Origin of the sequence: Arthrobacter sp. PAMC25284 (assembly GCF_019443425.1) — a bacterium.
GTDB classification, from domain to species: Bacteria; Actinomycetota; Actinomycetes; order Actinomycetales; family Micrococcaceae; genus Arthrobacter; species Arthrobacter oryzae_A.
Map to the genome: position 1 here is coordinate 3,675,242 of NZ_CP080382.1, position 55,089 is coordinate 3,730,330.

64 protein-coding genes, 1 other RNA gene, 4 pseudogenes and 1 riboswitch (2 of these 70 only partly in view) are annotated in these 55,089 nt (G+C 65.4%); of the genes and pseudogenes, 35 read left to right on the forward strand and 34 right to left on the reverse strand.

Annotation, left to right across the window (positions count from 1 at the left end; translation table 11 throughout):
• The 9 genes from KY499_RS16935 to KY499_RS16975 all read right to left on the reverse strand — a co-directional run.
• On the reverse strand, positions 1-1,215 hold the 5' portion of the coding sequence (locus tag KY499_RS16935) for a DUF6541 family protein (protein WP_219885892.1). 882 nt of this gene lie to the left of the window's left edge; 1,215 of the gene's 2,097 nt are visible here — the first part of the coding sequence; its start codon is at positions 1,213-1,215; the stop codon falls past the left edge of the window.
• Between the two features lie 7 nt (positions 1,216-1,222).
• Positions 1,223-2,086: a glucose-1-phosphate thymidylyltransferase RfbA gene (gene rfbA, locus KY499_RS16940; protein WP_219885893.1), complete on the reverse strand. Its 864-nt coding sequence runs from the start codon at positions 2,084-2,086 to the stop codon at positions 1,223-1,225.
• A gap of 88 nt (positions 2,087-2,174) precedes the next feature.
• Positions 2,175-2,783 carry a hypothetical protein gene (locus KY499_RS16945; protein WP_219885894.1) on the reverse strand — a complete coding sequence of 203 codons (609 nt, stop codon included), beginning with the start codon at positions 2,781-2,783 and terminating at the stop codon, positions 2,175-2,177.
• A gap of 14 nt (positions 2,784-2,797) precedes the next feature.
• Entirely contained in the window at positions 2,798-3,103 is a 306-nt protein-coding gene (locus KY499_RS16950; RefSeq protein WP_219885895.1) for a glycosyltransferase, read from the reverse strand.
• Complete coding sequence (locus tag KY499_RS16955; protein WP_219885896.1) at positions 3,100-3,987, reverse strand: glycosyltransferase family 2 protein; 888 nt, start codon at positions 3,985-3,987, stop codon at positions 3,100-3,102. The genes KY499_RS16950 and KY499_RS16955 overlap by 4 nt, the downstream gene beginning before the upstream one ends.
• Before the next feature lie 17 nt (positions 3,988-4,004).
• A complete protein-coding gene (locus KY499_RS16960) occupies positions 4,005-4,385 on the reverse strand; it encodes a DUF2304 domain-containing protein (RefSeq protein WP_123254924.1) in 381 nt (126 codons plus the stop codon).
• Positions 4,382-5,137: a glycosyltransferase family 2 protein gene (locus KY499_RS16965; protein ID WP_123254925.1), complete on the reverse strand. Its 756-nt coding sequence runs from the start codon at positions 5,135-5,137 to the stop codon at positions 4,382-4,384. Before KY499_RS16965 ends, KY499_RS16960 begins: the two co-directional genes overlap by 4 nt.
• 14 nt (positions 5,138-5,151) lie before the next feature.
• Positions 5,152-6,090, reverse strand: a complete 939-nt coding sequence (locus KY499_RS16970; protein WP_219885897.1) for a glycosyltransferase — start codon at positions 6,088-6,090, stop codon at positions 5,152-5,154.
• 10 nt (positions 6,091-6,100) lie between these two features.
• Positions 6,101-7,342 (reverse strand): polysaccharide biosynthesis protein, encoded by a 1,242-nt coding sequence (locus KY499_RS16975; RefSeq protein ID WP_123254927.1) that lies wholly within the window; start codon positions 7,340-7,342, stop codon positions 6,101-6,103.
• A gap of 98 nt (positions 7,343-7,440) precedes the next feature.
• Here KY499_RS16975 and KY499_RS16980 point away from each other — a divergent pair, with 98 nt between their 5' ends.
• From KY499_RS16980 to KY499_RS16990, 4 genes are all read left to right on the forward strand, one after another.
• Positions 7,441-8,058, forward strand: a complete 618-nt coding sequence (locus KY499_RS16980) for a glycosyltransferase (protein ID WP_258190848.1) — start codon at positions 7,441-7,443, stop codon at positions 8,056-8,058.
• Positions 8,030-8,197: a hypothetical protein gene (locus KY499_RS18415; RefSeq protein WP_258190849.1), complete on the forward strand. Its 168-nt coding sequence runs from the start codon at positions 8,030-8,032 to the stop codon at positions 8,195-8,197. The genes KY499_RS16980 and KY499_RS18415 overlap by 29 nt, the downstream gene beginning before the upstream one ends.
• A 62-nt stretch (positions 8,198-8,259) precedes the next feature.
• Entirely contained in the window at positions 8,260-9,258 is a 999-nt protein-coding gene (rfbB, locus tag KY499_RS16985) for a dTDP-glucose 4,6-dehydratase (protein WP_219885898.1), read from the forward strand.
• 1 nt (position 9,259) lies between these two features.
• A complete protein-coding gene (locus KY499_RS16990) occupies positions 9,260-10,684 on the forward strand; it encodes a bifunctional dTDP-4-dehydrorhamnose 3,5-epimerase family protein/NAD(P)-dependent oxidoreductase (protein ID WP_219885899.1) in 1,425 nt (474 codons plus the stop codon).
• A 107-nt stretch (positions 10,685-10,791) separates the two neighbouring features.
• On the opposite strand, the gene KY499_RS16995 is transcribed toward KY499_RS16990, so the two are convergent.
• Positions 10,792-12,462, reverse strand: coding sequence for a DUF2142 domain-containing protein (locus KY499_RS16995; RefSeq protein ID WP_123254930.1), 1,671 nt, complete (start codon positions 12,460-12,462; stop codon positions 10,792-10,794).
• A complete protein-coding gene (locus tag KY499_RS17000; protein ID WP_123254931.1) occupies positions 12,459-13,520 on the reverse strand; it encodes a substrate-binding domain-containing protein in 1,062 nt (353 codons plus the stop codon). The genes KY499_RS16995 and KY499_RS17000 overlap by 4 nt, the downstream gene beginning before the upstream one ends.
• 252 nt (positions 13,521-13,772) lie before the next feature.
• On the opposite strand from KY499_RS17000, the gene KY499_RS17005 reads away from it, so the two are divergent.
• Positions 13,773-14,243 carry a GtrA family protein gene (locus KY499_RS17005; protein WP_258190850.1) on the forward strand — a complete coding sequence of 157 codons (471 nt, stop codon included), beginning with the start codon at positions 13,773-13,775 and terminating at the stop codon, positions 14,241-14,243.
• 64 nt (positions 14,244-14,307) lie between these two features.
• Here the strand turns inward: KY499_RS17005 and KY499_RS17010 are convergent, their stop codons facing one another.
• Together KY499_RS17010 and KY499_RS17015 are read right to left on the reverse strand one after the other, a co-directional pair.
• Positions 14,308-16,494: a lysozyme gene (locus KY499_RS17010; protein ID WP_219885900.1), complete on the reverse strand. Its 2,187-nt coding sequence runs from the start codon at positions 16,492-16,494 to the stop codon at positions 14,308-14,310.
• Positions 16,495-16,799: 305 nt separating this feature from the next.
• A complete protein-coding gene (locus tag KY499_RS17015; protein WP_219885901.1) occupies positions 16,800-18,395 on the reverse strand; it encodes a DUF2142 domain-containing protein in 1,596 nt (531 codons plus the stop codon).
• Between the two features lie 471 nt (positions 18,396-18,866).
• Here KY499_RS17015 and KY499_RS17020 point away from each other — a divergent pair.
• From KY499_RS17020 to KY499_RS17080, 13 genes and pseudogenes are all read left to right on the forward strand, one after another.
• Positions 18,867-19,133: pseudogene (locus tag KY499_RS17020) on the forward strand (CpaF family protein); the annotation flags it as partial.
• Positions 19,134-19,174: 41 nt separating this feature from the next.
• The gene (locus KY499_RS17025) at positions 19,175-20,224 is read left to right on the forward strand and encodes a recombinase family protein (protein ID WP_219885902.1); all 1,050 of its coding nucleotides are present in this window, start codon (positions 19,175-19,177) and stop codon (positions 20,222-20,224) included.
• Positions 20,214-20,576 (forward strand): hypothetical protein, encoded by a 363-nt coding sequence (locus KY499_RS17030; protein WP_219885903.1) that lies wholly within the window; start codon positions 20,214-20,216, stop codon positions 20,574-20,576. Before KY499_RS17025 ends, KY499_RS17030 begins: the two co-directional genes overlap by 11 nt.
• Before the next feature lie 466 nt (positions 20,577-21,042).
• Positions 21,043-21,273, forward strand: a complete 231-nt coding sequence (locus KY499_RS17035) for a hypothetical protein (RefSeq protein ID WP_219885904.1) — start codon at positions 21,043-21,045, stop codon at positions 21,271-21,273.
• On the forward strand, positions 21,270-22,460 hold the full coding sequence (locus KY499_RS17040) for an AAA family ATPase (RefSeq protein WP_219885905.1): 1,191 nt from the start codon (positions 21,270-21,272) through the stop codon (positions 22,458-22,460). Before KY499_RS17035 ends, KY499_RS17040 begins: the two co-directional genes overlap by 4 nt.
• A gap of 94 nt (positions 22,461-22,554) precedes the next feature.
• On the forward strand, positions 22,555-22,713 hold the full coding sequence (locus tag KY499_RS17045; protein WP_219885906.1) for a hypothetical protein: 159 nt from the start codon (positions 22,555-22,557) through the stop codon (positions 22,711-22,713).
• A 517-nt stretch (positions 22,714-23,230) separates the two neighbouring features.
• Complete coding sequence (locus tag KY499_RS17050; RefSeq protein WP_219885907.1) at positions 23,231-23,377, forward strand: hypothetical protein; 147 nt, start codon at positions 23,231-23,233, stop codon at positions 23,375-23,377.
• 131 nt (positions 23,378-23,508) lie between these two features.
• On the forward strand, positions 23,509-24,168 hold the full coding sequence (locus tag KY499_RS17055; protein ID WP_219885908.1) for a hypothetical protein: 660 nt from the start codon (positions 23,509-23,511) through the stop codon (positions 24,166-24,168).
• Complete coding sequence (locus tag KY499_RS17060; protein WP_219885909.1) at positions 24,165-24,413, forward strand: hypothetical protein; 249 nt, start codon at positions 24,165-24,167, stop codon at positions 24,411-24,413. Before KY499_RS17055 ends, KY499_RS17060 begins: the two co-directional genes overlap by 4 nt.
• The gene (locus KY499_RS17065) at positions 24,400-24,579 is read left to right on the forward strand and encodes a hypothetical protein (protein ID WP_219885910.1); all 180 of its coding nucleotides are present in this window, start codon (positions 24,400-24,402) and stop codon (positions 24,577-24,579) included. Before KY499_RS17060 ends, KY499_RS17065 begins: the two co-directional genes overlap by 14 nt.
• A 10-nt stretch (positions 24,580-24,589) precedes the next feature.
• Positions 24,590-25,390: a hypothetical protein gene (locus tag KY499_RS17070; protein ID WP_219885911.1), complete on the forward strand. Its 801-nt coding sequence runs from the start codon at positions 24,590-24,592 to the stop codon at positions 25,388-25,390.
• A 78-nt stretch (positions 25,391-25,468) separates the two neighbouring features.
• Positions 25,469-25,801: a hypothetical protein gene (locus KY499_RS17075; protein WP_219885912.1), complete on the forward strand. Its 333-nt coding sequence runs from the start codon at positions 25,469-25,471 to the stop codon at positions 25,799-25,801.
• 223 nt (positions 25,802-26,024) lie between these two features.
• Positions 26,025-26,336, forward strand: coding sequence for a hypothetical protein (locus KY499_RS17080; RefSeq protein WP_219885913.1), 312 nt, complete (start codon positions 26,025-26,027; stop codon positions 26,334-26,336).
• Between the two features lie 302 nt (positions 26,337-26,638).
• On the opposite strand, the gene KY499_RS17085 is transcribed toward KY499_RS17080, so the two are convergent.
• The 3 genes from KY499_RS17085 to KY499_RS17095 form a co-directional block, all read right to left on the reverse strand.
• Positions 26,639-26,908 carry a hypothetical protein gene (locus KY499_RS17085; protein WP_219885914.1) on the reverse strand — a complete coding sequence of 90 codons (270 nt, stop codon included), beginning with the start codon at positions 26,906-26,908 and terminating at the stop codon, positions 26,639-26,641.
• A 99-nt stretch (positions 26,909-27,007) separates the two neighbouring features.
• The gene (locus KY499_RS17090) at positions 27,008-27,262 is read right to left on the reverse strand and encodes a hypothetical protein (protein ID WP_219885915.1); all 255 of its coding nucleotides are present in this window, start codon (positions 27,260-27,262) and stop codon (positions 27,008-27,010) included.
• A 68-nt stretch (positions 27,263-27,330) separates the two neighbouring features.
• Entirely contained in the window at positions 27,331-28,173 is an 843-nt protein-coding gene (locus KY499_RS17095) for a DUF6602 domain-containing protein (RefSeq protein WP_219885916.1), read from the reverse strand.
• A 10-nt stretch (positions 28,174-28,183) separates the two neighbouring features.
• Between KY499_RS17095 and KY499_RS17100 the strand changes: the two genes are divergently transcribed.
• Positions 28,184-28,426: a hypothetical protein gene (locus tag KY499_RS17100; protein WP_219885917.1), complete on the forward strand. Its 243-nt coding sequence runs from the start codon at positions 28,184-28,186 to the stop codon at positions 28,424-28,426.
• Positions 28,427-28,519: 93 nt separating this feature from the next.
• Here the strand turns inward: KY499_RS17100 and KY499_RS17105 are convergent, their stop codons facing one another.
• The 3 genes from KY499_RS17105 to KY499_RS18420 form a co-directional block, all read right to left on the reverse strand.
• Entirely contained in the window at positions 28,520-28,717 is a 198-nt protein-coding gene (locus tag KY499_RS17105) for a hypothetical protein (protein ID WP_219885918.1), read from the reverse strand.
• A gap of 376 nt (positions 28,718-29,093) precedes the next feature.
• Positions 29,094-29,267 carry a hypothetical protein gene (locus tag KY499_RS17110; protein ID WP_219885919.1) on the reverse strand — a complete coding sequence of 58 codons (174 nt, stop codon included), beginning with the start codon at positions 29,265-29,267 and terminating at the stop codon, positions 29,094-29,096.
• Positions 29,264-29,389, reverse strand: a complete 126-nt coding sequence (locus KY499_RS18420) for a hypothetical protein (RefSeq protein ID WP_258190851.1) — start codon at positions 29,387-29,389, stop codon at positions 29,264-29,266. The genes KY499_RS17110 and KY499_RS18420 overlap by 4 nt, the downstream gene beginning before the upstream one ends.
• 102 nt (positions 29,390-29,491) lie before the next feature.
• Here KY499_RS18420 and KY499_RS17115 point away from each other — a divergent pair.
• The 8 genes and pseudogenes from KY499_RS17115 to KY499_RS17145 all read left to right on the forward strand — a co-directional run.
• Positions 29,492-30,454: pseudogene (locus KY499_RS17115) on the forward strand (CpaF family protein); the annotation flags it as partial.
• Positions 30,454-31,308, forward strand: a complete 855-nt coding sequence (locus tag KY499_RS17120; RefSeq protein WP_123254936.1) for a type II secretion system F family protein — start codon at positions 30,454-30,456, stop codon at positions 31,306-31,308. The pseudogene KY499_RS17115 and the gene KY499_RS17120, both read left to right, overlap by 1 nt.
• Entirely contained in the window at positions 31,305-32,246 is a 942-nt protein-coding gene (locus tag KY499_RS17125) for a type II secretion system F family protein (RefSeq protein ID WP_123254937.1), read from the forward strand. The genes KY499_RS17120 and KY499_RS17125 overlap by 4 nt, the downstream gene beginning before the upstream one ends.
• 46 nt (positions 32,247-32,292) lie before the next feature.
• A complete protein-coding gene (locus KY499_RS17130; RefSeq protein ID WP_375141101.1) occupies positions 32,293-32,541 on the forward strand; it encodes a hypothetical protein in 249 nt (82 codons plus the stop codon).
• A gap of 3 nt (positions 32,542-32,544) precedes the next feature.
• Entirely contained in the window at positions 32,545-33,009 is a 465-nt protein-coding gene (locus KY499_RS17135) for a TadE/TadG family type IV pilus assembly protein (protein WP_123254938.1), read from the forward strand.
• Positions 32,990-33,451: a hypothetical protein gene (locus KY499_RS17140; protein WP_123254939.1), complete on the forward strand. Its 462-nt coding sequence runs from the start codon at positions 32,990-32,992 to the stop codon at positions 33,449-33,451. Before KY499_RS17135 ends, KY499_RS17140 begins: the two co-directional genes overlap by 20 nt.
• Positions 33,448-33,618: pseudogene (locus tag KY499_RS18640) on the forward strand (hypothetical protein); the annotation flags it as partial. The gene KY499_RS17140 and the pseudogene KY499_RS18640, both read left to right, overlap by 4 nt.
• 1 nt (position 33,619) lies before the next feature.
• Positions 33,620-33,973: a hypothetical protein gene (locus KY499_RS17145; RefSeq protein ID WP_308813111.1), complete on the forward strand. Its 354-nt coding sequence runs from the start codon at positions 33,620-33,622 to the stop codon at positions 33,971-33,973.
• A gap of 78 nt (positions 33,974-34,051) precedes the next feature.
• Here KY499_RS17145 and KY499_RS17150 read toward each other — a convergent pair whose 3' ends face one another.
• A complete protein-coding gene (locus KY499_RS17150; protein ID WP_219885920.1) occupies positions 34,052-35,317 on the reverse strand; it encodes an NYN domain-containing protein in 1,266 nt (421 codons plus the stop codon).
• A 67-nt stretch (positions 35,318-35,384) separates the two neighbouring features.
• On the opposite strand from KY499_RS17150, the gene prfB reads away from it, so the two are divergent.
• The 6 genes from prfB (at position 35,385) to ssrA (ending at position 41,011) form a co-directional block, all read left to right on the forward strand.
• The gene (gene prfB, locus KY499_RS17155; protein WP_123254942.1) at positions 35,385-36,503 is read left to right on the forward strand and encodes a peptide chain release factor 2; all 1,119 of its coding nucleotides are present in this window, start codon (positions 35,385-35,387) and stop codon (positions 36,501-36,503) included.
• A gap of 260 nt (positions 36,504-36,763) precedes the next feature.
• A complete protein-coding gene (ftsE, locus tag KY499_RS17160) occupies positions 36,764-37,579 on the forward strand; it encodes a cell division ATP-binding protein FtsE (RefSeq protein ID WP_123254943.1) in 816 nt (271 codons plus the stop codon).
• Complete coding sequence (ftsX, locus tag KY499_RS17165; RefSeq protein WP_123254944.1) at positions 37,576-38,490, forward strand: permease-like cell division protein FtsX; 915 nt, start codon at positions 37,576-37,578, stop codon at positions 38,488-38,490. Before ftsE ends, ftsX begins: the two co-directional genes overlap by 4 nt.
• Positions 38,491-38,546: 56 nt before the next feature.
• Complete coding sequence (locus KY499_RS17170; RefSeq protein WP_123254952.1) at positions 38,547-39,932, forward strand: M23 family metallopeptidase; 1,386 nt, start codon at positions 38,547-38,549, stop codon at positions 39,930-39,932.
• Between the two features lie 112 nt (positions 39,933-40,044).
• A complete protein-coding gene (gene smpB / locus KY499_RS17175) occupies positions 40,045-40,515 on the forward strand; it encodes an SsrA-binding protein SmpB (RefSeq protein WP_123254945.1) in 471 nt (156 codons plus the stop codon).
• Positions 40,516-40,642: 127 nt separating this feature from the next.
• Positions 40,643-41,011: a transfer-messenger RNA gene (gene ssrA / locus KY499_RS17180) on the forward strand.
• Positions 41,012-41,121: 110 nt separating this feature from the next.
• Here the strand turns inward: ssrA and KY499_RS18425 are convergent.
• The 4 genes from KY499_RS18425 to KY499_RS17195 all read right to left on the reverse strand — a co-directional run bounded on the left by KY499_RS18425 (position 41,122) and on the right by KY499_RS17195 (position 44,487).
• Positions 41,122-41,256 carry a hypothetical protein gene (locus KY499_RS18425; RefSeq protein ID WP_258190852.1) on the reverse strand — a complete coding sequence of 45 codons (135 nt, stop codon included), beginning with the start codon at positions 41,254-41,256 and terminating at the stop codon, positions 41,122-41,124.
• Positions 41,257-41,450: 194 nt separating this feature from the next.
• Positions 41,451-42,860, reverse strand: coding sequence for a rhodanese-like domain-containing protein (locus KY499_RS17185; protein WP_219885921.1), 1,410 nt, complete (start codon positions 42,858-42,860; stop codon positions 41,451-41,453).
• An 86-nt stretch (positions 42,861-42,946) separates the two neighbouring features.
• Complete coding sequence (locus KY499_RS17190; protein ID WP_219885922.1) at positions 42,947-43,849, reverse strand: sulfite exporter TauE/SafE family protein; 903 nt, start codon at positions 43,847-43,849, stop codon at positions 42,947-42,949.
• A complete protein-coding gene (locus tag KY499_RS17195) occupies positions 43,846-44,487 on the reverse strand; it encodes a rhodanese-like domain-containing protein (RefSeq protein ID WP_219885923.1) in 642 nt (213 codons plus the stop codon). Before KY499_RS17195 ends, KY499_RS17190 begins: the two co-directional genes overlap by 4 nt.
• Positions 44,488-44,619: 132 nt before the next feature.
• Here KY499_RS17195 and KY499_RS17200 point away from each other — a divergent pair, with 132 nt between their 5' ends.
• Entirely contained in the window at positions 44,620-44,877 is a 258-nt protein-coding gene (locus KY499_RS17200; protein WP_123254986.1) for a metal-sensitive transcriptional regulator, read from the forward strand.
• A 178-nt stretch (positions 44,878-45,055) separates the two neighbouring features.
• Here KY499_RS17200 and KY499_RS17205 read toward each other — a convergent pair whose 3' ends face one another.
• Positions 45,056-45,427, reverse strand: a complete 372-nt coding sequence (locus KY499_RS17205) for a hypothetical protein (protein ID WP_123254985.1) — start codon at positions 45,425-45,427, stop codon at positions 45,056-45,058.
• Positions 45,428-45,561: 134 nt separating this feature from the next.
• Here KY499_RS17205 and KY499_RS17210 point away from each other — a divergent pair, with 134 nt between their 5' ends.
• Positions 45,562-46,995 (forward strand): MFS transporter, encoded by a 1,434-nt coding sequence (locus KY499_RS17210; RefSeq protein WP_219885924.1) that lies wholly within the window; start codon positions 45,562-45,564, stop codon positions 46,993-46,995.
• Here the strand turns inward: KY499_RS17210 and KY499_RS17215 are convergent.
• The 9 genes and pseudogenes from KY499_RS17215 to aroA all read right to left on the reverse strand — a co-directional run.
• Positions 46,978-47,349 carry a CrcB family protein gene (locus tag KY499_RS17215; RefSeq protein ID WP_183164469.1) on the reverse strand — a complete coding sequence of 124 codons (372 nt, stop codon included), beginning with the start codon at positions 47,347-47,349 and terminating at the stop codon, positions 46,978-46,980. The two genes, KY499_RS17210 and KY499_RS17215, sit on opposite strands and share 18 nt — an antisense overlap.
• The gene (locus KY499_RS17220) at positions 47,346-47,795 is read right to left on the reverse strand and encodes a CrcB family protein (RefSeq protein ID WP_219885925.1); all 450 of its coding nucleotides are present in this window, start codon (positions 47,793-47,795) and stop codon (positions 47,346-47,348) included. Before KY499_RS17220 ends, KY499_RS17215 begins: the two co-directional genes overlap by 4 nt.
• Entirely contained in the window at positions 47,796-48,509 is a 714-nt protein-coding gene (locus KY499_RS17225) for a metal-dependent transcriptional regulator (RefSeq protein ID WP_219885926.1), read from the reverse strand. It lies immediately after the preceding gene.
• A 16-nt stretch (positions 48,510-48,525) separates the two neighbouring features.
• A pseudogene (locus tag KY499_RS17230) lies at positions 48,526-49,789 on the reverse strand (Nramp family divalent metal transporter).
• A 177-nt stretch (positions 49,790-49,966) separates the two neighbouring features.
• Positions 49,967-50,725, reverse strand: a complete 759-nt coding sequence (locus KY499_RS17235; protein WP_219885927.1) for a class I SAM-dependent methyltransferase — start codon at positions 50,723-50,725, stop codon at positions 49,967-49,969.
• Positions 50,726-50,862: 137 nt separating this feature from the next.
• A complete protein-coding gene (locus KY499_RS17240) occupies positions 50,863-52,293 on the reverse strand; it encodes an aminotransferase class V-fold PLP-dependent enzyme (RefSeq protein ID WP_123254980.1) in 1,431 nt (476 codons plus the stop codon).
• Between the two features lie 35 nt (positions 52,294-52,328).
• Positions 52,329-52,442: riboswitch (SAM riboswitch) on the reverse strand.
• A gap of 174 nt (positions 52,443-52,616) precedes the next feature.
• A complete protein-coding gene (hisN, locus tag KY499_RS17245; protein WP_123254979.1) occupies positions 52,617-53,438 on the reverse strand; it encodes a histidinol-phosphatase in 822 nt (273 codons plus the stop codon).
• An 87-nt stretch (positions 53,439-53,525) separates the two neighbouring features.
• Complete coding sequence (locus tag KY499_RS17250; RefSeq protein ID WP_123254978.1) at positions 53,526-54,641, reverse strand: ribosome small subunit-dependent GTPase A; 1,116 nt, start codon at positions 54,639-54,641, stop codon at positions 53,526-53,528.
• Positions 54,625-55,089, reverse strand: the 3' end of a protein-coding gene (aroA, locus tag KY499_RS17255; RefSeq protein WP_219885928.1) for a 3-phosphoshikimate 1-carboxyvinyltransferase. It continues 969 nt past the right edge of the window; only the last 465 of its 1,434 coding nucleotides appear in the window; its start codon lies off the right edge, out of view; its stop codon occupies positions 54,625-54,627. The genes KY499_RS17250 and aroA overlap by 17 nt, the downstream gene beginning before the upstream one ends.

A 55,089-nucleotide genomic window follows, 5' to 3' on the forward strand; every position in this document is an offset into this window, starting at 1 on the left:
ACCAAAAGCCTGCGGAGCCGTGCCGTTGGGGCCCCAGAAGGCGGCGTCCGCCGGCGGACGCAGGACGATCCACAGTGTCAGGAACACGGCGGCGTACCCGGCTGCGCCCAGCACCCGGAGCCTCAGGCGCCGCGGTTCGGTCTGCCGGCCGCGCCAGGCGTGCGCGATGGCCCGCCACGAGAGGATGGCCGCCATCGGCAGGGTCCAGGTCAGCCATGCCATAAAGGTCGTGGGGTGGGCGACCACGAGCCCGGACAGCGCCAGAAGCAGGGCCAGCACGGTCGGCAGCACGTCAGCCGGCCCGTGCGGCGCCAGGCCAGGCCCGCGCGGCGCCAGGCCAGGCCCGCGCGGCGCCAGGCCAGGCCCGTGCGGTGTCCGCCCCGGGGCAAGGCCTGCCAGCGACGCGGCAAGTGCGATGGACGCGGGCAGGACGCTGATGGCAAGCAGGTTCGGATACAACACGCCGAAGTCCATCATGAGGAGCGGGAAGGCGCCCAGCGATGCGGCGGCAATTCCGGCCCCGAGGATTCCGGCCGGTCGTGCGCCGACTGCCCATTTGGCCAGCAGCACCACACTCAGCGGCCAGAACACGGCGGCGAGTACGAGTGTGGTGATGTTGACGGCGACAGGCACACCGGTGCCAGTTGTCGCCGCCACGAGCGTCGCCACGGCGTTCCAGCCGGCAGGGTAGAACCCGCCGCCCGTCATGCCGCCGAGGGTCAGCGAGGAGGACTGGCCCGTATCGAGGGCGAACCTGACCGAGTTGAGGTGGAAGACGGCGTCGTACGTTTGGGAGAAGGCATCCGGGGTGCCCGTGGCCTGGAGGACGCGGACCGCCAGCAGGAGTCCTGCGATGAGCACGGCCGCGAAGGCCGCGGCGTCACGCCGCCACCAGGGCGCACTCCCGGACACCGGAGGTGACGCGTGGGTCGGCTGCGCGGCGCTGGCCGGCGGCGCAGGAACAGACCGGGACCGGGCGCCCCAGGCAGCGACGGCGGCCAGGACAAGCGCCACCGCTGCGGTGGGAAGCAGTCCGAAGCCGAGGCCAACAAAAGGCGCCGCCGTCGAGGCGAGCACGATGATTCCGACCGAGAAGGCAGGAGCCAGGGCGAGCGCTTCAAAGCCTCTGAAGCGCAAGGCGAGGGAGACCATGAGCCCCGGCAGAATCAGCAGTGCGACTGCGCCGAGGATGTGCGGAAGGAACGACCACCACATGGGGCGGCTACGGCTCCAAGAGTTCGAGCAGGTACGCGCCGTAGCCGCTCTTGATCAGCGGCTCTGCACGCTGGCGGAGCTCGTCGTCGCTCAGGAAGCCCTGGCGCCAGGCGACCTCTTCCGGGGCACCGATCTTCAGGCCCTGGCGGTTTTCCACCGTACGGACGAAGTTGGAGGCGTCGTTAAGATCATCGAACGTTCCGGTGTCGAGCCAGGCGGTACCGCGGGGCAGGATTTCGACGCGGAGCTTGCCGTTCTCCAGGTAGGTCCGGTTGACATCCGTGATCTCCAGCTCGCCGCGCGGCGAGGGCTTGAGGTTCTTGGAGATTTCCACGACGTCGTTGTCGTAGAAGTACAGGCCGGGAACCGCATAGTGCGACTTCGGATGCTCCGGCTTCTCCTCGAGGGAGATGGCCTGGCCCGCATCGTTGAACTCCACGACGCCGTAGGCTTTCGGATCCTTAACCCAGTAACCGAAGACGGCGCCGCCGTCGATATCGGCGTGCTTGCGCAGCTGGGTGCCCATGCCCTGGCCATAAAAGACGTTGTCACCCAGGACCAGGGCCACGGTTTCGTTGCCGATGTGCTCTTCGCCGAGGATAAAAGCCTGGGCGAGCCCGTCCGGGGAGGCCTGCTGGACGTAAGTCAGGTTGATGCCGAACTGCGAACCGTCGCCGAGGAGGCGTTTGAACTGTTCGGCGTCGTGCGGGGTGGTGATGATCAGGATGTCGCGGATGCCGGCCAGGATCAGGGTCGACAGCGGGTAGTAGATCATCGGCTTGTCATAGACCGGGACGAGCTGCTTGCTGATGCCGTGGGTGATGGGGTGAAGACGAGAGCCGGTCCCGCCGGCAAGAATAATTCCGCGCATGGACTACATCTTCTCTTATCCGTCTAGCGCGGGCCAAACCCGGGACCCCGGGGATGACGCCGGCCGCCGGCCGGCTGCGCGAGACCGGTCAGTTCGTGTGTCGCCGGCCGCTGCGGCCACGGAACCCATCGGCGATGCCGCGCAATGCCGAGCCCAGCCTGGCCGGACGTCCCGGCGCCAGCAGAGTCACCGCCAACAGGTGGCGGAGGTCGGTCCAGATCCCGGCGGCCACCCAACCCGGGTTCCTGGCGGCATACCGCCGGCTGACGAGCACCCGGTTCCGGAAGATGTAGTAGTACCGCCAGGTGGCTGCGATGCGGACCTTCAACGGATTTCCGCCCGCGGGAATGGTCCGGCCGAACACGACGGCGTCGACCATGGTGCCGAGGGAATGGTCGAATTCGGCGGCAGCGAGGACGGTGGGCAGGCCCGCGTTGAGGGCACGGAAGTAGTATTCGGTGTCGACCAGGTCGATGAACAACTCTTCCCAGAACCCTCCGACAGCCTCCAGCGTCGCAACCGGAATCAGAAGCCCGGACTGGATCGGTTCCTTGCCGAGGGGGACCCCGTTTCGGGACCCGGCGCGCAGGACCGGGTTTCCGTGGATCCGGGCGGGGGATACCAGTCCGGGTTCCACGCCGGCGTCCCGGGCAGCGACGGCGGCGTCGCGCAGGGCACGGACGTAACCGGCCGGCAAATGCGAGTCCTGGTCTACGGTGAGGATGTACTCGGGTGCGCCGTCCTCCCGGGGCCCCGCCCGATGCCGGCGTTCAGGGCCGCGGCAATACCGGCGTTGGCGTCGAGCCGGACCACCGTGGCGCCGGCACCGGCAAGGGCGGCGAAGACGTCGTCAAAGCCGGGGCCGCCGCCGTCGTCGACCACCACCACGGACGCGACCTGGCGCAGCAGCGATTGAACGTTGCCGATCAGGTCCGGGGCAGGTCGGAAGGCCGTCACGACGGCGGTGACGTTACTGACGGGAACGTCCGGATCGTCGGGCATCGTCGGGTGGCTCACTTTCCGAAGGCGTGCCGGAGCAGTGTGCCCAGCGGTCCGGTGCGGATCCGGCGGGTGGCGCCTGGAACGAACAGCAGCGCATGGGCCCGTGAGGTCAGCCGCAGGCGTGCGGCGCCGGCCGCCTTCCGCCAGCCTTTGGCGGCGCAGAGGCGCTCTGCCAGGGCGAAGTAGTCACGTTCGCCGGTGAACCGGCTGCCGTCGACGAGCTTGGCCGCAGAGGCGCTGGAGGTGTGCCGGCGGTACTCAAAGCAGGTCTCGGGTTCAATCAGCAGTTCGGCGCCGCCCAGGACCATATCGATGACCAGGGCCAGGTCCTGGATGACGGGGAACCCGTCCCGGAAGTCGTAGTCCCGGATGCGGTCGGTCCGGAAGGCCAGCGAGGGCCAGTACAACCAGTCGCCGTGGAGCAGGCTGACGGCCAGCGGTTCACCGGACACGATCCGGGCGCCGGAACCGCGTGGTTTGACCAGGCGTTGTTTGACGATGTCCACGAGCGGGAAGGCCGGATTGCCGGATTCGTCGATGATCTGCACGCCTGGCTGGATGATCCAGGCCTGCGGAAACGCCGCGTGGGCGCTCAGCACCACGTCCACGTAGTTCGGCAGCAGCAGGTCATCGCAGCCCATCACCACCAGGACCTCCTGGCTTGCCAGTGAGACGCAGGTGCGGAAGTTCTCGGTAATGCCCTCGTTGGTGTCCTTGCGGAGGTAGGTGATCCGCGGATCGTCCAGGCCCGTGACGTAGCGGCGGATCTCGTCGCCGGGGTAGGCGTCGTCCACGACGGTGAGGCGCCATTCGCCGTTGGTCTGGGCCAGGACGCTCTCGACGGCCATTTTCATCAACGGAACGTCACCCCAGTAGGGGATAAAGATATCAAGTGCCATAACTGGTTTCCGGGCCCCTATTTCGACGTCGGTGACGCCGGTGCGTCGCCGCCGGAGTCCTGCGGGGTCAGCTCCTCGACCATGGTTCGCAGGATCGCGACTTCTTCAGCGAGGGTGCGTGTTTCGTCCTCGACCACCGAAATCTCCCACGACAAATGCAGACAGACGCCCAGGAGCAGCAGGATGCTGATGATGAACAGCAGGTTCGAGGGCAGCTGGACGCCCACGGTCTCCGCGACAATGGTCAGCAGCCGTGGGAACGCGGCCAGGACGAGGGTTCCGACGCCGACGATCAGCCACAGGGCGGCGTACTTCTCGCGGAGTTTCTTCCGCCGGAGCATCTCGAAAACGACACCGACGATCGCCAGTGACAGAACAAATGCTGCGATGTTTATCACAGTGCCCTCCCCTGGGCGTCGAGCGGTGCCGCGGGAAGGCGCGACGGCTTACGGGTCAGGGCGAGCAACAGGGCGAAGATTGAGCGGCCGAGGTAGATGGCCGCCTTCACCGGGTTGTGACTCGGAGTGCCGCCCTGGCGCGGACGCATGGCAACCGGAATCTGGGTGACCGTGCATCCGGACCGGACAGCGACCACGAGGGAATCGATGGTGTCACCGAGGTACTCCGCGGGATAGTGGTCCAGATATTGGCTGATGGCGCGCTCGTTGGCGGCGCGGAACCCCGAGGTAACGTCGGTCAGTCGGGTCTTCGCGAGGGTGGAAATGACCTTGGCCAGGAACTGCATGGCCCACTTGCGCGGGCCGCTGACCTCGTAGTCGCCGCGGTCAGCGAACCGGGCGCCGATGGAGATGTCGGCATGCTCGAGCCCGGCCAGGACCTCGTCGATGTTGCGGGGATCATGCTGGCCGTCCGCGTCGACCTGGATCACCCGGCAGTAGCCCAGGCGCCGGGCGTACTTGAACCCGGCGCGCATGGCGCCGCCGACGCCGAGGTTGAAGGGCAGCGTCAGCACGGTGGCGCCAGCTGCTTGGGCCACGTCAGCGGTGGCGTCCGTTGAGCCGTCATTGACAACGAGAACGTCATAAGGACGTCCGACGCCGAGGACCTCGCGGACGGTGTTGCCCACTGACTCGGCTTCGTTCCACGCCGGCATGATGACCAGGACGCGTGTCGAGTCATGAATTTTCATAGTTCTCCAATATATCAACGCGCCCGAAAGCGGTTGAGGAGGTCGTTGCTGATCTGGCCGTCGCGGCCGCGGACCGCATCAAGAAGGCCCTGCCAGGCGGCGGCCACCAGGCTGCTGCGGTCGGGACTGAAGGTAAACCGCAGAATCTGGGCCTTGCTTTCCTCAACGGACCGGCGGAGCAGCCAGGCCGGGTTGCGGCGCCAGTAGCGCCGGATGAGGACCGTCCCGTTGCGCACGATGTAGTACATCCGGAACGGGGCGTAGTAATTAAAGGACAGTTCATTGCCCTTGAAGCGGAGCTGTCGGCCGAACAGCCGGGCCGGCAGGCGCGCCCCGAGCCGGTGCTCGACGGCGCAGCCGGCGCCAATCAGGACACTGTACCCGGCGGCCCGGGCACGGGCGGTGAACTCGGAATCCACGCAGTCGATGAAGAAACCGGCCTCAAAACGGCCAATCGCCGCGAACGTGGTGGCCGGGACAAAGAAACCGGACTGCATGGGATCGAAAGCCTCAGGCTGTCCGGTGCCGGTGCCAATGCTCATGGCTGGGACGCGGTGTCCGCTGAATGATTCCGCGGACACAAACCCCACGCGGTGGCCCGCGGCGGTCGCCCGGTCGTAGGTCGCCAGTGCGTTGTCGACGTAGCCGGCCACGGGTAATGAGTCCTGGTCGAAAGTGAGGATGAACTCCGGGCGGGTGGTCGCCTCGAGTTCCTCGACGCCCCGGTTAAGGGTCGCGGCGATGCCGGAATTGCGGGGCATCGCGAGGACGGTGATGCCGTCCTGCGTCAGCCGGCTGAATATTCCGGCAGCGTCCGGTGCGGTGCTGCAATCGTCGACAACCACGAGCTCATCGACCTGGGCCCGGATGGCGGCCGCGTGGGCAAGGAGGTCGTCGTCGGGGTTGAACGCGGCAATTACGGCGGCAATCCGCCGCTGGCGTCTATCAGTCACGCTGTTGATCCTACCTGTCGACCGTTGCCGGGCTGGTAACGGTGGGGAGGATCCGCAGGGCCGGGACCAGCAGGCCGGCGAAGAGGATCGCCTCGCTCACCGCCATCCCCAGTGCGACGCCGGGGACGTTGGCGGCCAGGCCGGCCAGGAACATCAGGAGCACACCGACGACGGCAGAGACCGCGGTCCACAGCAGGACCGTTTTTTGCCGCCGGGCAGGAATCAGGAGGTTCCGGATGAGCGGAGTGGAGGCCGAGAGGAAGAAGAATGACACACCGAAGTACACGCACGTCAGAGTGTCGGCGCGGACTGCCTCAACGAACATCACGCTGGAGACCCAGGGGGCAAAGAGAGCCAGGAACGTGCCGCCGGCGACGCCGAGGACAGCGTGGGCGGCCAGCGCAACCAGATGCCGGCGCCGCGGATCGGCGGCATCGCGTTCAAGCGTCCAGCCCTGGAAGGTATTGCCAAGGGCAACAACGCTGAATAGCCCCAGCCGGTAGATAGCGTCGGCCGATGCGAAGCCGGCCGTGGCCGCGGCGGTCGGAACCGTAGCGGTGGCGATCGGCAAGGGCGAGGAAGCGTAGGCGCTGCCGGTGAGGTTGATGCCCGCGGTCCCTGCGTGCGGGAGGATCAGTTCGCGGACGACGGCGCCTGGTCTCTTCGGAAACCACGTTCCCGCCTCGCCGAAACGGCGGTGGAAAGAGACCAGCGCGACCAGCACCGCGACGACCGTGGCAGCGCCGTAGGTCCAGATCTGGCCGGTGAAGAGAATCAGCGGGGCACTGATCACGGCCGCGAAAAAGCGGGGGAGGGTGTCGTAGACAGCGAGGATCCGCGGCTGCCCGGTACCGATCCCGTACCAGGCAGGCGAGAACCCGGTGAGGGCCGTTGCCCAGGCCATCGTGACGGCGTCGAGCTCGAAGCCGTCCTTGGCCACGAACACTACAATCAAGGTCATCAGCGGCAGGACTATGGCGGCAATCACCGTCCGGGACCGGATGCTGCTTGAATACAGGGCCGCGCGGGCGGGGGCGGCGCCGGAACGGGCGATCTCGACGGGGCCGGAAATGTTCCAGCTCCAGAGGATGATCGTCGCCGCAAACACGCCGATGGCTTGGCCTGACATGATGCTGGACCAGCCGTCCGCCCCGACAACCCGGGAGATGATCGGCAGCAGCAGGAAGGGCAGGACCAGTGCCAGCAGCGGCAGCAGGGTGAAGCCTGCGAGCCGGAGCAATACGGGTTTCATGCGGTGTAGGTCCTATTGCTCGAGGGCTTGACCCAACGATGATACGCGATCTCCGGGCCCGGACTTCGGTCCGCCGAACTTCACCTAAAGTGGTCTGCATGACTGATTCGACGGCGCCGGACGGGCGGAACATCCGGGTGAGCGTGTGCATGGCGACCTATCGGGGCGCCGCCTTCGTCGAGGAGCAGGTTGCGTCCATCCTCGCCGAACTGGGGCCCGACGACGAGCTCGTCATTGTGGACGACGCTTCCCCGGATGAGACAGCCGACGTGATCGCCGCGATCGAGGATCCCCGCGTCCGCCTGGTCCGGGCCACGGCCAACCGCGGCTACGTCCGTACCTTCGAAGAAGCCGTCCGGCTCAGCCGGGGCGACTACATCTTCCTCTCCGACCAGGACGATGTGTGGATCCCGGGGCGGGTTGAGCTGATGCTCGGTGCTCTCGCCGGCTCCCGCGTGGTGGCCAGTAACTTTGACATGCTCGGCGGCGGGGCCGCGGCCGTGGATCCGCCCGCTGCGCTCGTCGGACTCCCGACGTCATCTGGCGAACCTCGCCGCCACCCTGGTGGGCGTCCGGGCCTATTACGGCTGCGCGATGGCGTTCCGCCGGGATGCTGCGGCGTTGTTCACCCCGATTCCTTCCTACGTCCGGGAATCCCACGATCTCTGGCTCGCCATCTGCGGAAATATGTCGGGCTCGATCACGCATCTGGATGAGTCGACCATCCACCGGCGCCTGCACGAGGAAAACCAGACCCCGGCCGGCTGGCGGTCGCTGCGCAGGATCATCGCCGCGCGTATTATGCTGCTGCGGCTCATGGTCGAAGCCCGCCGCAGGACACGAAACCCCGCCTGAGACGTCCGGACTTGTCCCGGCCTGTTTCCCGGCCGTCGCCGGGCGTTGGGTAGGCTGGGCACATGCAGAAACTCCTCGTTACCGGCGGCGCCGGCTTCATTGGTTCGAACTTCGTCCACTACGTGATGTCCAACACCGACCGCCACGTGACGGTCCTGGACAAGCTGACGTACGCGGGCAACCTCGAATCACTCAAGGACCTGCCGGGCGACCGGTTCAACTTCGTCGAGGGGGATATTGCCGACCCGGCCGTCGTGGATGCCCTGGTCCGCGATCACGACGTGGTGGTCCACTACGCTGCCGAGTCGCACAACGACAACTCGCTGCATGATCCGCGGCCGTTCCTGGACACCAACATCATCGGCACTTACACGCTGATCGAAGGCGCACGGAAGCACAACAAACGCTTCCACCACATCTCCACCGATGAGGTGTACGGCGACCTCGAACTTGATGACCCCGAGCGCTTCACCGAAAACACCCCGTACAACCCGTCCAGCCCGTATTCTTCGACCAAGGCCGGTTCCGACCTGCTGGTCCGTGCCTGGGTGCGGTCCTTCGGGCTGCAGGCCACCATCAGCAACTGCTCCAACAACTACGGGCCCTACCAGCACGTGGAGAAGTTCATTCCGCGCCAGATCACCAACGTGATCGACGGCATCCGGCCCAAGCTCTACGGCAAGGGCGAAAACGTCCGGGACTGGATCCACGCCAACGACCACTCCTCGGCCGTGCTGGCCATCATCGACCAGGGCAAAATCGGGGAAACCTACCTGATCGGCGCCGACGGCGAGAAAAACAACAAGGAGGTCGTTGAGCTGATCCTTGAGCACATGGGCCAGCCCTCCGACGCCTACGACCACGTCGTTGACCGTCCCGGCCACGACATGCGCTACGCGATCGACTCGACCAAGCTGCGCACCGAGCTGGGCTGGACCCCGCAGTACTCCAACTTCGACGCCGGCATCGAGGACACCATCGCCTGGTACCGCGACAACCAGGACTGGTGGCGCCCGCAGAAGGCCGCGACCGAGGCAAAGTACAAGGAGCAGGGCCAGTAACGTGACGATTGAATTCTCGAAACCGCTGCAGGCCATCGAAACGCCCATTCCCGGCGTCGTGCTCTATAACCTTCCGGTCCACGGCGACAACCGCGGCTGGTTCAAGGAGAACTGGCAGCGCGAAAAGATGCTGGCTCTCGGGCTGCCAGACTTTTCCCCGGTCCAGAACAACATTTCCTTTAATGAAAAGGCCGGGACCACCCGGGGGATTCACGCCGAGCCGTGGGACAAGTTCATTTCGGTCGCGACCGGCAGGATCTTCGGCGCCTGGGTGGACCTCCGCGAGGGCCCGAGCTTCGGGACGGTCTTCACCGCCGAACTCGATCCCAGCCAGGCGATCTTTATCCCCCGCGGGGTCGGCAACGCCTTCCAGACACTCGAGGACAACACCGCTTACACCTACCTCGTCAGCGACCACTGGAGTGCCGATGCGCAGGGCCAGTACACGTTCCTGAACCTGGCAGACAGCACCGCTGACATCGCCTGGCCCATCCCGCTGGAGCAGGCGGAACTCTCGGACAAGGACAAAGCACACCCGCACCTTGCGGACGTCGTTGCCATGCCGCCGAAGAAAATCCTGGTCCTGGGCGCGAACGGGCAGCTCGGCCTGGCCCTGCGCGAAGAGTACGCGGGCCGCGGCGAGGTCGAGTTCGCCGGCCGGGCCGAGTTCGATATTTCCGCTCCGGAGAGCTATGCCGGGCGCAACTGGAAGAACTACTCCACGATCATCAACGCCGCGGCATACACGGCCGTGGATGAGGCGGAGACGGTTGAAGGCCGCCGGCACGCGTGGGCCGCCAACGTCCAGGCCGTCGCGGAACTTGCCCGGATCGCCGCAGCCCACGGCATCACCCTGGTCCAGGTTTCCAGCGACTATGTGTTCGACGGCACCGCCGCCACGCACGGTGAGGACGAGCCGCTGAGTCCGCTCGGCGTATACGGGCAGACCAAAGCCGCCGGGGACGCCGTGGCCGCCGGTGCGCCGCAGCACTACATTGTGCGGACCAGCTGGGTCATCGGCGAAGGCAATAACTTCGTCCGGACCATGGCGTCGCTGGCCGGGCGGGGCATCAAGCCCAGCGTGGTCGATGACCAGGTTGGCCGGTTGAGCTTCACCCCGGACATCGCCGCCGCCATCCGGCACCTGCTGGAAAGCGGGGCGCCGTTCGGAGCCTACAACGTCAGCAGCGACGGTGAGCCGCAGTCCTGGGCGGCCATCGCGGCGGAGGTCTACGAGCTGGCAGGAGCGCAGGGCACGGACGTGACCGGTGTCAGCACGGCAGAGTACTTCAAGGACAAGGCGGCCGCGCCGCGCCCGCTGAACAGCGTCCTGTCCCTGACCAAGATCAAGTCCACCGGTTTCGAGCCCCCGCAGTCCGCCGCACGGCTCAAGGACTACATGGCCGCCGGAACATCCGGGGCGTAGCACCAGCGCACCACGTCCCAACGCGGAAGGACCCGTTCACAGCGCAGGCTGTGAACGGGTCCTTCCGTATCTCCGGACGGTATCTCCGGAACCTCGTCCACGACGGGTCAGCCGCGCGCGCCGCCGGGCCGGCGGCCGGTGCGCAGCGTCGCCAACCGGCGGGAGAGCCGCGGCAGCAACGTATGACCCGGATGCAGGTAGCTGAAGAACGCCGACGCGGCGACCAGCAGCACGGCGGTGAACAACACGGTAAGGACTTCCCAGGTCAGCGGCGGCTGCCAGCCCGGGACAGTGAACATGGTCTGCCAGTTACCCCACGGCTGCAGGCCCACGACATAGCGTCGAAGCACGTTCAGGAAACCGTAGGTTTGTGCGACACACGCCCCGAGCAGGACAATCCGGGCGATAGTCCGGCCTTGGGGGCGCTGCGGGAAGGGCCGGAACCTCATGGCCAGGCCCGCGGAGATCAGCGCGATGATGAACAGCGGGAGGCTGTACCGGCCCTGCCAGATGAACCCGGTGGTGTTTACCAGTGCTGCCTGGAGCACCGCGGGAACGACGGCGAGGAAGGCCAGGGCGACCCAGAATCCGGCCTGCAACCGGTACGGGCGGACGAGGAGCACCATCAGCACCAGACCGATCAGGAGCATGTTCCAGAACATCATCACGCCTTGCGGCATCGGTGCGTCCAGCCAGCCGGCGACGCCGATGTACTGGCCGACAAAGTCGAAAGACCGGTCCATCATGGTCAGGAAGGCGTTGTACGGGCGGACTTCCCCGTCGACGTTGGAGATCCCGGCCGGAGCCTCACCGGCGGAGGCAGGGGCCCGCAGCATCAGGAAGTTCCAGGCCACGCCCAGGACCACCCCCACCGTGGTTAGGGCCGTCACGGCGAGCACAAGCTTGTTCCGGAAGAGGGCAGCGATATCAGCCCAGCGGAAGAACAGGCCGGCAACGATCACGCCGCAAAGCAGCCAGAGGAGGGAGACGTTGCGGGTGTTGGCCAGCGTCGCGGCGGAGATGCCGACCGCCAGGATCCCCGGCAGGGCCCGGTCCAGTCGCCGCGCGTTTTCCAGGACGGATACCAGCCCGCAGAAGGCCGCCATGGAGGCTGCGACTTCCAGCGAATTGGGGTTGATGCCGCTGGCCAGGAACAACACCATCGGCGTCGTCGCGATGGCGGCACCGATGAGTGGCCATTTCGGGTGCCGGAGACGGGACAGGGCCGTGAAGCCTGCGGCGTAAAAGGCGGCGGACAGCAGCCCGCTGACGATGCGCATGGCGAACAGGGCAGGGGCGCCGGACATAAACAGGCTGGGCAGACCGACGAGCCAGTAGTACATGGGGTTGTACAGCCCGGCCGAGGTCACCCCGATGGTGAGGTAGTTGTCATCCAGCGGGATTGACGGGGCACACCCCGCGGGCTCCTGCATTTTGAAGGCAAAGCACATCTGCGACTGCAGGTTTGCGATGTAGGACGGGACCTGGACGTGGACGCCGTGGCCGTAGGATTCCCCGGGGCCCGGGAAGATCTGGCCGCGGGCGACGGCGGCCGCCTTAATGGTGTGCGCGGGCTCGTCCGGGTATGCCATCAGTGGTGTGGCGAGGATCCACAGCGTGATAAGCATCGAGAGCAGGCCAAAGGCCGGGAGGAAGAACCGCAGGCCGCTGCGGGTGGTCGATGAGATGCCGTATTTGCGGACCCGGCCGGCCGGTGGTGTGCCTGCGCCGTCCACTTCGGTCTGTGCGGGCCTGCCGGCCTCAGTTGCGTGGATCACTGCGCCGCTCCGATCGTTTGAATCAACGTCCTGGCTTCACGGATGGCGTCTTCGCCGGGTGAGGCTACATTTGCGAAGTAGGTGGACGCCACCTGGCCGTCGGAGCTGAGCACGAATTTTCCCCAGGACTTCACGAGGCCGGCCAGTTGCGGGTTCTTATACGAACGGCAGAAGGCCTGGTAGTTGACGACGCCGAGAGGGTAGCCCTGCTCGCTGGTTTCCGGCAGTGTGAATTCAACGCCGGTAGGAGTGGTCCGGGTGCTGCCCTGCTGGGCCCCGAGGGCGGAGGAGTCCTTGGAGATGCGGACAAAACCGCCGCCGAACGGCAACAGCGCGGTGTCGAACCGGGTGCCGATCGATCCGAGGTCCATGAACGCGATGGCTCCCGCGGTCTGGTCGAGTTCTTCGGCAACGTCTGTCTGCTTCTTCACCGCCTGCCCGTTCTCCGGCGTGGGCCAGGCATCGACGACGCCGGCTGTCCAGTCCGCGGCGGTGCTGAGATAGGTGGTGGCGGCGGTGGTCTCGGCGCTGGGCGTCGTGGCCGTGACGGGAATGATGTCCCCGGACGGCAGTGTCACCCCGGGATTAATGGTGGCGATTTCGCGGGCGTCCCAGCGGGTGACGGTACCGGTGAAGATGCCGGCCAGGACATCCGGTGTCAGCTTGAGGCTCCGGATGCTTGGCATGTTGAACGCGACGCCGAGGGTCGTGACCGATACCGGCACGGAAAACGCGCCGGACGGCCCGCAGGCAGCCTGGGTCTGATCCTGCTGGTCCGGGGTGAGCGGCGCGTCCAGTGCGGCGAAGTACGCCTGGCCCGTGGACAGGGCGGAGATCCCGACGTCGGCTCCGTCCGGGGAGTAATTCAGGGACGTGGCGTTGTTGTCCTTGGTCCAGGCATTGCTCCAGGCCCGGATCGGGTCTTTCTGCACAGGGCTCCCGATCGCGGTCAGCGCACCCCTGATGGCGGTGGGGGACGCGCCGCCGGAGCACCCGGCGAGGCCTATTCCGGCGAGCACAGTGCAGGCGAGAATGCCGCCAGTGGGCCAATTGCGCAACGATCATCCTTCCCGTGGGGGAGTTCCCCGAGCCATACGTAACTACAACACCCTAGCCGCTCCCGGTTCCAGGACCCCGATTTGCCGGTTCCCGGGCCCCCTTTTTCCGGCTCCCGGGGCCCCAAAATATCGACCGTTCCGGGCATGCTGCGTGTGCCGGTTAGACTGGGCTAACCTCCAGGACGATGCGGTGCCGGAGACTTCAACACCACAGGCGGTACGTTCAAAATCATGCGCGATGGATCCAGGGGCTTGATTCGCCGTCTTCAAATGGTGGTCGCCAACGGGTATCTGGTGAAATTCCTGGTGGTCGGGGGTGCGTCGTTTGCGATCGACCTCGGATTGCTCGCGCTGCTCCATGAGGTAGGCGGCGTGGATCTCTGGATCGCCACGCCGATCGCCTTCCTCGTGAGCCTTGTCTTCAATTTCCTGGTGCAACGGAAGTTCACCTTCCAATCGAGCGGCCGTGCCGACGTCAGCCTGCTCAAATACTGCGCTCTTGTTGTTTTTAACGTCATCGCCACCGACGTCGTCGTGATCGTCGTCGACGGCGCCGGGTATCCCTACGCGCTCGGCAAGGTCATTGCGACCATCGCCACTACCGTCTGGAACTTCCTGCTCTACAAGCACTGGATCTTCAAGTCCCCGCGCCGAAACGACGGTGCCGCGGACGCCCGGGACGAATCCGGCGCACCGGTGCCGGAGCCCCTTCCCAAGGACTAGGAATCCACTGCGCCGGCCCCGCAGCCGCGCCGGCCCCCCGCAGCCGCGGCCGCCGCTGGGCCGCCTAGTAGGTCAGTGAACGGCATCCCAAGAGTGAGTTTGCCGCACTCAGCGGCGACGCTGCCACGCCGTAGGCGCAGACCTCGTATTGACCGCGCTGGGTCACCGGCACGGACGAGACAAACCCGTGGTTCCCGACGGTCGCCAGGGCACTGTTGACGTCCGGCCGCTTGAGGCCCGCGGTGAAGGCGAAGCCCCTACGGGTGCCGTCCGGGTAGGTGACGTAGACGTGGTCCGGGATGGAGACCGCCGGGAAGACAGGGTCCAGCGTCCAGCCGGTGACGGTGATGCTGGTCTTGCCCGCGGAAGTCCGGAGGGTCGCCGAGTCCAGGTACCCCATGGTGGCCGGGGTGGACGGCACGGCGATGGTGGAGCAACCCAGCGAGGGGTTGCCGAGGGGGACGGGCGCAACCGAGATCGCATAGGCACACACCGTGTACGATCCCGCGCCGCCAATCGGTACGGAGGCGGAGAATCCATGATTACCCGTGGAGCCCAGCACGCTGTTCACGTCCGCGCGCGGCTTGTTGGCCGTGAAGGCGTAGCCGGGGTTGCCGCCGTTGGAGGACCGGACGTAGACGTGGACCGGGATGCTCGCCGAGGATTTCGATGGGTCCAACGCCCAGCCGGTGACCACGAGCCGGGCTGAATTCGGAACCAGGCGGAGCGAGAGGGAGTCGTAGGAACCGACCGGGAGCTGGGCCGGCTTTGCCTCGACGCCACTCGCCTGCACGGTCTTGCAGCCCAGCGAGGTGTTTTCGAATTTCCCGATGGCGTGGGCGCAGACCTTGTAGGTTCCGGACGCTGTGATCTTAATGGTTCCGTCGAAACCGTGGGCAGCGCCGTAGCCGAAGGCCTGGTCCACGTCGGGGCGTGATTTATTGGCGGTCCAGGCGTATCCGGTGGTGGTGCCGGACGGGTCAGTGACGTAAACATGGGCCGGTATGGCCGAGGAGGGCGCGGAGCGGTCCACCGCCCAGCCCGTGGCCTGCAGGGACGTGTCGCTGCCGCTGCGCGTCACAGAGACGCCGTCGAGAGAACCGACGGGCGACGCTGCCCCCGCAAATGTGCGGAGCGACTCATAATTGCCGTTCCAGATATTGGAGTCCCCCGGGAACGGCCCGGTGCTGCTGTACTGCCAGATGCTGTAAGTGGCCCAGCTGGAGGGGACAGGTCCGGCGTTATCTGTCGCGGCGCCCGGGTAGGCCGCCACCCACAGCGGATAGTCGCCGAATCCGGGCGCGGTGCCGAGGCAGTAGTTCCACCAGTTGGTGTTCGTGTAGATCACGGGAAGCCGGCCGGTCAGCCCCACCATGGTGTCGCCGAAGTCGCGGACCCAGGACCTGAGCTGGGCAGGAGTCATGTCGTAGCAGGTGTTGCCGAATTTGAACCCGTTGATGGTCCGGCCCGCGTAGGGGTTGAACTCGAAGTCCAGGACCGGCGGCATGGTGTAGCCGTCAGCGCTCCAACCCCCGCCGTTGGCCACGAAGTAGCGTGCCTGGTTGGCGCCCGAGGACCAGTTCGGAATGGCGAAGTGGTAAGCACCGCGGATCATCCCGACGCTGCGCGATCCCTGATACTGCGAATCGAAGAGGGGGTTGGTGAAGTAGTTGCCTTCGCTGGCCTTGACGTAGGCGAAGCGTGCGCCGCGGTTCCACTCCCTCTGCCAGTCCATGGTCGGCTGGTGGCTGCTGACGTCCAGGCCCAGGACGCCGAAGCTGGGCGACCAAGCGGCCTGGGCAGTGAGGGACTGTGTCGACGCCCTGGCCGCCTTTCCGGCGGGGTCCTGGCCCATCGCCGCGCCTCCGGGGCCGACGGCCGTGGCCATCGCAGCCCGGTCGGCGGGGGAGTTGGGGTCCGGCGCAGCCGTTGTGGTCTGTGCCGGCTGGGCGGCCTGCGCCGCTGCCGGGGTGGGTGCCGGGGTGGGTGCCGGTGCCGGCGCAGTACTGGGTTTGGCGGCGGAGGTGACAGAAGGCGTGGCGGTCGGGGTTGTGGCCGCGGACGTTGTGACCCCGGGTGCAGGAGTAGTCGTGCTGCCCGCGGGTGCCGCCGGGGCGGCGGGAGCCGGTGATGGCTCGGCCGCCACGGAGGGGGCCGCCAGGGCAGGCCCGGCCAGCAACGCGGCGGCAAGAAGTGTGGCCCAGATCCGGCTGCTCGCCTGGCTGCTGTGGGTAAGGGTGGTCCGCTTCATATATCGCTCCGGAACGAAGGCGCGCTGTGGAGGCCGCGCCAAATAAGTCTTGTGCCGGGGGAATGCCGCAGGAGCTGCCCGGTTAGAGAATGCCTGACTGGTCGCGCCCACCATAACACCGGCAATTGGACGAAACCAGCGATTCAGGTGTTGCTGGTGTGAAAGTTGTCATCTCGATATTTACCGGGTAGCCGCTCCGCAGCCCCGCAGCCCGGGCGGGGCTCCAAAGGTGGCGGCCCGTCTGCTGTCGCCGGGCCCTCCGCCGGGCTTCACGCCGGGCCCTCCGCCGGGCTTCACGCCGGGCTTTACGCCGGGCCGGGTGCCGGCGCGGAAACCGACGATGGTCCGTGCGTGCCGCCGTCGGCCGCTGTGGCATCCGGCGTGAACAGGTGCCGGTGGAACAGCACGCCGGCGACGGCGGTGACGACCAGGTAGGCCGCCGTCAGCGCCAGCCAGCCCAGCGGCGGCTCCCACTTCGCGGCGCCGAACATGTCGCCCCAGTTGGCCTCGTCGAAGATGCCCACGCCGTATCGGCGCAGGGCGTTGGCGAATACGGTCGTGTGCGCGGCAATGCTGAGGCCGATCACCCAGCCGGCGAGCCGCCGGGCGAAGGGGCTGTCCGGCAGGTCGCGGAAGCGGAGCGCCACGCCGGCCGCGAGGAGCATCGGGACGATGACCGGCAGGATGTACCGGCCCTGCCAGATGTAGCCGAGCTCGTTGATGACCTGGGACTGGAGGATCGGCGGAATAGCCAGGGCGGCGACAAAGAGGACGATGAAGCCCAGCCGTATCCGCAGCCCCTGCACCGTGATGGCCATGACCATCAGTGCAACCATCAGGAATGACCACCAGACGTAGACGCCGTTGGGGCCGTTGGTGTCCAGCCACCCGAGCTGCGCCACATACGCGGCGGCAAAGTCAAAGGTGCGGTAGACCATGGTGCCAAAGGCCTGCTCCGGGGTGATGGTGTTGGGAACACCGAGCAGGCTGGCCAGGGTGTTGGAACGCTGCAGCCAGACCAGACCGGCGGCGGCGGCGATGGCGATGAGTCCGGTCATGCCCAGAACCAGTTTGTTCCTGGCGATCAGCAGCAGGTCTTTTGGCGGGAACATCAGCAGAGCCGCGATGACGGCCAGCGCGAGCCACAGCAGGGACAGCGCCCGGGTGTTGGCCAGGACGGCCGCCGCGACCCCGACGGCGACGATGTTGAAGCGGACCCGGCCCAGGTCCCGGGCGTTGTCCAGGACGAGGGCCAGGTTCATAAACACGGCGGAGGCGGTGACGATCTCCAGGGCATTGGGGTTCACGGCTCCGCTCAAGTACAAAACCATGGGGGTGATGGCGACGCCGGCAGCGACGAACGGCCATTTGCGGCGGGTGAACTGCGTGGCGGCCAGCACCGTGGCGGCCAGGAACAGCGAGGTCAGCAGGCCGCTCAGGATCCGCATGGCGTAGATGGCCGGTTCGCCGCTGATGCCCCGGGAGCCCATCCCGACCACCAGGTAGTAGAGCGGGTTGTAGTTGCCGGCCGAGGTGCCCGCGACGGCCGGGTAGCGGTCGTCGGGGTTCAGCCGCGGGGCGCAGTCCGCAGTGACATTGACCTTAAAGCGGTAGCAGGCCAGCTCGGGCACGTCGGCGATGTACTTGGGCACCACCACGTTGAGAACTTCGCCCTGGGTTTCGCCCGAGGTTCCCAGGAACTGCCCCCGGGCCACGGCCGCGGCCTTGATGGTGTGGGCCGGTTCGTCCGGGACGGACATTAGCGGTGAGGCGAGGCTCCAGAGCGTCGTGAGCAGGGACAGCACAAGGAAGGTCACGCCGAAGCGGCGCGTCAGGCGAGGGGCATTGTCGGCTCGCTGGTGCGGGACCGGGCGCGGGGCTCTGCGCGAGGGGGACTTCATGGTTTCACTGCACCGTTTCGGTAATAACAAACGCGTCGTGCGTCGCTGGGCGTCGGGCCGGAATGGCCCGGCGTGACGGTCCCGGCAGCCAGCTGCGAAGGGATACGGGGACTGTCCGGCCCCGTGTTGATGGTAGGGCCAACGGGTCTTCGGTTCAAAAATACGCCCCTGCCGCGCACTGCCGCTCGCCGTTCCCCGTCGTCCCTTACTGTTCCTCGCTGTTCCGACGTCGGCGGCGGTCTCGGCGGTGTGCCGCCGTCCGAGTGGGGAAGGCGGAAATCTGCGCGGTACGCCGCGTAAATCCTGGCACCGGTGGGACTGCTGATACGCCAGTGAAAATTGTTCTGTCGCGAGGTCGGAAGTTATCCACATAGGCCCTTCGGGGGCCTTGCCGGGCGATCCAGCCCCGCCTAGTTTTAACCCCAGTTGCACGCCTCGTCCTTGGGGCGTCAGTCCTATTGGGGGCCGCATATGGAGGCTGTGCGCATTGTCGAGGATGAAGTCCGCGAGCTCATTCGACGGCGCGGGCTGGACCCGCTCCGGCAGGCCGGCGAGGTGCGCCGGCTCGTGGAAGCGGCGGTCACCGACTATGACGAGCGCGCCCTCCTGGCGCCATTGCCTCCTCTCGGCCCGCTGGAAGGCGCCCGCAGATTCGTTTTCGACGCCGTCGCCGGGTTTGGCCCGCTCCAGCCGTTGCTGGACGACCCGACGATTGAAGAAATCTGGCTCAACGCCCCAGTCAAGTCCCGTTTTGCGTGTCTTTCAATTACGCTTCATTTATGGCGCACACGGTACAGGCTTGCGGGATCTACGCCCGAATCTCTCAGGACGATGGGACGGCGTTAGGGGTTGCCCGACAGATAGAGGATTGTACGGCGGAAGCGGAGCGCCGCGGCTGGCCCATCGCTGAGGTCTTTACGGATAACGACGTGTCTGCCACGAAGTCGAAGATACGCCCAGAGTATGAACGCCTGCTGGCCGCTATTGAATCTGGATCCATTGACGCCCTCATTGTCTATGATGTGGATCGTCTCACCCGGACCCCTACTGAACTGGAACGATTCATTGCGCTGGCGGACAAGCGTCGCACGGCCCTAGCGTCCATCGGCGGGGAAGTGGACCTTGCAACGCCACAGGGACGGCTCACAGCCCGCATCAAAGGCGATGTGGCCCGCCACGAGGTAGAGCAGATGTCACGTCGCCTAAAGCGCAAATTTCAGGAGAATGCCAAAGACGGTAAAGCCCACGGTGTTACTCCGTTTGGATACGTGCGTGAGCGGCTGACTGACGATCAGGGCAGAGACGCCGGCTACCGTGAAGTTATTGAACCGGCCCAGGCTGAGGCTATCCGCGAGTTGTACCGGCTACTGATCGCGGGGGAGTCGCTGCGTAGCCTCGCCGCCTACCTCAACGACAGGGGATTCAAGACGGGGCGCGGTAACGCCTTCGCCGGAAACACCGTCGGGAACATGCTTCGCCGCCCACGCTACGCCGGCCACCGGACCCACGCTAAGCAGATCGTGTCTAAGGGGCAGTGGGAACCCATCATCACCCAGGACACCTACGACCAGGCAATAGCAGTACTCACGGCACCGGGGCCGGCGCATCTCCCACGGACTGGAACCCAAGCACCTACTGTCAGGGATCGCCTTATGTGGCCGGTGTGGGACCGCGCTGCGCCCGATCATCAGCAGTCGCCGCAAACCGTCCTACGCTTGCCCTGGCTGCATGAAGCTCACACGGCAAATGGAACCGGTGCACGAGGTCGTGAACGAATTCATGGTTCGGATGCTGTCGCTACCGGGCGCAGTCGCCGCTATGGCCGCTAAGCCGGACGAATTGCACGCCGCTGTTGAGTCGCGGAATGCGATTCTGGCGAGGATGGATAGCGCGGCTGACAGTTTCGCCCAGGGAATTACTACGGCGCGGCAGATGGCCCGCATTAATGAGCAATTGAAAACACAGTTAGAGGCCGCTGAATTGGCTGTGCTGAGGTGCCAGCCGTTGAGCATTCTTGACGGCATGACGGGCAGCGGTTCGGTGGCTGCGTGGGCTGCTACTTCTATTGAGCGTAAGCGGCAGATCATTAGGGCGCTGGTTACGGTCACCATTCTGCCCAGCGGGCCGGGGATCAAGTTCTCTGCTGACCAGGTGCGATTCACGCCAAGGGGTGAACAGTAAAGGTTACTGGCCCGGCGACACGCCCTAAACGAAGAATTATTTTTTAGCTCACAAAATGTGCTGTTCTGGAATGCCCCGAATCAGTCCGAACTAATCCGGACAAAACCAGAATGGGCTAGGGCCTTAGGTGCCCGGTGTGACGCCGATTAGCGTCCGCGGTCGCTACTAGGATGTCTATAGAAATCAACGACTGATGCCCGAACACTCTTACGAAGTGTCCGGGCATGTAAATCAGTTCTGAGTTTCGCTCGATAAGACGACGATCCCCCAGTAGAGGAACCCATATGGCTTACCGCTCAACAGCCAAGCGCTCATTCAAGGCCGATGCATCAAACCTACCGGATGCTGTACAGACAGCGCAAGCTAGCCGCGCCGCGTACATCGACTCCGTTCTAGCCGAATGGCCAGCATTCACCGCACACCAGCAGAACGTCATAGCGACCCTGCTTGCCAGCGGAGCCGCGAATTGAACGCCGCCCCGTGCCCCCAGTGCATGGAGTTCTACCTCCGCGGGCACTTGGAAGGGCAGGGCACCGCCCAGCAGTTGGCAGAGAACGCCGCACGGATACAGCTCGCACTCGAATTAGAGGCAGGCGACAACAGAAAGCGTGCCAAGGCCGCAGGTAGTTGGATCGACGTCGAAAAGTCACGCAGCACCCCCGGCACCGCCTACGTCCCTAGGAAGGCCGCGGCGTGAGCGGCTGGGATCCCGAACTCGAAGACCTGCAGGAACAGATGCTCTTGGAGATGCACGAGCGGGAAACCTCAGCACAGTTCGACGCGCGGTCCACAGAAGCACCCACAGTGCCGCAGACGACCGATGACAGCGCGTGGGCCGGGATCAACCTGGACAGCGTCCTAGATGGTACTTACAAGCCCGCAGAGGCGACGCTCATGCTGCGAACTGACGGCGTACCGCTCGTTTATCCGGGTTTGGTTCACAGCTTCAACGGCGAATCGGAGTCCATGAAGTCTTTCGTCTTACAAGGCGAAATAGCTAAGGAAATCAACGCCGGGCACAACGTCGGGTTAGCCGACTTTGAATCCGATCAGGCAACCGTCGTAAACCGGCTCATGATGCTTGGGGCAGATCCCGAAAAGATCCGCCGGCACCTTACCTACATCCGACCAGACGGCCCGCATAACGCCACGCCCCAGGACCGGGCGGCGTGGGAACGGCTCATGCAGCAGAAGTTCTCACTGTTTGTTATCGACGGCGTGACTGAGGCTTTCGCCGTCTACGGAGTAAGCACCGTGGACAACGACGAAGTGACTGCCTGGGGACGCATGATGCCCCGTCAGATCGCAGACCGCACCGGGGCCGCTGTGGCACTGGTGGACCACGTAACCAAGAGCGTCGAGGGCCGTGGACGGTTCGCTATCGGCGCGCAGGCGAAGATGAGCTTCCTTACCGGGGCTTCATATTCGGTGGAAGTGATCGAGCCGGGCGGCGTGGGCATGGTTGGGAAAATCTCGTTGCGTATCGGGAAGGACCGCCCCGGAATGGTTAGGCCGCACGGCGGACCCTTCCGCAAGTCTGACCGAACCCAAGAGGCCGCAGTCGCCATTCTTGACTCGTCTGACCGGAAGACCATTCGTTACACGCTTGTACCGCCCAGGGACCCCGCAGACGCGACGGGAACGGGTAGGACCGCTGAAACTATGGACGCCGTTCTGGAGGCCATTAGGGACGCTCCCACGCCACCCAGCTTCCGCACCTTGCAAGCAGTTGTGAAGGGCAGCGCGGACCTGTTGCGCAGGTCCATAGCCGAACTTATTACTAGCGGGCAGATCACGACCGAACCGGGACCACGCAGCGCGACTCTCCACAGGATCGCGGGACCGTATTCAACCGACACACTCACCCATGAAAACGCAGCGTGACTGTGTCTCCCCTAAAGAAAAGGGGGGAGACACACACACTCAACCGTGTTTCCGACACAGTCGGACACAGTCAGACACAGTCAAAGGAAACGCCGTGATGGATCCCAGAAACACACTAGAAAACTGGCGGAACCTCGCCAACGTTCGCCAATTTTTGATTAACAAGCTCGACGCTAAAAATGCTGCGTTGGAAGCCAAGCTTGCGGCCCTACAGGCCCGCGTAAGCCTCTACGAAGCGCGTGAACGGCTGTGACGGAGGCCCGAAGCCCTCCAACACCTGGCCGACCTCCACATTCAGCTTGTACGCCGTATGGACGCCCTCTACGCGCCCCGCCCCAAACACACCCAGGACCACACCATGACACCTAGAACCATCCCCGACGCGCCCGTAACCGACGTCCAAACCGATCACCGCCGCGGGATCCGAACCGTAATGATCCGGTGCCCGTACTGCCCCGGCACACACACCCACGGATGGCCCCTCGAAGACAGTGACGCGAACATCGGGCACCGCGTCTCCCACTGCCACGACGGGCGACCGAACAACGGTTACAACATCGTCATGCCCCCGAAGCCGGCACGATGACCGACGCCGAACTCATCGCCTACTGGCGGTATCAGGCACTCCATTACAAGGGGTTGGCTCAACGGCTTCACCAGGCGCTCGAAGCCAGCCGGCGGACCCCCGAAACCCACAGAGACCGATACGAGCGGAAAGATCCCGTTGGGAATCTCGCCGCCGCTCGGGCCGACAAGAAAAGGAAATGACCTTGGGATACACCTATTCGCCCAATCGTGTTGAGCAGTGGGATTACTCCGCTCAGGCCCAATATTGGCGGCTTCTCAGCGAAAACCTGGAACGCAACTGCCACTACTGGAAAACCCGTTGCGAAGCCCTCGAAGCCGGCAAACCGTGACCGCGTGTCGTTGGTGCGGGGCCGATACCAGGACCGCCACAACACCAGCACCGGCAACAGGCCGGCCCTTCCACACACCGGAATGCAAAGCCATTCTTCCCCGCCAATTTCGCAACTAACAGGAGACCATCTTGGGACAGCTCGACAACCTCACGCAGAGCGAACTACCGGCGATTCTTCGCCGGCTGGATAAGCTCGAACGCGCCACACCGACGAACAATTCCGCGATTGGGCGGGATGGCCTGCTGGTCTATAACGGCGGCGTCATCACGATTGAAAACGGTGGGCTGAACGTCACCGGGACCGCAACAATCACCGGCACGCTACAGGCAGACGGAACAATTGCTTTCACCGGCACGCTCACCCAGTCAGGCCCCAGCACGTTCACCGGCAATACGACCGTCGCGGGCAACCTCAACGTCAACGGACCCATGAAAACGACCGGCACACTGTCGGTTGAGGGCGTGACCACGCTAAAGAACGACCTCAACGTCACTACGGGCAAGGTCAAGGCCGGCGGCATGACCATGGATCCGTCCGTAGCATCCGGCGCCCTCGTATTCAGCAACGGCGCCCAAGTCTTCACCGACGCAACCAGCATCCAGGTTTACAAAGGCACCTCAGTAGTCCAAGTCGAAAACGGCACCGCACGGGTACAAGGCGACGGATCACACTGGCTCAAAGTCGATGCCAACGGCGTCACCATCGGCGGACTGCCCACCACCACGCAGCCGGCAAACCTGCACCAGGATCCCGCAACCGGTCGCGTCTACCGGTCCACCGCAGCATGAAATACACAATCCACGACCCCTTTGTCGGGCGCCCGGACAAGTACGACATGAACGTCCAAGGCTCAGCCGTGACCTACGTAAAAGCCGCATACATGGACGGACCCTACGGACGGGAACCCGCCATAGCGATATTCCGCAACCGTGCACTACTCGCCCTACTCACCCCAGACCACGCCATCCGCATAGCCGACGCTATCGCTGACGCCGTAGAACAACACGAAAGCCCGGTCCATGCACCCCTGTAATTGCCAGACCAAGATCCTTCTCCAGGAAGCCCTCGAAGGTTTCGCACACAAATGCCCCGACGCACCGGACACCAGCACCGAAACCATGCCAGGCGAACCGCCCGCACTCAACAGCAACGCCCTCATCGACACCCTTACCGCCGCCGTCGCGCGCCACGAACACTAGGAGACACCCCTTGTTTGACTACATCCGCCGCATCAACCGCACCTTCGCCGCCCTCGACATCGCACTCCCCAAGGAATGCCAGGCCGCAACCGCACTAGCAGAAGCCGCCATCGAAGCAACGAACCCCACCACCGCAGACGACCTCAACGACGCCATCGCCGCCGGGACCATCACCCCCAAAAACCTTGGTGCAAAACTCATCGAAGCCGCCCTAGCCTTGGTCGCCGCCGAACGGATCCACGCCGCAGCCGAAGGCACCCAGTCAGCCATCACCACCATCTACTACGACGGCTTCCGCAACCACGCCGACAAGCTCGTAGAAGCCCTCCGCACCCCGTTCAACGAAGCCGCCGCAACACTCACCGCAGCAGCCCGACACTTCCAAGACGGCGCCACACCACAGCAGATCCTCAACGCCGGCCCCGAAGCCGTCACCGCATGGCACGGACTCGACGCCGCACGACACACCATGGGCCAGGTTCGCACCGCCCGCGCCATCATCGCCGACATCGAACGCGACAACGCAGACGCCTACCTCCACTACATCGGAGGCAACCACAACCAGGCCGAACTCTGGCACGCCGAAGCACAGTACACCGGCGTAGGCGACGGACTGCACAACCTCGCAACAGCCGGCTACACGCTCCACCTGAACACCCGCGCCGAAGCCGCCGCCCTCGCCCGCACAGCACAGACCAAGAGCGCGAAGGAACAGGCCGCAGCCGAAGCCGCACGCATCGCCGAACACAAAGCCAGCAGCTCGCTCGCTTTCGAGCTAGGCGCACGCGCCGCACTCATCAACCACGGCTAACAACCAACATCACAACAGCAGGGGGCCGCGCTCACCACAACGGGAGCGCGGCCCTCGCCATACCCCCAGGAGAAAGCATTGCCACGAGCAAAACGAATCTGCGGCAAAACAGGATGCCCGGAAGCAGCAGCCGGACGCTGGTGCACCAAACACAACCGGGAAGCAGACAAAGCACGCGGGACCAGCACCGAACGCGGATACGGAACGCAGCATCAGACCTTGCGCCGTGCGTTCATCCCCGAACACCAGGCCGGGACGCTCATCTGCTGGCGGTGCCGTGAACTCATCCCAGCCAACGAACCATTTGACCTCGGCCACGATGACGACGACCGCACACAGTACCGCGGGCCAGAGCATGCCAACCGCTGCAACCGATCAGCAGCAGGCAAACGCGCCCACCAATACGACTGACCACCACACGCACACGCAAAGGCGCGTGGGGGCTACCGGAGCCCACCGGGCCAAATTAGAAATCTAGACCGCCGGTGAGAGCGCTGGATTACGCGGTGATCCTTAGCCCCTCGTTTTTTGTTTTCGTTCATGAGTTTTGATTGGAGTTTTGATGGTTGGAAAACCTAGGCCGCCCGCGGATTTGCGGGATGTTGGCCGGAAGATGTGGCGCGACACGATAGGCGTGTTTGAACTGACGGCACCGGAGTTACGGCTCCTTTTGGAGGCTTGCAGGACGGCGGATGAGCTGGAAATCCTGCGTAATGCGTTGTTAGAGGGCGATTTGATTACGCAGGGCAGCACGGGACAGCCTGTAGTGTCACGTGTCTATGACGAGATCCGCAAGCATCGGGATTCTTTGGCTAAGACTTTGCATGCCCTGGCGTTGCCGTCTGATGAGGATGAGAAGCCGTTGACGGTGGCTCAGATCAGGTCTCAGAAGGCTAATAACAACCGTTGGGCGGCTCACCGTAGCAGCGTGGCGCGGCATGGCTAGACGGCGCGTTCTGGAGCTTCCCCCGGAGCCGGTGGACGACAACCCGGACCGTGTTTCTCAGCAGCGTTTGGAGTCGCCGCGGGGCATGGTCCGGGCGTGGTTCAAGGGCGGTGTCTGTTACCGGGTTTCGGTTGCCGGCACTTTCTATGGGTGGGGCGAGGGGCCGGCGGTTTGGGCTGCGATCCTGGACGGCAGTTTCAGGCCGCAGGACTTCGGGAAGCACAATCGATAGTGCCCACTGGGTGGTAGGGGTCAAGCAGCAGGCTTGACCCCTACCAGTCCGATCCACCGGCGCTTGTGCCTTAGAAAGCCTTCCCGGCTTCACGTGCTTTTTTAGTGATGATGCCCCAGCCGTTTACCTGATTTCCGTCGTCGTCACTGAAGCTTGTGTTCTGCGGGTTCAACGCGGAGAGTTCCTGAGCGATGGAGAGCAGGGCCGCAACTTCTGCGACTTTGAGCCGCTGGTCTACGCTCAAGTGATCCTGATCAGTGACACTGCCCGCGCTTTGGCCTTTCGCTGCCCCAATGGCTTCAGCCAACGCATCCCAAGCCGTCGCGTAGTCGTTACTCATGATGCTTCCCCTTAGCTTGATAGTGACCGGCGTACACCGGGCGAGCATAACGCTACTGGCAGTATCTGACTTTCCAGGCCCCACGCGGTTCGGAGAGGTCTAGAGATTGACCTTGTCAGGAGTTTCCGCCCCAGTCGCCGTGGCAGTCAGCGCTACAGCAATGCGCTTGAGGTAGCCGGCGCAGATCATGAGGAGCCCTAGGACGCCACCGCCCAAGAGGACCAACCCGTTCGGCGTGCCGCCACCAAATGCGGCGAGCAGGTAGATAACGAAACCCAGAATGCAGACCATTGTCCCGAATCCGATAAGGGTGTCTCCGGCCAGTTTCTGCTTTGTCCCCAATTTAATTGCCATGCGTTGATCTAACCACAGGTCAGAGCGGTAAAGGCGCATGGCCCTACCTCGTGACGTATTGGGAGCCCTTAGTAATGGCGGGGACGCCCATCATCGAAAAGCAGGTGATACCGGTCCTTCAGGAAGCCTTCGTCGTAAACGACTTTCGGGTCCCATTTGCGCATCGTCCCTTGCCCCTCGCCCGTCCCAGTCACCCGAGATAGTTCGACGGCGAGCTTTTGCAGGGAGGGGTCATTCCTGCCCAAGACGCGATAGAGAGAGACAATGAAGTGAGCTACGGCGCCGTACTGTTGCGCGTCATACATTCTCAAATACGAAGACATCGTGAAGTCCACCCCACCAGGTAGGGTGCTTGACATAGGAAGGTACGACGCTCGGTTGCAGGTCAAGGTGCCAGCATTCGCTACGCACACGAGATCTACAAGGTCCCGAGGGTGGCTGGCTGTGTCCGCCACTGTATCGAACCCCTCGGCCATCGCCGTGACTGGCTCTTGGCCCAAATCGTGTGAATGGGCAAGAAACCCGGTAGGTATCCCGGACAGGAGTTGCCCCTCGACTGTTGTTTTGTCGACGTGGCTTAGCTCTGCGAGGGACTTCGACCATCCGGCAATCTCTTTGAAGTGACTCTTGCGGGCCGTAAGCTTCACAGAAAACGCTGCCGCGACCCCTCCCGCGTGTACCTTGGCGCGATAACGGAGGTGCTGCGGGTAGGCGGGTTCAAAGACGACTATGTCAGTTTCGAATGGCTTTACCTTATCGTCGCTTCCAATAATGTACTTTCGAAGTCCAACGCCATATGCGGGTGGCAACCACTTGGACAAGAGGTCAGCCCAGGTCGATTCCCCTTCATGCCCTGACCGTTGGATGTCCTCTTTGTGTGTCAGCTGAGCATCAGAGTAGTCTTTGGCCATTTCTTCTTGGATGGACTCGAACCACCGTCTCGTTTCGCTCATGGAACATGAGCATAGTGCGCTCTTGATGTCCGCCCCTGCCTTTACGGTTCTGGACATGGTGAAACTGGATGTGGAAGCAACACGAAAACTCTTGGATGATCTGTTGTCTGAACCGATCCGGCGTTCCCCTTGGGAGGAAATCGAACCGGATTATGAGTTCCTGGATCCGTTTGTGACGGTCCTGCATCGTTCAGGGGCAGGACGCGCGTAGGGTTGGATTATTCCTCATTCCCCCGATGGAACACAGAAGGCCCGGCCAGTCATTGCGACTGCCGGGCCTTTTGCTGTGGTTCAGGGCGTGTATCTAGGCGCAGCGGCTCCGTGGTGTCTTGGTGTTGAGTGTGATGATGCTGTCTAGGTGTTCCTGCGTGAAGCGGACTTTCGCGCCGATGAGAGTGTGCGGCCATGCTTGGACGTTGCTGTAAACCTCCGTGCGTGTCACATGGAAAATGTCTGCCATGTCGTCGACGGTGTAGAGGGGCTGGACGTGTGTTGTGCTCATGGTGAGACCGTTCTTTCTTGCGATGGTTTACCGTAAGGCCCCAGGCCCCCGGCGTTGATTGGTTGGTGCGCCCCAGCAGGTGAGGGGAGCAGGTCTAAGGATGAATCGGGCCTAAGGGACTGGCTGTCATAGTCCCTCGTCCCGTCGATTTCCCGCCGCTCCCACCCCTTGTCTGCTGCATTCCACGCCCGTAGCCCGCCACGGTTTCCGGGGCAGGCTCGAGCGCACCTGACCACTAGCGCTTTGTGGACAGTAGCCCTGGCGGTTCAGGGCTTGAAGAGGGGTATTACCGCGCCCGGTTGAGTACGTCGAGGGGCTGGAACACGTGAACGAGACGTTCAGCAAGCTGCAGGTACGCGGGGCACCTGCAGCAGACTCAGCGGCTCGTTGTGGGCTCAGTGTGGAGTAGCGCCGCTTTAGCGTCGGTCTTGGTGCGGAACCCGCCGAAGGTCACGGCGCCGCACGTCTCGCAGCTCGCCGCGTATCCCTTGTACTGGCCTTGGTCCCCGTACGTGCCGCGCTCGAACGCAACGGCCTTATGCGCGCTCATGCCGTCGCGCCGAAGATCAGACCCTCAAGAATGGAGGGGATCAGGAAGAAGCACGAAACCATCAGGGTATAGACGATGAATTGCACTGTGCTTTGCACGGCGCGGGCTGTAATGTTGTTCATGTTGCCGGTCCTATTCACTGGTAACCACGCCCCGGAGGATTCCAGTCCTGCCGGGGCTTCTCATGACCAAGAGGCCACGTGGACAACGTATAAGGGATCTTTTCCCCGAATGAGGTGTACGTGGCGCGCAATGGTGAGTCGGAACTGACCTCGGTATCGCTCACCGACCAGCAGGTACGCGATCTGGTGGAACGTATGCTGAAGTCGTCGGGGCGGCGGCTGGACATGTCCTCCCCCTTTGTGGATGCGGCGCTTCCGGATGGGTCCCGCCTTCACGTGGTCATCCCGGATGTGACCCGGCGCCACTGGGCGGTCAACATCCGTAAATTCGTTGTGAAGGCCAGTCGGCTTGAGCATCTCGTGGAGCTCGGAACGCTGACGGCGCAGTCCGCCCGGTTTCTCGGGGCCGCGGTGGCCAGTGGCCTGAACATCCTCGTATCAGGTGCCACCCAGGCCGGAAAAACCACCATGCTCAATTGCCTTGCGGCGAGCATCGGCACCCGTGAGCGCGTCATCACCGTCGAGGAGATCTTTGAACTGCAGTTTCCGCTGCGCGATGTGGTGGGACTGCAGTGCCGGCAACCGAACCTCGAAGGCGAAGGCGCGATCCCGCTGCGCAGGCTCGTCAAGGAGGCTTTGCGCATGCGGCCGGACCGGCTGGTCGTCGGCGAGGTCCGGGAAGCCGAGAGCCTGGACATGCTGATCGCGCTTAATTCGGGCTTGCCCGGAATGTGCACCGTCCATGCGAACTCAGCTCACGATGCGGTGACGAAGATTTGCACGCTTCCGCTGCTGGCTGGCGACAACATATCCAGCGCCTTCGTTGTCCCGACGGTGGCATCCTGCATCGACCTGGTGGTCCACTGCAGCCGGCACCCGAACGGCCGCCGCCAGGTCACTGAGATCCTGGCCCTCGGCCGCCGGGTGGAGAACGGCATCATTGAATCTTCGATGATCTTTGCCCTCACGGACGGACATTTGCAGCCGAACGTCAATTCGATGCCGGCCGCGGAGAAGTTTGCGCGATCCGGGTATGACGTCGCGGCGTTGCTGGAGGTGCACTAGTGGCGCCGATCGTCGGGGTACTCGCCGGGGTGGGGTTGCTGCTCATCTGGTGGTCTGCCTGGGAGCAGCCGGCAAAGGCGGACTCCAGGGTCCGGACGAGCCGGCTGGAGGACCTGTTGAGGTCGGCCGGCATAGAAAGGGTCGGTGCAGCCGGATTGGTGGCTTCCTGTCTGGCGGTGGCAGCGTTCACAACGCTTGTCTTCTTTGCTGTGACCCGGTCGTGGCCGATTTCCGGATGCTTCGGGCTGTTTGGCGGCTGGTTGCCGGTGGCCATCGTGCGGTGGCGCGCCCGGAAGCGCGTGACTCTCCTGCGCCAGCTGTGGCCCGACGTCGTCGACCATCTCAGGTCTGCCATCAGAGCCGGGCTGTCCCTGCCTGAGGCGCTGATCCAGCTGGGGGAGAAGGGGCCGGAAGAACTCCGGCATGTGTTCCTCGACTTCGGCTCTGACTACCGTTCCGGCGGGCAATTTGATCCGGCGCTGACCCTGCTCAAGCAGCGGCTGGCAGATCCAGTGGGTGACAGGATTGTCGAGGCCTTGCGCCTAACCCGTGAGGTGGGGGGCTCAGACCTCGGCCGCCTGCTGGGCACTCTTGCGGAGTTTCTGCGGGAGAGCGCCCGGACCCGGAGCGAACTCGAGGCCAGACAATCGTGGACTGTCAACGCGGCCAGGCTGGCTGTAGCTGCGCCTTGGATTGTACTGGTGCTCTTGGCCAGCCGCCCCGAAGCCGTCGCTGCCTACAACACGCCCGGAGGTGCTGCTGTACTTCTCGGCGGGCTGACGGTCTCGCTGGCCTCCTATTCGATCATGCTCCGCATCGGAGCTTTGCCGGAAGAGGAGCGGGTACTTCGATGACAGGCCTCATGGCGAGTGCAACAGTCTGCGGCGTGCTTCTCGGCGCCGGTCTCTGGCTCTTGCTCGTGCGTCTGCCCTTCATGCGGCCCGTGAGCTTCGTCGAACGCATTGGACCGCAGCTGAAAGCCCAAAACCTGGAATCACGGCTCCTGCGTACCGCGCCGGGAAACAACGCTCTCTTCGGACCACTTGAATCAATCCTCCGGCCCGTGATCCGGGATGCCGTAGCTTCACTGGGCAGGATCAACCCCGGTTCAGCCGCATTGGCGCGACGGCTTGCCCGGGCCGGGAGCGTTCAAACGACGGCCGACTTCCGGGCGGAACAAATCCTCTGGGCCGCCGGCGGATTCATTCTTTCCCTGCTGGTAGTCGTGCTGGGCGGAGTCGTCGGACGATTCAGTCCGGTGATGGCGTTAGCTGCTGTTCTTGGCAGTGCGGCCGGGGGATACCTTCTGCGGGACTACGTTCTCGGCGCCCGGATCAAGAAGCGTGAGACCCGCATGATGGCGGAGTTCCCGAGCATCGCGGAGCTTATGGCGCTCGCCGTCAGTGCGGGACAGAGCGCCACGGGGGCCCTGGACCGGGTCTGCTGCAGCGCGCACGGAGAGCTCCCGGCGGAATTCTCCCGGGTCCTCACAGAGACCAGGTCCGGCAAACCGTTGATCGAGGCATTGCAGGAGTTCTCGGCCCGGACGGATCTCGGGCCGCTCGTGCGTTTCGTCGACGGATTGATCGTGGCCGTAGAACGCGGAACTCCGCTGGCCGACGTCCTGAGGGCACAGGCCCAGGATGTTCGGGACACAGCGAAGCGGGACCTTATGGAGGCCGCCGGAAGGAAAGAGATAGGCATGATGGTGCCGCTCGTCTTTGGGGTGCTCCCGCTAACCGTCGTCTTCGCCGTGTTTCCGGGACTCGCCGCCATCAGCTTTGGACTGTAACCGCAACAAATAATCGAACCGTCGATGTCACAAGAAATGAGGACCCATGAAGACCACCGGGATGCATCTCACCTGGCTCGCTTGCCTACTCACCATGCTGATCCGGCCCTCCGGCCTGCGGCTGCAGGCCGCCGCGGAACCGGCCCGGCGCAGGGCCCACCCCGAGCGCGGCGATGTGCCCGGTTGGGTAATGATCACCCTGATGTCGGCCGTCCTGGTCGCAGCGCTTCTGGCGCTCGCCGGCCCCGCGCTTGAGGCGCTGTTCAACCAGGCCATGGACAAGGTCGGCCAGTAGCCAATGCCGGCAGCCGGCCGACGCAGGGGAGACCGGGCCACGGGCACGGACCGCGCACCGGAGGATGCCCTGGACGAACCCCGGTCCGGGGACCACTGCGACCGTGAACGCGGCTCGGTCATCGTGGACTTCGTTCTGATTGGCGGACTGCTGACGCTGTTCTTCCTCGCCATCATCCAGCTGACACTAATCCTTCATGTGCGGAACACACTGATCGACGCCGCCGCGTCCGGCGCCAGATACGGGACGCTGGCCGACCGCAACTCAGACGACGCCCGCGACAGGACGGCACGACTGATCACTACCGCCCTCAACGCGGAGTTCAGCGGCGATGTGACAGCGGGCGAATCCACGTATCACGGGCTCCGCACGTTGGAAGTGACAGTCCGCGCCCCGTTTCCCGTCATTGGCCTGATCGGCCCGGCGGCGGTGTTGGAGGTGAAGGGCCATGCGGCCATCCAACCGTGAACCGGACGCTTCCCGCGACATAGGGGGCGACCTGGAACAGGGTAGCGCCGTCGTCGAGTTCGTCTTTCTGTCCCTGCTGCTGATGGTGCCCCTCGTCTACTTCATCATCACCATGGGGCAGCTCCAGGGCGGATCGTTCGCCGTGGTCGGCGCCGCGGATCAGGCCGCCAAGGTCTTTGTGTCGCAGCCGGACACAGCCAGCGGCCGGGCAGCGGCCGAACACGCTGTCCTGCTGGCCCTGGCTGATCACGGGCACGCAGTCGAGGACGGTGGCCTGAACATCAGCTGCGAACCCGCTGACTGCTCGGCCGCCGGATCGGCCGTGACCGTAACCGTGCACCTGACGGTGCCGCTGCCGTTCGTGCCGTTCGGCGAAGCCGTACCGCTTTATGTCGGCCAGCTCAGCGCGTCGGCTACCCAGTTGGTCGGGCGTTTCCGATGATCCGGGCCGCGCCAGCCACTGCCGGAACGAGTGCCGTGTGCCACGGCAACCGGCCCCGGCACGGGAAAGACCAGCCCCGGCGCAGAAAAAACCGGCAAGAGGGGCAGGTGTTGGTGTTCATCATCGGCTATGTTGTGCTGGCCCTGCTCGTCACCACCGTGGTGGTGGATGCTTCCAGCGTCTACTTGGAGCACAAGAAGCTGCTCTCGCTGGCTGACGGGGCCCTCCGTCGCCGCGGCGGACAGCTTCACCCTCGGAGCGCTGGAGGATCCGGCGGGAAGCCCGGCCGCGGTCCTGACCAGCGCAAGGGTGCGCAGCGCCGCGGACGAGTACCTGAACCGAAGCGGCGCCTTCAGCAGATTCAGTGGCCTCGACGTGGCGCCCGTGACCGGGAGCCCGGACGGGTACACCGCCGTCGTGGTGCTGAGCGCCGCCGTTCATCTGCCGGTGGTCAACTACCTGGTTCCGGACGGGATCCGGATCGAGGCGCGTTCCACGGCACGCGCCCGGCTGACCCGCTAACCCGGACGGCCGGGGCAGCCCGTCGAGCAGGGTCAATCCGTCGCGGCGGTTCCGGATCCCGCGCAGCGGCATCAGACATTATGGCCGCGGAGCAGCGGCCTGGCCCGGCTCGAGCAACCCGCCGCTGGCCCACCGCCGCAGGGCAATCATTTCCGTGTCCTCAAATTCCAGCAGCGCGACGCGGCACAGCTCCTCAACGTTCTTCGTCCACGCGGCGGCCAGGACCGCAGCGGAGGGCTGGCCGGAGAGCGGGAAGTTGGCGACGAGCAGGCCCTGGATTACGAAGTTGACGGCTTGCCGGGCAACGGCCTGTCCCGCCGCGACGCACCCGTCCCGCACCGATTTGGCGAGCTCGTTCCGGTTCGCGGGCGGATCGCGCAGCGTGGATTCCATTGAGAGGAACATCTGCCGGAACTGTGCGGTCGAGAGCGCCGGCACATCGGTCACCCGGGCGATCTGCTCTTCGACGGCCGGTCGGATTTCTGTGGCCGGCGGCAGGTCGCTCCGCGAAAAACGCGCCGCGTCCCACACCCAGCCCGGTCCCGGAGCAGACGAATATTCAATTCCGCCGCCGAGCTGGGCGATCCAGGTGCCGAATTTTCCGTAGCCGCCCCAGTCGCTCTTGAGAGCTGGTTCCGCCGTCAGTGCCGTATGCGCGACCACCGCTCCGGTGACCGGGCCCGGCGCGTTCTGAACCAGCGTGCGGACCGCACCTACGGCGGCAGTTGCCGCCCCCGACGCCGCGGGCCCGGACTTCAGCGGCCCCGGTGGTGCGATGGGCCGCACCATCCGGGGAACGATGTCCGCGGACGTTCCGTTGAGAATCGCCACGAAGTCATGGGACTCCACCACATGGTCCGCCATTTCCCGGTAGGCAAAGGCCACTGCGCCGGCCGCAATGACCGTGGTCATGCGGTCGGCTGCCCGGAACCGCTGGATCAGCGAGGTGAAGTCTGCATCCGCGGAGGCGAGGAAGAACTCCTCAATGCCGCCGTTGCCGGCGAGGGCATCCATCGCCTCCAGGACCAGATTTATATCGGTGCTGCTTTTGCCGCGCTGGGTCAGGGACGGGCAGTCCACCACCCGGAACCCTGCCCGGGTCCAGAACGTCCGGTATTTCGAGTAGACCACCGGGTTCAGATAGCAGTTACGGATCAGGAACCGCCGGGAATTCCCTCCGCTGCCGTCGCCGGCCAGCGCTTCCATCCAGTGCTTCGGATCCTCGGCGAACCGTTTGGCCGCTGCCGGATCCAGCGCCTGCAGCCCTGTATAAACGTTGTCGAAGTCAACGAACATCGCGGCGCGAGTGCCGGGCCGCTGGGACTGGAAGGGCTGTTCAATCATTGGGACAGTGTGCCACGCGCCCCGCACGTGGGCCCGATATGGGCGGATAGCGTAGGCTTGAAAAACCATGGCAAACATCGATTTTCCCGCTGAAATCCGCGCGCTGCGGGCCACCTACACCTCCATCGAGAACGTCTCGAATGTCGAGCAGCTCAAGGAAGACATCGCGGAGCTGAGTGAGCGCGCCGGCGAACCCAATCTCTGGGATGATCCCGCGGCCGGGCAGGTCATCACCTCCAGGCTCTCGCACCGGCAGTCCGAGCTGGCGCGACTGAACAACCTCGTAGCCCGGATCGACGACCTCGAAGTCCTCGTGGAACTCGGCCAGGACGAGAACGACGCCGACTCCATGGGCGAAGCCGCCACGGAACTGGAATCCATCCGCAAGGCGCTCAAGGACCTCGAGGTGGTGACGCTGCTGTCCGGCGAATTCGACGTGCGCGAGGCCGTAGTCACCATCCGCGCCGGCGCCGGCGGCGTGGACGCCGCGGACTTCGCCGAGATGCTGCTGCGGATGTACCTGCGCTGGGCCGAACGCCACGGCTACCCCACCACCATCATGGACACCTCCTACGCCGAAGAGGCCGGACTCAAATCCGCCACCTTCGAGGTCAAGGCGCCATACGCCTATGGCACGCTCAGCGTCGAGGCCGGCACCCACCGGCTGGTCCGGATCAGCCCCTTCGACAACCAGGGCCGCCGCCAGACCTCCTTCGCCGCCGTCGAAGTTATTCCGCTGATTGAACAGACGGACTCGATCGACATCCCGGACAACGAAATCCGCGTGGACGTCTTCCGTTCCTCCGGACCGGGCGGGCAGTCGGTCAACACCACCGACTCCGCCGTGCGCCTGACCCACATCCCCACCGGCACCGTCGTATCGATGCAGAACGAAAAGTCGCAGCTGCAGAACCGGGCCGCGGCCCTGCGGGTGCTGCAGTCCCGGCTCCTGCTGCTCAAGAAGGAACAGGAAGACGCGGAAAAGAAGGCTTTCGCCGGAGACGTCAAAGCCTCCTGGGGTGACCAGATGCGCTCCTACGTGCTCAACCCGTACCAGATGGTCAAGGACCTCCGCACCGAACACGAAGTCGGCAACACCTCGGCCGTGTTCGACGGCGAAATCGACGACTTCATCGATGCCGGCATCCGCTGGCGGACCGACAACCGCAACGCCGAAGCCCAGTAGCCGGCGCGCAGGCCCCGCTTCGACGGTTAGCTGCCCGCTCGACGCCTCGGAACGTCGAGCGGGCACGCCGCCATCAAATCGGTGGACCACCGTAAGGGACGGCAGCGGCGGAATCGCGCGACACGCCCCGGCGTTCCGGCTGATCCGCCGGGGCCCGTGCGTATAGTCGAGAAGCCGGAGCCCTACTTCCCCGATCGAAAGCCCTTGCCCCGGCGGCAGAAGCGTGTCTCCAAGCCGTGTCCTGCCGGGTACTAAGGGCCATGATCCGTTTCGAGAATGTCACCAAGGTCTATGACCGGACCGGTCGTCCCGCGCTGGATTCGGTCACTCTGGAAATCGACCGCGGCGAGTTCGCCTTCCTGGTAGGTTCGTCCGGTTCCGGCAAGTCCACTTTCCTGCGCCTTGTCCTCAAAGAGGACCGGGCGTCTTCCGGCTCCGTCTATGTCGCCGGCCAGAACGTCGCCAACATCTCCAGCTGGCGCGTGCCCCGGTTGCGACGGGGGATCGGCGTCGTCTTCCAGGATTTCCGGCTGCTCCCGCAAAAGACCGTCTTCGCGAACGTCGCCTTCGCCATGCAAGTTATCGGCAGGAGCCGCAGCGTCATCCGGGACACGGTCCCCGAGGTCCTCAAGACCGTCGGCCTCGAAGGCAAAGAGAACCGGCTGCCCAACGAACTCTCCGGCGGTGAGCAGCAGCGCGTGGCGATCGCCCGCGCCGTCGTGAACCGTCCCGGCATCCTGCTCGCTGACGAGCCCACCGGAAACCTTGACCCCACCACGTCCATGGGGATCATGGGTGTGCTGGACAAGATCAACCAGAACGGCACCACGGTGGTGATGGCTACCCACGACGACGACATCGTCAACGAGATGCGCAGGCGCGTCATCGAGCTCCGCAACGGCGTCGTGATCCGGGACGAGGCCAAGGCGCTCTACACCTCCATGATTCCCGTCGTCGGGCAGTCCCGCCGTCTGCGCGACGCCAGCGGCCGGGACTTCTCGACGGAGTCCCCGCGCAGCGGGACACGCGCCGAAGCACGCGCAGCAGCAGCCTCCGCGGGGGAGGGCCAGCTGTGAGGCTTGCATTTATCCTCGGCGAGATCGGCAGCGGACTGCGCCGCAACCTGTCCATGGTGGTCTCTGTCATCCTGGTGACCTTCGTGTCCCTGACCTTCGTTGGCGCCGCCGGGATGCTCCAGCTGCAGATCAACCAGATGAAGGGCTACTGGTACGACAAGGTCCAGGTAGCCATCTTCCTATGCAGCGACGGGTCGACGGCGCCCGGCTGCGCCACCGGCCCGGCCACGGCGGAGCAGCAGGACATCCTGCGCAGCCTGCTGGAATCACCCGCGGTATCCCCGTACATCAACGACTTCCAGTACGAGTCCCAGGACGACGCCTACCGGCACTTCAAAGACCAGTTCTCCAATTCCCCGATCGTGGACGCGGTCACGCCGGACCAGCTACCGGCGTCTTTCCGGATCAACATGAAGGACCCGGAAAAATACCAGATCATCAGCGAGACGTTCTCCTCCCAGACCGGGGTCGAAACCGTCGTCGACCAGCGCCAACTGCTGGAACAGCTGTTCTCGGTGATGAACGCCGCCTCCCTGGTGGCCGTCAGCATCGCCGGCGTCATGATCGTCTGCGCCATACTCCTGATCGCGACCACCATCCGGTTGTCCGCCATCAGCCGCCGCCGCGAAACCGGAATTATGCGTCTGGTGGGGGCGTCCAAACTGGTCATCCAGCTGCCGTTCATCCTGGAAGGTGTCATCGCGGCGGTGATCGGCGCGGCCCTCGCCTCCGGAACCCTGTGGGCGGTGGCGCACTTCTTCATCGGCGAGATGCTCTCCAAGCAGTACCCGGACACCGCGTTCATCTCGCCGGCGCAAACGCTGATCCTGGCCCCGGCCCTCATCGGATTGGGCGCACTGCTGGCCGGTACCTCCTCGCTCCTGACCCTCCGCCGGCACGTGCGGGTCTGACCGTGCCCCACACCGTCCCGCCGAACGCCACCGAGCCCCACGAAAAGGGAATCCCCATGTCTCCGAAAGTCCGTCACGTTCGCCGGCCCCGCCTGGTCGGGCGCCGCAGCCGGATGATCAGCGCCACGCTGGCGCTGATCCTGGCCGGGAGCTTGGGCGCCTTCACGCCCGGGGCATTCGCAGACGAGCTTGAAGACAAACAGGCGGCGCTGCGGCAAAAGGCGGAGGAGGTCGAGCACTCGCTTGAGTTCGTCGACGCCGGGATCGCCCAGACCGCTGCGGACCTCGTGGTGTTCCAGGGACAGTTGCCGGGCGCGCAGCAGGCGCTGCTCGAAGCCCAGGGCCGGGTGGCCGGCGCCGTGAAGGAATCCGAAGCCCTCGCGGCCCGGGTTGACCTTGCCCAGCAGAATAAGGCGAAGCTCTCGCAGCAACTGGAGACGGACAACAAGAAAATCGCTGAAACCCGCCGGCTGATCGGGCAGATCGCCACCCAGGCGTATAAGTCCGGCGGTGTGCCGTCCAACCTCTCGCTGTTCTTTGGCGCCAACAAGGGCGGCACCCTGGCGGACACCATCGACCTCGCCGACCAGGCCATGCGGAGCCAGAACTCCGCCATGGGAAAGCTCTCCCAGCAGAACGCCACGAACGTCAATTCCCAGGCCCGACTGGAAGCGGTGGAAACCGAAATCCAGGATCTTAAAGCCAAGGCCGACGCCGCCCTGGAGCGGGAAAAGACTGCCCGCGACGAAGCGGAAGCCCAGAAAGCCCAAGTCGACAAGCTCATCTCTGACGCCACCCGGCTCGACGCCGAACTTCAGGCAGCCAAGCCGGGCATCCAGAACCAGCTCGCCCAGGTCAAAGCGCAGCAGGACGCTGTTGCCGCGGAAATCGTCGAACGCGACCGGAAGCTGCGCGAAGCCTGGGAAGCTGAGCAGCGGCGTATCGCCGAGGCCGCTGCCGAAGCCGCCCGACTCAAGGGCCAGGCCGTACAGCCGTACGTCCCCCCGGCACCTGGGCCGCCGTCTGCCTTTGGCATCCAGCGCCCGCTGAGCGCACCGATTACTTCCGGTTTCGGCTGGCGTGCGACGCCGCCGGGCACCATAGACTTCTTCGGACAGGGCGGGTACATGCACACCGGCATCGATTTCGGTGCCGCGTGCGGGACGCCCGTGTACGCGCCTGCGGCCGGCACCGTGTTCTCGGCCGGCTGGGCCAACGACGGCGGCGGCAATAACGTCAAGATCTCGCACGGTGTGGTCCAAGGCAACTCGCTGACCACCATCTTCTACCACAACGTCAGTGTCACGGTCTCGGCGGGCCAGCGGGTCAGCCAGGGCCAGCTCATTGCGTATGTAGGCTCCACGGGCAACTCCACCGGGTGCCATTCGCACTTCGAAACCTGGCTCAACGGCCGGGCCGTGAACCCGCTGAACCTGCTCTGACCCCATCCGTGCAGGGCCGGCCGCTGCGGCGGTGGCCGCCCTGCCGTAAACTGGGATAGCCCCGCGGCACACCGGCCGCGGACCGCCACCACGAGATCCAAGGAGCCCGACCGTGCCGAAAGAAAGTGGCCGAAAGGCAGTGGCCACCAACCGCAAGGCCCGGCACGACTATCACATCCTCGATACGTACGAAGCCGGCATTGCGCTGATGGGCACCGAAGTGAAGTCCCTCCGCGAGGGCCATGCCTCCATGGTCGACGGGTTCTGCACCTTCTACAACGACGAGCTCTGGATGGAGGGTATCCACATCCCGGAGTACCACCAGGGGAGCTGGACCAACCATGCCGCGCGCCGCCGCCGGAAGCTGCTGCTGCACCGCGATGAGCTCACCAAAATCTCGCATAAGATCCGCGAATCCGGCTTCACGATCGTGCCGCTTCAACTGTATTTCCTGGACGGCCGGGCAAAAGTCGAGATCGGCGTCGCCCGCGGCAAAAAGGAGTACGACAAGCGCCAGACGCTGCGTGAGCAGCAGGACAAACGCGAGGCGCAACGGGTCATGCGTGAACGCAACCGGCGCTGACACCGCTGCCCCTGCAGAAAATGGTGCAGCGGGAATGTTTCCGTGCAGCCGTGCGTTATGATGAATAGTCCAGGACGGATCCGCAGGAACACTGCAGATATCCCGACTGGGTTTGATAAAAAAATACGGGGATGATCGGTTTCGACGATGTTAGTCGCGACAGGTGAAGCGGGCCGAGGATGCAGAATTATCTCGTAAACGCTGTCTGCAAACCAATAAGTGCCGAATCAAAACGCACTGACTTCGCTCTTGCTGCCTAAGCAGTAAGACAGTCCGTCAGCCCGAGGTTGCTATTGCCCCGGATCCTGGCGTCATTTAGATAGCCACTGCTGTTTACCCCCGTCATCGGGGTGAGCGGGACTCTTAGATGACTGGGCCCGGATCGGCCAGCTGTTCGCAGCATGGCCGGGGCCGAGAAAATCCGACGCGAACTGCGCCCGGAGAAGCCCTGACAACACGACATCGGACGGGGGTTCAATTCCCCCCATCTCCACCATCGGAGCACCGGAAGCGGCGCTCCACCCCGTAGTTCCAAAGCGAAAGGCCGGAAGCACATGCTTCCGGCCTTTCGCTTTAACCGGACACTCAACGTATCCAGGACGCGGCTTAACGCTTCTTGATGTGTGCCACCGGGTCCGCATGCCCGTCCACCTCGTGCTTGGACTTCTTGTCGGCCCGCTTTTCCTTAATAGTCTTCACCGGCTTTTTGGTCTGGTGCTGGTGCGGCGATTTGTCAGGCATGATGCGCTCCCTCGCAGGTGAGGCCCGGACGGGCCCCGTCTTTCCACGCTACGCCCCGGAATGTACAACGTCCATGATGCGAACGAGCCGGCTGCCCGGAACCGTATAGCTTGGCGACAAAGCGGCGGCGGCCCGGTGTTCCGGGCCGCCGCCGGCGGTGTCATACAGGTGTTGCGGTGTTGCGGTGTTGCGGGTTAGCTGGCGGGTGCCGTTTCCAGGGTGTCCTGGTGTGCGGTCCAGGCGGCGTAGCTGCCGTCGAGTTCGACGATGTCGTAGCCGGCGCGGCGCAGGGCGCTGGCCGCGACGGAGTTCCGGACCCCGCTCTGGCAGTACGACACGATGGTGCCGTCGGCCGGGAGTTCGTTCAGGTTCCACATCACCCGTCCGCCGGAGAGCTGGTGCGAGCCGGGGATGTGCCCGGCGGTGTGCTCGGTGCGGTTGCGGACATCGAGGACCATGGCGGCGTCAAAGTCGTTGAGGTCCCCGGGCTGGAGCAGCTTCGGGGTGAACGTCGGCAGGCCCTGGAGTGTGGTGACGTAGCCGGCGACGTGGTCGATGCCGACCCGGACCAGGTGATCCCACATTTCCTGCGCGGCGGCCTGGTTGGGGGCCAGGAGCACGAGCGGGTTCTTGTCGGTTTCGGGGTTGACCACCCAGGCGCCGAAGCTGGCCGTGGACTTACCGGCCGGGATGTTGACGGAGCGAACGACCGTGCCGGTGTGGACTTCGGCGTTGGACCGGGTGTCCACGAAAGTCATGGTGTCCTCTTCGAGGTCACGGACGACGTCGGCGGTGAGGAGTTCCTGAAGCGGCGCACGTTCCCCCATCACGGCCGGTCCGTCGCGGTTTTCGCGCTTCATCCGGGCGAAGTAGGCGTGGGCGTCCGGCTGGCCGTCGAGGAGTTCGTTGATGAAGCCCTGCTCGTCATTCGCGGCGAGGTAGGGACCCCACCAGGCGTAGAGCCGCTCGTAGCCGACCGTGCTGGACGGGAGGGCACCCAGGGCCTTGCCGCAGGCGCTGCCGGCACCGTGGCCGGGGTAGACCTGGACGTGGTCTGGAAGCGTCAGGAACTTATCCCGCAGGCTCGCGAAGAGCTGCTTCGCTCCCTCGAACCGGGTATCGACGCCGCCGGCGGCTTCGTCGAGCAGGTCCGGGCGGCCCAGGTCGCCGGAGAAGACGAAGTCGCCGGAGAGCAGGTAGCCGGCGGTGTCCGCGAAGGCGCCGTCGGTGATCAGGAAGGACAAGTGCTCGGGAGTGTGGCCGGGGGTGTGCAGGGCCTTGATGGTGATGTTGCCGATGCTGACCGTCCCGCCGTCGTGCAGGCGTTCGGCGTCGAAGCCGTACTGCCAGTCCAGTCCGCCCTCGCCGGAGACGTACGCGGTGGCGCCGGTTGCGGCAGCCAGTTCGCGGGTTCCGGAAAGGAAATCGGCGTGGATGTGGGTTTCCGCAACGGCCACGATCTTCATGCCGTTGGCGGCGGCGAGCTCGCGGTAGACGTTGATGTCGCGGCGGGCGTCGATAACGACGGCCTCTCCCTTGCGCTGGCAGCCGATGACGTAGCTGGCCTGGGCGAGGTCTTCATCGTAAATGCGTTCCAGAAGCATAAGGTCTCCTTCAAAAGATCGGACGGGGCGGGGTTCTTACCCCTCGACTAATAACAACGGTAATACCCCCGGGGGTATATTTCAAGTCAGGAGGCGACCGGTGCTGGCTGGGCCTCGCGGTTGGACTTGCGCAGCGGGCAGGAAGCGACGAACAGCCGGCAGGCGACTGCCGCAGCGATGGCCAGGGCCACAACGGCGGCAAAGACGAGGCCACGCATGTCAGCGGGAGCCTGCTGGGTGAGCACAAAGGTGCCCATGGCCAAGACAAACCAGCCGAAACCTTTACGCAGGGCGGTTTCGGGGATGCGGCCGGAGATCTTGGAGCCGATCAGGGTGCCCACAATGGCAGCGCCGGTGACTGCCAGGACCAGTCCCCAGTCCAGCTCGACGCTGGTGAGGTACCCGGCGAGTCCGGCGAAGGACTTCATGGCGATGACCACGAGGGAGGTTCCCACGGCAATGGACATGGGCAGTCCGCCGAGCAGTGCCAGGGCGGGGACCACGAGGAAACCGCCGCCGGCACCGACGAGGCCGGTGACCAGGCCAACCACGGCACCGTCGAGCAATACTCGGCCGAGGGGCAACTCGTGCTTTTCCGGTGTGCCGGAGCCGTCTCCGGCGGGCTTCTTCCTGCCGCGGATCATGGCCACGGAGGTTGCGACCATCATGAGCGCGAAGGCGACCAGGAGAATCTGGCCGGGGATTTTCCCGCCGAGGAGACCGCCGACAAACGCGCCGGCCATGCCCGCGGCGCCGAAGACGAGGCCGGTCCGCCACATCACGCGACCCGCACGGGCGTGGCTGATGACGCTGACGGCTGAGGTGACGCCAACGACGAACAGCGACGCGGCGATCGCCTCCTTCGCCTCGAGTCCGGCAACGTACACCAGAATCGGGACGGTCAGGATTGAGCCGCCGCCGCCAAGGACGCCGAGCGACAGTCCGACGACGACCGACAGCGCAAGGACAAGAATCAGGGTGGCGGTCATGCGGCTGTTACCTCGTTTCCGGCGGCGCGTACGGGCAGCTGGAGGATGGCGGATTCGCGGGTGGGCTCCTTGGCAGCCTTGTTCCAAGGCATCGCGGAGATGGCCTGGCCCATGGCGCAGGTATTGGTCGCTGCGGAGAACGTCAGGCCGGCGCCGATCGCCCCTGCGAGCAGGGTGATCTTGGGCGAGACGAATTTCCCGCCGGCCAGGCCCAGGACCACGAGGGAGCCGGCGGCCAGGCGGACCTGGCGTTCGAGGTCCCAGCGGGTTTTGCCGCGGACCACGTCGCCGCCGGCGGCTGCGAATCCCGGAACGCCTCCGGTCAGGACGTAGGCGGTGTCAATGCCGGCTCCGCCGAGCCGCTGGCGCGCCTGTTCGGCCCGGGCCCCGGACTGGCAGACCAGGACCACGCGGCTGCCGAGCCGGGCGGCGAGTTCGTCGGTGTGCTCCGAGAGCAGCGGCAGCGGGACGTTGTAGGAGCCGCGGATATGCATGTTCTCAAACTCCGCGGCGGAGCGGACATCGATCACGACCAGGTCCCGGTGCTCCTGGAACCAGCTGCGCAGGGCCTCCGGGGCCAGGGCGGTGATGGAAGGGGCGGCCGGGGTGGCCGGCGCCGGGGCGGTGGAGGGAGTCATGGGCGTCCTTTCGGGACAAAACAAACAAGAACTGAATACCCCACCGAGTATTACAGATACCCCCCGGGGTAGTCAAAAATACCTAGGGGGGTATATTCTCGGGTGTGGAAACGCCAATCTGAGGAGCCTTCCGTGGAACTTGATACAGCAGACCTTGCCCCGGTCATCAACCGCCTCAAAAGGGCCCAGGGCCAGCTCGCCGCCGTGACCCGGATGCTCGAGGAAGGCCGGGACTGCAAAGACACCGTCACCCAGCTCGCCGCGGTCTCCAAAGCACTGGACCGGGCCGGCTTCGCCATCATCGCCAGCGGCCTCGAGCAGTGCATCGTCCAAAAAGATGCTGGCATGAGCACCAAAGACCTGGAAAAACTCTTCCTCTCCCTCGCCTGAGACCACGCTGAGACCACGCTGAGACCACGCTGAGACCACGCTGAGACAACACCTGAGACAACAACGGCATGGGCGGGGTGAAAGGCACGTGAGCCCGGCCAGTGCGGTGCTTCCGAAGCGCGGGCTGGTAAGAAGCGCGGGCCGGTAAACCGCCGGGCTGACGGCCGGATGCGGGGTGCTACGCCCCGGGGACGGCGGCGTCCACGATTCCGGCGAAGCGGCTTCCGACGCCGTCGTATATGCTGCGCACGAGCCCGGGTCCAAGGACCGGGATCTCGCGGGCCTCGTGGTCGGTGCAGCAGACATAAGTGAAGGCCGGCCACCATTTCTTGGGCCGGGCAGCCTCCGAGAAGCCGCAGACGTCGCAGGTCAGCTGCGTCCACACCGGGCGTTTGCCGGTGCGGTTTGCCCTCGACTGGACAAGCCAGGCCGGGGGATTGTCCAGGATGGCGCCGAGTTCTGCTTCGGTTAACCGGGACGGAATGTTGTGGCGGTGGGCCATCTCCAAGGGAATGTCGAGGGCTTGGGCTGCTTCACGTCGGGTAACCATCCATCAACGATACGCGAGCCCGGCACCGCCCGCGTGCCGGGTTGCGTGCAGGGCCCCGCGGCCCCTGCCCGGCCGCCCGGCGCGGGTGTAGGCTCAGGACAAATTCCGGGCTCCCAGTCGAGGAGGAAGCAGGCATGACGAGCGCCGCCGATGCCAGCGCCGCCGGCGCCGACGCTCCGGACGCCGCCACCGCGAAGCTGCAAAAACGGGTGCTCGTGGTGGCTATCGTGGCATCCTTTATAGCGTTCCTGGACGGCTCGGTCGTGAACCTCGCCCTGCCTGCCATCGAACGCGAACTCGGCGGCGGACTCGTGGTCCAGCAATGGGTGGTCGACGCGTACCTGCTGACCCTCGGCGCCCTGATTCTTGTGGCGGGCTCGTTGTCGGACTCGTTCGGCCGGGCCAGGGTCCTGCGCTGGGGTCTGGCCGGGTTCACCCTGACCTCGGTGCTCTGCGGACTCGCGTGGAACGGTGAATCGCTGATTGTGGCCCGGGGACTCCAGGGCATTGCCGGAGCGATGCTGGTTCCCGGTTCGCTGGCCCTGATCGTCACGGTCTTCCACGGAGCCGAGCAGTCCCATGCGATCGGCAAGTGGTCCGGCTGGACCAGCGGCGCCATCGTCCTGGCCCCGCTGATCGGTGGCTTGTCCGTGGATCTGCTGTCCTGGCGTGTGGTGTTTTTTATCAACGTCATTCCCGCCATCGCCATCTGGCCGGTGCTGGGCAGGCTGCGCGGCATGGACGGAATGGCCGGCTCTACCCGGCGGATCGATATCCGCGGTGCCCTGCTGGCCGTTGTGGGCCTCGGCGGTGCCGTCTACGCCTTCATTGAACGCGGCACCTTCGACTGGGACAGCCCACAGGTTTACCTGCCGCTGGCGCTCGGGGCGACCGCACTCGTGGCGTTCGTGCGCCACGAAGCCCGTAGCCCGTTCCCGATGATGCCGCTGCGGCTCTTCCGGATCCGTAACTTCGGCTGGGGCAACCTGGCGACCGCTGTGATCTACGGCGCGCTGTCTTTGGGCTTTTTCGTGTTGGGCCTCTACCTTCAGCAGGTTGCCGGCCTGAGCGCGACGGCCGCCGGGTTCGCGTTGCTGCCCTCAACCCTGCTCCTCCTGCTGCTCTCGGCCAAAATGGGCAGCCTTGCGGGCACGATCGGTCCGCGCTGGTTCATGACGGGCGGTCCGCTGCTGTGCGCGGCAGGGTTCCTGCTGTTCCTGGCAGTGCAGACACCTCTGGACTTTCTTTCCCAGGTGCTGCCCGGCGTCCTGGTCTTCGGCCTGGGGCTCGCCGTCACCGTGGCACCGCTGACGGCGGCCATCCTGGGGGCCGTTCCTCCCGAGGAAGCCGGCATCGGTTCGGCCATTAACAACGCGATCGCCAGGATCGCCGGTCTGGTGACGATTGCCTTTGCCGGACTGATCACCGGTCCTGTCCTGACGACGGCGGGACTCCGGGACGCCTGCTACGTCACGGCCGCCCTCTTTGTCGCGGGTGCCGTCCTGTCCGCCGTCGGGATCCGGAATCCGACGGCTGCGGCCCCGCCGGTGTTAACCGGCGACGAGTAAACCGAGCGACGCTGCCACAAGACCCAGCAGCAGATTGGCCGCGACGTTGAGTCCGGCGGCCCGGTAGCGTGTTTCGCTGGCCAGCCGCACCGTGGCCGTGGTCCAGGAACTGAAGGTCGTCAGTCCACCGGCCAGCCCGGCGGTCAGGGCAGTAAGCGCCTCGGCACCGATGGCCAGGTGGCCGGCCAGCCCGATGGCCACCCCGAAGAGGAACGAGCCGGCGGTATTGACCGTCAGTGTGGCCCACGGCCAGTGCGGATGCCGGCCCGGGTGGTGCGCAAACCAGGAGTCGACGGCGAACCGCAGCAACGCCCCGGTCATGCCAAAAAACCCCACCAGCAGTGCCGTCATCATGACGCACCGCCGCGACGATCGGCGATGGCCTTGCCGGTCTTCCAGCCGGCCGCCGCCGCGGCAAGGCCCAGGACCAGGCTGAGGCCGAGATACACCAGCCAGACGGCATGCGCGCCACCGCGAAAATCCCGGTCGATCGCCACGACCAGTGCCGAGAACGTCGTAAAGGAGCCCAGCAGGCCCGGGCCAATCCCCGCCCGAAGCCAGAACGCCGTCTTCGGCCGGGCGATCCAGACGGTGGTCAGGGTGGCGAGGACGAAACTCCCAACAACGTTAATGGCCAGGGTTGTCCAAGGGACGGCACCGGAGGTCTCGTGAAAGAGCAGCCCGGCCCCGTACCGCAGCTCGGTCCCAACCAGGCCGCCGACAGCGACGGCGGTCCAAGCCTGCCAGCCGGGCAGGCCCGGGCGCTTCAGCGCACGGGATTCAGCCGGGGCGCTCTTCACTCAGTGGCCCTCGACGCTGCAGCCGGAATGGCGGGTGTTGCTGTGCACCCAGACGGAGTCGGCGACTTCGTCGGCAAGGTCGAAGTCGCGCGGAGCAGGCCCGGCGCCAATCCGGACCACGAGTGGGCCGCCGAACGGCCTGCGGCCCAGGATTTCGATCTCAGCGTCGAGGTTGATGTTTTCGGCCGCGAGGTAGCGCAGCAACTCCGGGTTGTCGTCGCTGATCCGGATGATCGTGCCGGAATGGCCGTCGTCGAGCTCACTCAGGCGGTGCGCGGCAGGCATGTGGACCGAGCCGTCCGCGGCTGGGATCGGATCGCCGTGCGGATCCCTGGACGGATGGCCCAGCTTGCCGGCCAGCCGCTCAACGAAGGTGTCCGAGACGGCGTGTTCAAGGAGTTCGGCCTCGTCGTGGACCTCGTCCCAGCGATAGCCGAGCTCCTCGACGAGGAAGGTCTCGATCAGCCGGTGCCGGCGGACCATGGACAGGGCCAGCCGGGTGCCCCCGGCCGTCAGGGTGATGGCGCTGTAGGGCTTGTGGTCCACCAGGCCCTGGTCCTTGAGCTTGCGGACCATCTCCGAGACCGAGGAGTTGGCGACGCCAAGCCGCTGTGCCAGCTGGCTGGACGTGATGGGTTTCTCCTGCCACTCCGTGAAGGAGTAGATGACCTTGACGTAGTCCTCTATCGAGGAGGAGGGCGCGGTGGTCTTCACGGTCTCCAGCCTACCGTCACCCAAGGTTTGAGGCTGTTAGCCAGAGCAGCACGGCGTTCAGGGCAACAACCAGCAGCACGCTGATGACGGCTGCGATCCGCAGCGCCGTCCCGTCCACGAACCGGCCCATGAGCTTCTTATCGCCCGTGAGCAGCACGAGCGGTACGAGCACAAAGGGGATGCCGAAACTGAGGACCACCTGGCTCAGCACGAGGCCCCAGGTCGGGTCGAAGCCGACGGACAGCAGCACGATGGCCGGGATCATGGTGACCACACGGCGGGTCATCAGCGGGATCCTGACCTTGAGCAGGCCCTGCATGATGGTGCCGCCCGCGTAACAGCCCACGGAGGTGGAGGCGAGGCCTGAGGCCAGCAGGCCGACGGCGAAGATGACGCCCACCACGGGGCCCAGGCTCGCCGTGATGGCGGCGTGGGCGCCCTCGATGGTGTCGGTGCCTTCGGCGCCTCCCAGGGTGGAGGCGGCCAGCAGGAGCATCCCGACGTTGACCAGTCCGGCAATCGCCAGCGCCGCCACGACATCCCAGCGCGTCGCTCTGACCAGCCGTGCCATCGCGGGGGCCGGCACATGGAGGTGTGGGTCCGGACGGTGCCGGTCCCGGGAAAGTGCGGAATGGACGTAGATGGCGTGCGGCATCACAGTGGCGCCGAGCATGCTGGCGGCCAGCAGGACGGTGTCCGGGCCCCTGGAAACCGGGGATTAGTCCGGCGGCAATCCCGGCCGGATCGGGCGGGCTGATGAACAGCCCGGCGAGAAACCCGATGGTGATGATGCCGAGCAGGAACATAATGACGAATTCGAAAGGCCGTTGCCGGTTCTTACGCTGCACCGCGAGCAGGATCATGGACACAATGCCAACGATCACCGCGCCAAGGGGAAGGGGCAGTCCAAAGAGCAGATACAGCGCGATCGCGCCGCCCACAACTTCGGCGAGGTCGGTGGCTGCAGCCACGATTTCGGCCTGCACCCAGAAGGCCCGCCGCCAGAACGTTCCGAGGCGATCCCCGAGGAGCTCCGGCAGGCTCCTGCCGGTCACGATCCCCAGTTTGGCGGACTGGTACTGGATCAGCACGGCCATCACGTTGGCCACCACGAGCACCCAGACCAGAAGGTAGCCGTACTGGGCGCCGGCGGTGAGGTTGGCGGCGACGTTGCCGGGGTCCACGTAGGCGATTGAGGCCACGAAGGCAGGTCCCAGGAGCCCGATCAGTGCGGTGCGGGCCGGGCGCCGCCGGTCGGCGTCCGGCCCCACGGGTTTTATGCCGTGTCCTGAGCTGTCCAGCACGGTGGAACTCCTGGGAATCAGCGCGGCTGCGGCGGCGCGCGGTCGGACGGCACGGAACAGCGCCTGGCGGAAAAGTTTCACGCACCTACAAGAGGTAATGAGGGATACCGAAAGACTAGGGCGGATGACGGAGCCGCGCAATCCGTCCGCGAATCAGGCTTTGATGGCCCGCCAGGTCTGCGTCAGGTAAGGAAGCCGGAGGCCCGCGCCCCGCGGATGGCCGAGGTGCTCGTGCAGATACCAGTCAAGATTGCCCATCACCTTGGCCCGGGTGGCCTCTGTTGCTGCCAGATAGTAGCTCCGGGACTTGGTGAGCTCCTTGATGTCCTCCGGAGTTACCGGATCTTCCCAGCGGCTCAGACGGCTCTCCAACGCGGTGAACTCCGGGCCCACGGCGGGTTTGAAGTGTGGCTTGTGGACGTCGCCGGCGTGCATGATGCGGGAGAGCCGGTGCACCCAGGGCACGGAGGTGTCCAGCTGGTTCCAGATCAGCCCGAGCACGCCGTGCGGCCGTAAGATCCGGGCGATCTCGGCGCTGGCCTGCTGCGGGTCGCACCAGTGCCAGGCCTGGGCCACCGTGACGAGGTCAAATGCTGTGGAGTCGAGCCCCGTGTGCTCCGCGGATCCCTCGACGGCGCTCACCCCGGGCAGGGCCCGGCGGAGCTGGTCCAGCATGTCCGGGGACGGATCGACGGCGACCGTGCGGAGTCCGCTTGCCACGAGCAGGGCGGTGAATTTTCCGGTTCCCGCGCCGACGTCGGCGGCGTCAGCCGCCTTGGCCGGAATCAGCCAGTGCGCAGACTCTGCGGGATAGCCCGGCCGGACGCGGTCATAGTGTTCTCCGCCGTCCTGGAAGCTCTGGCCGAGCTCCCGGCGTCGCTCCTGGTAGAGCTTGGGGCCGCCGCGTGCCACGTGCGATCTCCTTCGGAAGGTCCTGACTGTTTCGGATACCTTTCGAATTTACCGTACGAATACGGCAGCTCGTTTACCCCGTCCCGCCGTCGGGGCCCGGATGCAGGGGACTGGTCCGGAGCGCCCGGCACCCGCGCCTAGTCACCGGTGCAGGGTGCCGCGCCCGCCGTACCTGGGGTGTTGGGCGCCCAGTGCGGGTAGATGCGGGTGTCGTTGGCGGGCACCCAGCGGCCCGCGTCGACGACGTAGTCCCAGCCGGGCCCCGTTCGCAAAAGCTCTTCGATGCCGGCGAGCAGCCGCTGTGCGTCCTCGAGCCGTGAGCCGAGGCCGAAACTGGCGCGCAGGGAGCCGGCGGGCAAGCCGAGGCGCTTGAGCAGCGGGTGGGCGCAGAAGCGGCCGTCGCGCAGGCCGATGCCGTGCTCGGCGGCCAGGTAGGCGGCGACCAGGCCGGCGTCGTAGCCTTTGAGGGAGAAATTGACGACGCCGATGCTGCCGGGCCCGGCGTCTTCCGCCGGGCGGTCCGCTGCAGCGGTGTCCGCGAAGATCCGGTGTACGGTGACGCCGTCGATCCGCTGGAGCCCGTCGACGAGGTAGGAGCGGATGGCGTCTTCGTGGGCCTGCCAGTCCTTTTCGTCCAGGGCGGCGATGACTTGGGTGGCCCGGGCCAGCGTCGCTGCGCCGAGGACGTTCGGGGAGCCGCCTTCGTGCCGTGCCGGGCCGGTGGTCCACGTGACGGAGTCGAGTCGTGCGTCGCGGACGGCGCCGCCGCCGGCCAGGTGCGGGGTTCCGGCGTCGAGCCAGTCCGGCCGCCCCACCAGCACTCCGGCGCCGAAGGGCGCATACAGTTTGTGCCCGGAGAAGGCGACGTAGTCGACGTCGTCCGCGCTGATGTTGATCCGGCGGTGCGCGGCCAGTTGGGCTGCGTCGACGACGATTCGGGCGCCGTACTCGTGGGCCAACGCGGCCAGGGTGTCGATCGGCAGGATCTCGCCGGTGACGTTGGAGGCTCCGGTCACGGCCAGCAGGGCGACATTGCCCAGGGCGAGTTCGGCGCGCAGCCGGTTCAGAGTGCCCGCGAGGGTCGGCGCCGCCACAATGCTGCGGTGCGGCACACCCTGCCACGGCAGCAGGTTGGCGTGGTGCTCGATATCGAGGTAGAGCACGTCGCCGCTGTGCTGGCCATCCTTCAGCGGCAGGCAGCCGGCCAGCAGGTTCAGGGAGTCGGTGGTGTTGCGGGTGAAGATCACCGAGTCGTCAGCCCGGCCGCCGACGAAGTCCCGGACAATGGTGCGGGCGTTTTCGTAGACCGAGGTGCTGATCTGGGAGGCGTACCCGGCGCCGCGGTGGACACTGGCGTAGTACGGCAGGATCTCGTTCAGGTAGGCGGAGACCACGGAAAGCGCCGGGGCCGAGGCGCCGTAGTCCAGATTGGCGTACCGGACGTGGCCACCGTGGATCAGCGGGGTCCGGATCTCCGCCCCGGTGACGGCGGCGAGCGGGTGGCGTCCGGCGGCGAATCGTGCGTCGGACAGGCCGGGGATGGTGACGGGAAAAGTGGCAGTTGTCATGGGACCTCGCTCAAAAAAGGACCCCTCACACCGGGGATCCGCGCTTGCCAGGTCCGCTCCGGACCGGCCAGGTCGTCACCCGGGGCACCCCACCGCGAATGGAGGGTTGCCGGCCAGCAAACCGGGGTTTAGCGCTGGCACTCGTGACCTGATTCGAGCGTAAGGCATCCCCGCGGCGGAGGAAAACAGCCGCATTCAATGTGAAGCGGTTTATTACGCGGTGCGGTCAATCGGTCTGCAAATCGAAGAAACGGCGCCTGACTCCCCGGTGCGGGGGAGTCAGGCGCCGTTTCTTCGGTTTTGGCGGCATTCCGGAGGTCTTGCTAGAGCAGGTCGTCCAGGTCGTCCAGGCCCGGATTGAGGCGCTTGAGGACCTCCGAGTGGAGGATCGAGTTGGTCGCGAGGGCGTTGCCGCCGAACGGGCCGTCTACACCCTCCAGGGACGTGAACCGGCCGCCGGCCTCGGTCACGATCGGGACCAGGGCGGCCATGTCGTAGAGGTTGAGCTCAGGTTCGCAGGCAATGTCCACAGCGCCTTCGGCGACCAGGCAGTAAGACCAGAAATCGCCGTAGGCGCGGGTCCGCCAGACCTCCTCGGTCAGGCCGATGAACTCATCCAGGTTGCCGCGCTCCTTCCAGCCCGACAGGCTGGAATACGACAGCGACGCGTCGGAGAGCTCTGAGATGTTGGAGACTTTCAGCCGGGTCGCGGCGGCCAGTGAACGGCCGGTGTAGGCGCCGGAGCCCTTCGCGGCCCACCAGCGTTTCCCCAGGGCCGGGGCGCTGACGACGCCGACCACCGGTTCGCCCTCATCAACGAGGGCGATCAGGGTCGCCCAGACCGGGACGCCGCGGACAAAGTTCTTGGTGCCGTCGATCGGGTCGATGATCCAGCGGCGGGAACCGTGGCCGGAACTGCCGAACTCTTCGCCGAGGACGGCGTCGCGCGGGCGGGACCGGGACAGCTGCCCGCGGATGGCTTCCTCCGCAGACTTGTCGGCGTCCGTGACCGGGGTGAGGTCGGGCTTCGTTTCGATCCGCAGGTCGAGGGCCTTGAAACGGCTCATCGTCTGGTCGTCGACGGAATCTGCCAGCACGTGGGCAAGTCGCAGGTCATCGTTGTAGCTCGAAGCGGGTTGACTCATGGTTCTAAACTACCGCCAAAGCAGGCCCGTCTGCGGCAGGCCGGGCTTGGTGGCGCGGAACGACCGGCCGCCGGACTGCCGGCCTGCCTAGGAGACGATGCCGAGTTCCTTGGCGTCCTGTGCTTCCATCCGCGGATCGGTGCCCAACAGGCGGCGCAGGGAAGCGAGCCGGGCCGGTCCCGAGGGGCCTGCCTGTCCGGCAGCCACCCAGGCGTCCACACCGCAGTTGACGGCGTCGGAATTGTGTTTGCAGCCCCGCTCGCAGTCATCCGTCCCCGGCTCAAGGTCCGGGAAGGAGCGAAGGATCCGGTCCGGGTCCACATGCGCCAGGCCAAAGGACCGGATGCCGGGGGTGTCGATGATCCAGCTGCCGGCCGGTGCGTCGTTGACTTTAAGTGCCAGGGCCGACGAGGAGGTGTGCCGGCCGCGCCCGGTAACGGCGTTGACGCCGCCGGTGGCGCGTTCGGCGCCGGTCAGGGCGTTCACCATGGTGGACTTCCCGACGCCGGAATGGCCGAGCATCACGGTGACCTTGCCGTCGAGGTGGCCGCGCAACTGGGACACTGCGTCGCGGTCCAGCCGGGCGGAGAGCCCGTCGTCCGAGCGGGCATCGATCCCGGACGCAGCCGAGTCCGCGGTCCGGCTGATGATGACCGGAAAATCGAGGTGCTGGTAATTGGACAACAGCTCCGCAGGATCCTTGACGTCGGCCTTGGTCACCAGCAGCAGCGGCGAAATGCCGGCGTCGTAGGCGGCTACCAGGGCGCGGTCGATAAAGCCGGTGCGTGGCTCCGGGTTGGCGGCGGCGACCACGATCACCAGGGTGTCCGCGTTGGCGACCACGGCGCGTTCGATCGGATCGGTGTCGTCCGCGCTGCGCCGCAGGAGCGTCTTGCGGTCCTGGATCTTCACGAGCCGGGCAAGGGTGTCCGGTTCGCCGCTCACATCCCCGACCAGCGAGACAAAATCGCCGGCGACGACGGGATTGCGGCGCAGTTCCCGGGCCCGGGCAGCGATGATCTTGCGTTCGTCAGCGGTGCCTTCGCCCACCACTGCGGTGTACCGGCCCCGGTCCACGGTGATGATGCGCCCGGTCTGGGCGTCGTCGTAGCTGGGCCGGTCCTTTGTGCGCGGGCGCGTGCCCTTCTTATTCGGCCGGATCCGGACGTCGGACTCGTCCCACGAGTCAGTGCTGCGCGCCATGGGTGTTGTCCTTCCCGGCCGCGGGGGAGTCCGTGGAGGCTCCGGCGGACCCGGTGCGGTCTCCGGCGGATCCCTGTTCCAGCATGGCGGACCACATCTGTGGAAAGTCCGGCATGGTCTTGGCCGTGGTCCCGATGTCCTCGACCTCGACGCCGGGTACCGCGAGGCCCAGGATGGCGCCTGCGGTGGCCATCCGGTGGTCCGCGTAGCTGTGCACAACGCCGCCGTGGAGGGCGGCGGGACGGATGATGAGGCCGTCGGAGGTTTCTTCCGCGTCGCCGCCGAGGCGGTTGATCTCCGCCACCAGGGCCGCGAGCCGGTCCGTTTCGTGGCCGCGGAGGTGCGCGATCCCGCCCAGGCGCGATGGCCCGGTGGCCAGGGCGCAGAGGGCCGCGACAGTCGGCGCGAGTTCGCTGGTTTCATCGAAATCCGCGCCCCGGATCTCCGG

Bases quoted from the DNA above. Each gene is read 5' to 3' on its own strand.
- rfbA (WP_219885893.1), bottom strand. From the start codon at position 2,086: ATGCGCGGAATTATTCTTGCCGGCGGGACCGGCTCTCGTCTTCACCCC.
- KY499_RS16955 (WP_219885896.1), bottom strand. From the start codon at position 3,987: ATGGCACTTGATATCTTTATCCCCTACTGGGGTGACGTTCCGTTGATG.
- KY499_RS16965 (WP_123254925.1), bottom strand. From the start codon at position 5,137: ATGAAAATTCATGACTCGACACGCGTCCTGGTCATCATGCCGGCGTGG.
- KY499_RS16975 (WP_123254927.1), bottom strand. From the start codon at position 7,342: ATGAAACCCGTATTGCTCCGGCTCGCAGGCTTCACCCTGCTGCCGCTG.
- KY499_RS16980 (WP_258190848.1), top strand. From the start codon at position 7,441: ATGACTGATTCGACGGCGCCGGACGGGCGGAACATCCGGGTGAGCGTG.
- KY499_RS18415 (WP_258190849.1), top strand. From the start codon at position 8,030: ATGTCGGGCTCGATCACGCATCTGGATGAGTCGACCATCCACCGGCGC.
- rfbB (WP_219885898.1), top strand. From the start codon at position 8,260: ATGCAGAAACTCCTCGTTACCGGCGGCGCCGGCTTCATTGGTTCGAAC.
- KY499_RS17010 (WP_219885900.1), bottom strand. From the start codon at position 16,494: ATGAAGCGGACCACCCTTACCCACAGCAGCCAGGCGAGCAGCCGGATC.
- KY499_RS17015 (WP_219885901.1), bottom strand. From the start codon at position 18,395: ATGAAGTCCCCCTCGCGCAGAGCCCCGCGCCCGGTCCCGCACCAGCGA.
- KY499_RS17025 (WP_219885902.1), top strand. From the start codon at position 19,175: ATGGCGCACACGGTACAGGCTTGCGGGATCTACGCCCGAATCTCTCAG.
- KY499_RS17030 (WP_219885903.1), top strand. From the start codon at position 20,214: ATGGCCGCTAAGCCGGACGAATTGCACGCCGCTGTTGAGTCGCGGAAT.
- KY499_RS17060 (WP_219885909.1), top strand. From the start codon at position 24,165: ATGAAATACACAATCCACGACCCCTTTGTCGGGCGCCCGGACAAGTAC.
- KY499_RS17065 (WP_219885910.1), top strand. From the start codon at position 24,400: ATGCACCCCTGTAATTGCCAGACCAAGATCCTTCTCCAGGAAGCCCTC.
- KY499_RS17085 (WP_219885914.1), bottom strand. From the start codon at position 26,908: ATGAGTAACGACTACGCGACGGCTTGGGATGCGTTGGCTGAAGCCATT.
- KY499_RS17090 (WP_219885915.1), bottom strand. From the start codon at position 27,262: ATGGCAATTAAATTGGGGACAAAGCAGAAACTGGCCGGAGACACCCTT.
- KY499_RS17095 (WP_219885916.1), bottom strand. From the start codon at position 28,173: ATGGCCAAAGACTACTCTGATGCTCAGCTGACACACAAAGAGGACATC.
- KY499_RS17100 (WP_219885917.1), top strand. From the start codon at position 28,184: ATGGACTCGAACCACCGTCTCGTTTCGCTCATGGAACATGAGCATAGT.
- KY499_RS17105 (WP_219885918.1), bottom strand. From the start codon at position 28,717: ATGAGCACAACACACGTCCAGCCCCTCTACACCGTCGACGACATGGCA.
- KY499_RS17110 (WP_219885919.1), bottom strand. From the start codon at position 29,267: ATGAGCGCGCATAAGGCCGTTGCGTTCGAGCGCGGCACGTACGGGGAC.
- KY499_RS18420 (WP_258190851.1), bottom strand. From the start codon at position 29,389: ATGAACAACATTACAGCCCGCGCCGTGCAAAGCACAGTGCAATTCATC.
- KY499_RS17125 (WP_123254937.1), top strand. From the start codon at position 31,305: ATGACAGGCCTCATGGCGAGTGCAACAGTCTGCGGCGTGCTTCTCGGC.
- KY499_RS17130 (WP_375141101.1), top strand. From the start codon at position 32,293: ATGAAGACCACCGGGATGCATCTCACCTGGCTCGCTTGCCTACTCACC.
- KY499_RS17135 (WP_123254938.1), top strand. From the start codon at position 32,545: ATGCCGGCAGCCGGCCGACGCAGGGGAGACCGGGCCACGGGCACGGAC.
- KY499_RS17140 (WP_123254939.1), top strand. From the start codon at position 32,990: ATGCGGCCATCCAACCGTGAACCGGACGCTTCCCGCGACATAGGGGGC.
- KY499_RS17145 (WP_308813111.1), top strand. From the start codon at position 33,620: ATGCTTCCAGCGTCTACTTGGAGCACAAGAAGCTGCTCTCGCTGGCTG.
- KY499_RS17150 (WP_219885920.1), bottom strand. From the start codon at position 35,317: ATGATTGAACAGCCCTTCCAGTCCCAGCGGCCCGGCACTCGCGCCGCG.
- prfB (WP_123254942.1), top strand. From the start codon at position 35,385: ATGGCAAACATCGATTTTCCCGCTGAAATCCGCGCGCTGCGGGCCACC.
- ftsE (WP_123254943.1), top strand. From the start codon at position 36,764: ATGATCCGTTTCGAGAATGTCACCAAGGTCTATGACCGGACCGGTCGT.
- KY499_RS17170 (WP_123254952.1), top strand. From the start codon at position 38,547: ATGTCTCCGAAAGTCCGTCACGTTCGCCGGCCCCGCCTGGTCGGGCGC.
- KY499_RS18425 (WP_258190852.1), bottom strand. From the start codon at position 41,256: ATGCCTGACAAATCGCCGCACCAGCACCAGACCAAAAAGCCGGTGAAG.
- KY499_RS17185 (WP_219885921.1), bottom strand. From the start codon at position 42,860: ATGCTTCTGGAACGCATTTACGATGAAGACCTCGCCCAGGCCAGCTAC.
- KY499_RS17190 (WP_219885922.1), bottom strand. From the start codon at position 43,849: ATGACCGCCACCCTGATTCTTGTCCTTGCGCTGTCGGTCGTCGTCGGA.
- KY499_RS17195 (WP_219885923.1), bottom strand. From the start codon at position 44,487: ATGACTCCCTCCACCGCCCCGGCGCCGGCCACCCCGGCCGCCCCTTCC.
- KY499_RS17205 (WP_123254985.1), bottom strand. From the start codon at position 45,427: ATGGTTACCCGACGTGAAGCAGCCCAAGCCCTCGACATTCCCTTGGAG.
- KY499_RS17210 (WP_219885924.1), top strand. From the start codon at position 45,562: ATGACGAGCGCCGCCGATGCCAGCGCCGCCGGCGCCGACGCTCCGGAC.
- KY499_RS17215 (WP_183164469.1), bottom strand. From the start codon at position 47,349: ATGATGACGGCACTGCTGGTGGGGTTTTTTGGCATGACCGGGGCGTTG.
- KY499_RS17240 (WP_123254980.1), bottom strand. From the start codon at position 52,293: ATGACAACTGCCACTTTTCCCGTCACCATCCCCGGCCTGTCCGACGCA.
- hisN (WP_123254979.1), bottom strand. From the start codon at position 53,438: ATGAGTCAACCCGCTTCGAGCTACAACGATGACCTGCGACTTGCCCAC.
- KY499_RS17250 (WP_123254978.1), bottom strand. From the start codon at position 54,641: ATGGCGCGCAGCACTGACTCGTGGGACGAGTCCGACGTCCGGATCCGG.